This window comes from Halobacillus hunanensis (genome assembly GCF_900166655.1).
GTDB lineage: Bacteria > Bacillota > Bacilli > Bacillales > Halobacillaceae > Halobacillus_A > Halobacillus_A hunanensis.
On sequence record NZ_FVZB01000007.1, the window covers coordinates 401,679 to 459,349 of the forward strand.

The following is a 57,671-nucleotide window of genomic DNA, read 5'->3' on the forward strand; positions in this document are numbered from 1 at the left end:
TGATGAAGCAATTTTTTGAAGATAAAGAGCGATTATTGCATCATTTATTTCAATAATTCATCGGTTTTCTATGTATTATAAATAAGATCAGTATTTAATGGAGATTTTTTGTACGTGCGTTTAAGGGAGATGGTATAATATGTAACGAGGGTATGATACTCTCAACCCCCAAAAAGAAAGGGGGTGTAAGTAATGGAGCAGATTTTCCTTCTGATTACGGCTTGTATAAATCTAACTGTAGCAGTCATCAATTTGACTGTGCTTTTAGTATCAAAACGTAAAAAGAAAAAGAACCTCAACCGCCATCAACGGTAAAGGTTCAGAGTCTGTTAAAGGAAAGGGGAATATTCCCCTTTCCACCTCATTATCTTACGTTTATCATACCCTCTTTATTCAATAATTGCAAGAAAAGGAGTGATTGGTCATATGCTGACACTTGCTTTCATTATCTCGATTATTGCTTTAATTATTTCAATAATAACCCTAAATATCTCTTTGAAAAAACGTAAGAATGACTCATGATCCCTTTTTCCAAATGAACCAGTACTATTAATGACTGACCATAAATGGTAAACACGAGCACTACTTTTGCTCGTGTTTTTGTTAATTATGGCGTGGGAGCATTTGATTCAAGATCAACTATCCAAAGGAATATCTAGGAAGTGTTCATATTTTTGCTTTGTGACGTTTAGTTCATAGATTCTAACAAAATTGACTGTGAAACTGGGGTAAGGAGTTAATTCCTTGTTTGCTAATGTTTCCATATCTTTTAACTGTTGCTTTGAGAGACCATACTGTTCTTTTGCCAAGGTTAAATGGGGAACAAAATCATCAAGTTCAAAATAGTGTTTAATTAAATCAGCGGGTGGTGAAATCTCCTGAACTATTTTTTGATGCAGGGCATGCAAATGGTTTGATGGAGCGCTTAAATATAAAATGTTATCACCGAAATACATAGGTTGATCCAATGAATTGTGAAAAGGTTTAAAATGCTCGCAGACTTTTTGAACTTTGGCGATCCAGTTTTTATCCGGGGTCAGTCCGCCCTGTGCTTTCAAAGTAATATGTGGTTCTACATGTAAATCTTCCAGCCATTTCCTCTGAAAGGACTCAATACGTTTCAAGTATTTTTCTGGCGGCACGATGCCGATAAAGTACTCCTTCTCCAAGCTTCTCAACCCTCTTTCTCTAATAAGTATGTTATTATCTTACCAGAAAATGCAATTTGAATTTCATAGTTGAGAGTACGAATGAAATAGATAAGCAAAATAGGAGAGGAGGGGACAGGATGTATTCCTATCTATTTATGGTGCTAGTGGTCATTATATATGCTGGCAATATTCTTATTGGAAAATCTATTAATGATTTACCTCCGTTTACGATTGCTTTCATCCGACTGCTGATTGCCTTTCTCGTTTTATTCCCACTTGGATATAAAAAGGCATGGAAATATCGGTTAACTTTTTGGGAAAATAAACGGCCGTTCTTAATCATGGCCTTGGCTGGGATCACTTTTTTCAACACGTTTATTTACGGTGCCTTGCAGTTCACAACAGCCACAAACGTGTCTGTATTGGAAAGTGTGATACCAGTTGTAACAGTGATTATTAGCGCTTTTATGTTAAAAGAAAAACTGAGCTTTATACAATGGTCTGGGATCATGCTTTCCTTACTTGGGGCTGTGTGGGTGGTGATGGATGGCAGGTTATTTCAACTCACATCTATGGCTTGGAATATCGGTGATGGTCTAATGATTGGATCGATCGTGTCCTGGGCGGTTTATTCAGTCTATGTGAAGCAGTACATGCATCTATTTCCATCGTTCGCTGCGATCCTTCTCATGACAGGTATTTCGGTGGTCCTATTATTCCCGGTTGTGTTAATCGAATGGTGGGTGACAGGAGTCCCGTCATTTAATGGGTCAAGTCATGTGTTAGGGCTGTTGTATCTAGGAATTTTTCCTTCGTTTATAGCGTTAATTTTGTATAATCGAGCAGTTGATGCACTTGGACCTTCCAAGGCTTCTGTGTTTCTGAACTTCCTGCCTGTTGTAACGATGGTCGGTGCTTATTTCTGGCTTGGAGAAACGATTACAGTTATGCAAATGATTGGCGCAGTTATTGTAATTAGTGGTGTGATTTTAACGACACAGTTTAATAAGCCTAGGAGGAGAAAAGTAGATTACAAGAAACAGGAGGTCTTATAGTTATGAACACAAATCTTACAAAACAGGGTTCTAGGAGGACAGATGTTGCTAAAAATCAGCAGGGTGATCTTATCAGTACTTTTACTTTCTTTATCGGCGTATAGCCTAATCACCAAAGATTTTAGGTTTCTGTCATTGATGAATTTATTACTAGGCGGGTTGATGATCGTAATGGGAATCGACGAGTTTCAGAAAAGTCGAAGAAGCTTCATGGGGTTTTTGTTTATTGGTGCATCTGTGTTTGGATTCTATGTTGCGCTACAGGGATTTCTATTGAATTAGAGGCGTTTCCACGAGGAATAAATGTAGGAAGTAGTACATAAATGGGGATGAATAGACGATGCTTATCACTAATGAGAGTGATCTTTTACAAATCGTAAAGGAAGACGATCGTATGATGCGTGTCCTGAGAACAGTTAAATCTCTAAACTTATCAGATTGGTGGGTTTGTGCTGGGTTTGTACGTTCAAAGATTTGGGATATTCAGCATGGTTACAGTAGGAATACAACATTGCCTGATGTTGATGTAATCTATTTTGATAAAAACAAAGACAAGACCAAAGTTATTCTTATAGAAAAAGAACTTCATACCCTTGAGCCGAACATTCCCTGGTCCGTGAAAAATCAGGCAAGAATGCATCTTAAAAGTGGATTACCGCCTTACTTATCCTCCGTTGATGCTATATCGAAATTTCCTGAAACAGTAACTTCTTTAGGGCTAAAACTAGACGATGATGGTCAGGTCATCCTAACTGCACCTCATGGGTTGAAAGATGCTGTTAATATGGAAGTTCAACCTACACCTCTCTACAGGGAAGGAAAAGGATTAGAAGTTTATAAAGAGAGAGTGGAAAAGAAAAAGTGGAAGTCCAAATGGCCAATGGTTGAAGTTGTTTACCCAGATAGTCTTTAATTTTTCATAATGTCTTGCCAGAAGAAAGTATATTTGTTGGCGATCACCCTGAAAAAGATGTACAAGCTGCACAAAGACTTGGAATGAAAGGTGTTTGGAAAAGGGACCATCATTGGGCTGGAGATTTCCAGGCGGATTATATAATTGATGACTTGGCAGAACTACTTACCATTATAAAATAGGAAATATAAGGGAATTTTATTTCATTTTAAAAGGCGACCCTGCACTTCTCTGGCAAGGTCGCCTGCTTTTGTCCTCAATTTTCGAAAAGTCATCTCAAGAAAGGGTGGGATATTGGGTTAGGGAGCTATGCCACTGCATTAGGTCGTTATCGGTTAGCGTTAGGGAGCTATAACCTTCAGTTAGGACGTTATCCCTTCACGTTACGGAGGTATCTTGCTGAGTTAGGTCGCTATCTTTCACCTGGACAGTCATGATACGCAGGTTCCGCCACTAATTAAGCACTGCATTCAAATTACTTCACATACTTCTCGTAGTAATTTCCCCAGTGAGGCTGTGTCCCGTCACTGTCCTTAAAATCATAGACCTCCGACAGACCCCATGTACTTAACGTCTCGCCGTTAAACCTTCGGACGTCAGGGTCTAAGGCAAGTTGCTTTAAGGCTTCTCCAATGTAAAAAGGAGTTTCAGACGCAATAAAGTGTTTTTCCACTTTTGCGCCTTCCTTCCAGTTGTCTTCTGTGACTCCGAAAAGATCTAACATGTATTCTGAACGCAGGAAGCCGGGTGTTAAGGCAAGCGATGTAATGTTGTATTCTTTGAGGTCTTCTGCGATAGCATAAGCCATATGGATGTTTGAGATTTTGGCAAGGCTGTAATAGAAATTTCCTCGATATTGGTTATCTGTTCCGTCCGTGATCTCGATAATAAGGCCGGTATTGTTTTTCTTCATAAGTGGGACTGCATGATGGGAGGTGATAATATGGGATAGCACGGCTTGTTTGTGCAGCTGCAGTCCCATGTCTAAGCTGTGCTCGCCGATATCTTTGCCCCACTCTGTTAGTGGATCCCCACCCCAGATGTCATTGACCAGAATGTCTAACTGGCCGTTTTGGTCCTGGTTAACTTTTTCTATAAATTGTTTAACTTGAGATTCGTCAGTGTGATCCACTTGTATTGGAATGCCGTGTCCTCCAGCTTTACTCACGAGCTCAGCTGTCTCCTCGATCGTTTCACTTCGCAGCATGGGAGATGATTGTTGTCTCGTCGTACGTCCTGTAACATAGACGGTTGCTTCAGCTTCCCCGAGTTTGATGGCGATCGCGCGTCCCGCTCCTCTCGTTGCCCCCGCTACAATCGCTACTTTATTTTTCAAAGTCGTCATGTTCATCCATCCTTTCTATTTGGTTAAGGTTAGTATAAAGTGAATATATGACACCTAATGTCAAGATTGGATAAAGTTTTCTTAAGGAGTTTACACATGAAAGCTGAGAGAATGATAAAGATTTTAATCCTTCTGCAATACGGGACCACCATTTCGACGCCGACGCTTGCACGCGAGCTGGAAGTTTCAGAGCGAACGATTCACAGGGATATGGAATCTTTGCATGCAGCGGGCATTCCCGTTTATTCAGAAAGGGGTAAGAGTGGAGGCTGGAGACTTGTTGATGGCTGGAAGCAAAAATTAAGCTGGCTAAAGGAAAAAGAAGTTCTGACCTTATTTTTGCCTCATGCGGAAAAGCTTCTCTCTGATTTGAATATCGATGCGTCGATCGCGGATTTAAGGGACAAGCTGGCACTGTCACTTCCGCAGCCATCGAGAGAGCAAGCTCTTAACCTGTGGGAACGAATCTATGTCGACATGGGAACTTGGAGAGACAAGAGGATTGATCTGTCCCCTGTGATGAATGTCTTGCAAGAAGCGGTCATGAACGAACAGCAAGTAAGGCTGCATTATAAAAAAGCTAATGGGGTGACCAAAGAGGTGAGCATCAAACCTTTAGGATTAGTAGCCAAAGGCAGTACATGGTATGTCGCGGCTCTGAACGAAAGGGATGACTATCGTAATTATAAGGTGGTGCGAATCTTACAGGCTGTTCTGTTGGAGGAGTATTTTGACAGACCCAGCCACTTTAAGCTTGCCGACTATTGGGAGGAATCCAAGAAGGATTTTGTGCAAAACCTTCCTGAATTCCATGTAAAAGTGGCGGCTTCTCCTTCAGCAAGAGAGAGAATTATGTTTACGGGGCGTTTTGTTCAGACGACTCATTCTGATAAGCTGAAAGAGAATGGCTGGACGGAAATGGAATTGATTTTTCCAACTGAAGAGGAAGCTGTAAACTTCTTGTTAGGCTTTGGAGACCAATTGAAAGTTCTGTCGCCGGAATATTTAGTAAATAAAATTACAGAGCGCGCACAGAAGGTCATTCGCTTCTATCAAAAGTGAGTGTCACGAGAGAAAGATGGCTGCTAAAAAAATTAAAAATCAAAGAGTGCTTCCCGATTTTTGTAGAAGAATAAAGATGGATAATAAAATGACAAACCAAGCAAAGGAGATACGATGACACACACTCAAGAAATAGGCTGGAATTTTAACAACAGTTACGCCCGTCTCCCGGAAATATTTTATAAAAAAACTGAGCCGACTCCTGTAGCATCACCCGAGTTGGTTATCTTCAATAATTCTTTGGCAAAAGCTTTAGGATTGGATGCTGAGAAGCTGCAGAGTGAAGAAGGTGTAGAGGTCTTGGCCGGTAACCAGATTCCTGAAGGTACTGTAACGATTTCGCAGGCTTATGGCGGTCATCAGTTTGGGAACTTTACCATGCTGGGTGACGGCCGGGCCGTACTATTAGGGGAGCAGGTTACTCCTTCAGGTGAAAAGTTTGACATTCAACTTAAAGGTTCGGGCCGGACGCCATTCTCCCGTGGCGGCGATGGCCGGGCGACTCTAGGACCGATGTTGCGCGAATATATCATCAGTGAAGCGATGCATGGGCTGGGGATTCCGACCAACCGCAGTCTTTCCGTGGTAACAACGGGGGAGCCTGTCATGCGTGAAACCGAGCTGCCTGGTGCGATTTTGACTCGTGTGTCTGCCAGTCATTTGCGAATTGGTACATTTGAATTCACGGCGAATTGGGGTACAGAGAAGGATTTGCGTAAGCTTGCTGACTATGCGATAGAGCGCCATTTTCCTAATATTGAGGACAATAATGATCGTTATCTTGCTCTCTATCAGGAAGTGGTGAAACGGCAGGCTGCTCTGGTCGCCAAATGGCAGCTGGTTGGCTTTATTCATGGTGTGATGAACACAGACAATATGACGATCAGTGGTGAGACGATCGATTACGGGCCGTGCGCTTTCATGGATGAATATGACCCGGCCACGGTATTCAGTTCGATTGATGTTCAAGGACGCTATGCTTATCGAAATCAACCGCCGATTGGTCAGTGGAACCTTGCTCGCTTTGCGGAAACGCTTCTGCCACTGATTCATGATCAACAGGATCATGCAGTCGAGCTCGCACAGGAGGCGCTTACTGAATACGAAGATTTGTATCGTCGCCATTGGCTTGAAGGAATGCGGTATAAGTTGGGTCTCCAAACCGAAGAAGAACAAGATGAACCTCTAATTGAGGATCTTCTGGGGATTATGGAAAAACATCGAGCTGATTATACCAATACGTTTCGCGCCTTAACACTAGATAAGCCGGAGGAAACAGCTATGAATGGGACGACTGAATTTACGCATTGGTATGAGCAGTGGCAGGCGAGACTGGATAGACAACAGCAAACGAAAACATCATCTTATCAATTGATGAAGCAATCGAACCCTGCTGTGATCCCGCGTAACCACCGGGTGGAAGAGGCGCTTGAGGCTGCTGTGGAAAAGGGTGACTACAGTGTGATGAAGCGGCTAATGGGCGTTCTTTCTGACCCTTATGCGTATTCGTCTGAGCAGGAGGAATATACAGCATTGCCTGAACCGTCCAATCGTCCTTACCGAACTTTCTGTGGAACGTAATTTTGTAACGTAAAGTAATGCAGAGAACAATTTAATAATGTTTATAAGAAGGGACTTTCTATTTTTGAGAAAGTCCCTTTTTTATGAATGTATTTCTAGTGGAATCTATATAAAATGGTATTTTAATCAAATCTGATTAGTCGTTCATCAAATATTCATAAACGGAAACTAGGCGTATATTGCATTCATCTTTCAGTTCTCTCATAATAAAGTTATAGATTGTTGTAAAGTGTTAATTTTTATCAGATTAAAACATCCTATCAATTTGATAGTAATGAAAAGAATTCAACAGAAGATTCTGCGATAACTCTGATTACTGGATATAAGATATTTGAGGAGGTGGAAAATGGATGTTACCAGTTGAACGGCAACAGCGAATTAAAGAACTGATTCAGGACAAACACAATATGAAAATAGCGGAGTTAAGCAAAGTACTGGGTGTATCCGAAATGACCATTCATCGTGATGTAAAACCATTGATTGATGAAGGGATTATCATGAAGACTTTCGGAGGAATTACGATCGTTCGCGATGATTCATCAGTTCATGAGGCACCTGGCCCGGAAATGTGTGTCTACTGCAGACGGAGTATCCATGAGAAGTTAGCGTATCGACTGATTTTATCCAACAACAAAATTGAAATGACTTGTTGTGCCCATTGCGGGCTGCTGCGTCATAGGCAGTTGGGAGATAAAGTAATCCAAGCGATTTGCCCTGATTTCTTAAGGTCTACAACGATAAGTGCTCCTCTAGCTTGGTATGTTATGGATACCTCCATTCGTATTGGGTGCTGTCAACCTCAGGTTTTAACATTTGAATGGCGAGAGCATGCGAATAATTTCGTTCAAGGATTTGGCGGAGAGGTTTATTCATTCAGGGAAGCCATGGATGCTGTTTTTCAAAAAATGAACGGTCACGATCAAAATTGCTGTAAAGATCGCTGATTGAAATTCGAAATAATAGATGATCATTTTTGGGAGGGAACATAAATTGAAAAAAGTAGTAGTATTAACCATTGTTTGCTTGTTCATGTTTGGAAATTACGTGTATGCCCATACCGGTTTGCAAAGCTCTAATCCGGAAAATGCAAGTACGGTTACAGAAGAGTTAAGTGAGATTACCTTGACATTTGAAACGCAAATTGAACAGACCAGTTCTTTTGAATTGCAGAATGCTAATGGAGAAACCGTTGCAGTAAATAATTCTTCAATAGAAGGAAATACCATGACAGGGAGTATTGCTGAGCCGCTTAAAAACGGTGAGTACCAGGTAGTCTGGAACATTATTGGAGTGGATGGACATCCGATAGAAGGAGAGTTTTCTTTCACAGTCGATATTCCTGCTAAAGAGTCTTCTAACGATTCTAGTCAAGATTCTGAGCAAGGTGTTACGGGATCAAAAGAATCTGAAAAAAGCAATCAAGCAACAGAAACTGAGACAAGTGACAATTCAGAGACGGATGGATCTAATGAACAAACAGAAACAAAATCAGCTGAAGAAGGGCAAGAAGAGAGCTCTAATAGTATAATGATTGGGATTGTAGTTGTTTTAGTCCTCGTACTTGCTGGCAGTGTGTGGTGGATGATGAGGAGGAAAAAGTAGTCTATGTTTTTCCTCACAGTGATCAGTCAAGGGCTTTTATATAGTTGTTTCGCACTGTTGATGGCCTATTATATTTCTTCTCTTGTTTCATCTGATCGCAAACCAAATCTATCTGTGCCGAAAGCGATTCGGCTGATGGCAGCAGTAGGTATTGCCTTGTTTTCATTCATGCCGATTCTGCAGTTAGTTCTTTACCTGATTCAGGACTATGGTCTAGGTCAAGCATTGCAATCGGTTTTACTTACATTCGAAGTCGGTAAATCTTGGGTTTATACTTTTGTCGTGTCAATTATCCTGAGTTTGTTTATCCTATTCATCAATGATAAGAAGCATAAGGGATATTCATTAGTTGGAATAGGACTGGTTCTGTTGCTTATTTTCGGGCTCGGGTGGTCAAGCCATGCGAGCTCAATTGATCCGATTAAAGGCTTTGTGATTCACACCCTTCACTTTACAGCAGTCTCCGTATGGGTCGGACTAGTCCTTGTTGCAGGATGGTTTTCACAAAATACTGCCAACTGGATCCGTTTCCTAAAATGGTTCCATGTCACCGCAATTTGTTGCTTTATTGTCACCCTTTTATCAGGATTACTGCTGATGCAGTTTGCCATGGATTGGCAGGACTATGCAGACACATGGATGGTGTCTTATGGGCAAAGTATATTACTAAAACATTTACTTATTATCCCATTAATCGGCTACGCATTTATTAATGGCATCCTCATGAAAAAGAAACTAAAAAAGAGTCCTGGTTTTGACCCAAGACCATGGACAAAAGTGGAGTTTATCATCATCTTACTTATTTTCACAGCCACAAGTGCATTGAGTCAGCAATCGCCTCCGAGCAATTTAGCATCGATCATTAGTTTAGAAGGACTATCACCGTTATTTACCTTGTTTTATGAAGGTCCCATTAACACGAATTTGTCAGTGGAACTAGTATTCGGGGCTAATAGTGTTTTATTAAGTATTCTTGCGGTATTATTTTTTGTGCTGAATATCGTTTCTTTTATGAAAAAAATGCCCCCATTATTCTCATTTTTAATGGTTTCATTTTTTATGATAGCTGGATACTTAGCTTTGTTACTCAGTGTCCGCGTTGTGTAAGTGAATAGGGGGCAACGCCTCGTGTCTAATTGTTACTCAAATGTCTGTCCCCCGTTTACATGCTGCGTTTGCCCGGTTACATAGCGCGAATCATCCGAAGCCAGATAGACAAACGTAGGGGCAACTTCAAAAGGCTGGGCGTGACGATCCATTAAATTTCCAGCTAGGGGTACTTGGTCAGCAGAAAAGCTTGCGGGAATGAGCGGAGTCCATATTTTACCAGGTGCAATGGCGTTTACGCGAATTCCTTTGCTGACCAGGCTTCTTGCTAATGCACGTGTGAAGCCAACGATGGCAGCCTTTGTCGCTGTGTAGTCAATCAATTGGTTATTTCCGTCAAATGCAACGACGGAAGCTGTATTAATGATCGAACTCTCGGCCTTTAAGTATTTAAGCGCTGCACGGGTCGTGTAAAAGTGGGAGTATATGTTCACTTTAAAGGTGTCATCGAACTGTTCATCAGAAATGTCCAATAAGCTTAATTGCTGGAACTGGATGCCGACATGGTTACAAAGAATGTGAAGTTCTCCAAAGGTTTGAATGGTTTGTTCGACAATGTCGATGCATTGTTCTTTCTTTCTAAGGTCACCGGGCATTAATAAGCAGCGTTGTCCAAGTTCCTCTATTCTTCTTTTCGTTCGATTGGCATCCTCATGTTCATCCAAGTAAGCAATCGCTACATCTGCCCCTTCTTTTGCAAAAGCAATCGCAGCTGCTGCCCCCATTCCGCTGTCACCACCTGTGATGAGAGCGATTTTTCCTTCCAGTTTTCCGCTGCCTTTATAATTAGGGTTCTCGATAATTGGTCTTGGCACCATCAAACTTTCTACCCCAGGCTGCCGGTACTGACGTTGTTCGGGAACCGTGATGGCAATATCCTCATAGCGTGTTATTTTCCCGTAATTCGGATACATGGGATACGTTTGCTTGCTGGGTTTATCTTCAGGCTTCATCTGGTTAACGCTCCTCACTAAAAGAGATTGTCAAATTACTCTATGTAAATGGGCGACGACTGTGATTGGCTGCTTGAAGTTAACTCGTACAGGCTCACGGGTGGGGGAGGAAGAATAGAATTGTATAAAAAGTGGATGGGAGGATGTTATAGTGCAATACTATTACAATCCTGAAGTCAGATTATTATTACTTCCCGAGTCAGACGAAAAAGAAAAACTATTATATGATGAAAATCCTAGTGAATTCGAGGTTCCTAAAATAGGGCCGAGGCCGCCTTACTATTATAATCCGAGGTATGAGCCTTACTATCCAGTTATTTAATGTCTATGGATAACGTGATTAAGCTTTCTGCAGAATCTCCCTCTCTTCGCTTATAGTTTTAAAAAAAGAGAGGGTTTCTTTTATCCGCGATAATTTCGGTATTACCGCGATAATTAAAATATATCCGTGATAATCCCAATATAATCGCGAAAATCGAACTATATCCGCGAATAGGTTTATTTGGATTCAACACCCAACTTATTAAAGGAATTTTAGCAACAGAAGACGAACTTCTATAACAGGCATAGAAATAGTGAGGTGAAACTAATGATAGAAGAGAATCTTGTCAGTACAGAGTGGTTGAGGGAACATATGGAAGACGAAAATGTTGTGGTGGCTGACTGCCGTTTTGATCTCAGCGATCCGGAAAAAGGGTGTAATGATTATAGCGAAGGACATATTCCCGGAGCGGTTTATTTTGACCTTGAAAAAGATTTATCAGGACAGGTAAAAGGGCATGGCGGCAGGCACCCGCTGCCGCCGATCGATGAATTTGCCGAAAAGCTAAGCAGTGCAGGGATTGATGAGACAAAATACGTCGTAGCTTACGATGATCAGGGTGGTGCTATGGCGGCGCGGCTCTGGTGGCTGCTAACATATTTAGGCCACGATCAAGCAGGGGTGCTCGAGAGCGGGTATTCAAACTGGGTTGGACAAGGGTATCCAACTACAACGGACGAAGCAACTCCGAAAGAAACTGTGTTCACTCCTACTCCACGGAATGAGATGGCGGTTGGAATCGAAGAAGTGAAGAATAGCAGCAACGCAGCCCTGATCGATGCCCGAGCACCAGAGCGCTACCGTGGTGAAGTAGAGCCGATGGATAAAAAAGCAGGACATATTCCTGGTGCAGCCAACTGGTTTTGGAAAGAGAACCTTGGCAGTGATGGAAAATGGAAAACTGGAGACGAGTTAAAGCAACGGTTTGAGCCTTTGAAAAGCAAAAAAGAAATTATTGTCTATTGCGGTTCGGGTGTGACAGCAAGCGCAAATGTTCTTGCATTGAAAGAGGCCGGCTTTGGGGATGCAGTCAAGCTATACGTGGGGAGTTGGAGTGACTGGTCTTCCTATGAAGAAAATCCGGTAGAAACAGAAGAACCAAAATAAAAAAAAGGGGGGGGGAACCGATTATGTATGAATTGAAAACAAAGGAAAACGATAACAGTGTCATCGAGTTTATTGAAAATGTGGAGAGTCCTAAGAAACGTGAAGACGCTTATAAACTATTAGATATTTTTACAGAAACGACGGGATATCCTGCGAAAATGTGGGGACCGAGTATCGTCGGGTTTGGCTCTTATCACTATAAATACGCGTCTGGTCACGAAGGCGACGCACCATTAGTAGGGTTTTCACCGCGAAAAGCAAAAATCAGTTTGTATTTTGCGACGGGGGATACAGAACGGGAACGATTATTACAAGACTTCGGAAAACATAAGACAGGGAAGGCGTGTGTGTACATTAATAAAGTCGCAGATATTGATGTGGATGTATTAAAGGCGTTAATCAACCAATCTGTGAAGTTTTTAAAGGAAACGTATCCGGAGCAATAAGAAGCTACTCGTTGGACAGGCCAACTTTGGTGATATGTACAATTCAATTACTTTGCATGTTAAGAGCAGGAGAGGATATGGAAATTTCATATCCTCTCTTTTTATGTGAGCCACTCGTTAGCCTGGCGACTTTGACATGAGATGGTTAAATAGGTATAATTCGATTTATTAATTAGTTAAGCTAACTAATTAAATCCTGGAGGTGGTAAAAAAATGATGAAGCCCTATAAGCAGTTTTTTTATGCATATAACGCAACCTATAGACCCTATGTAAACCAATTAAATCACGAATTAGCCGAATTTCAGTTGTATAGTTCGCAGTGGCGAATTATGCATTTTATTTTGCACAATGGCGGTCAAACCGTCAGTGATATCGCTATCTATCAAAAAGTGGAGAAACCGACTACCACTAAAATGGTGCACAAGTTAATTGAACTTGGGTATTTGCAGGCAAGTGCCGGAGCAGATAAACGAAGTAAGGTGATTGAACTAACGGATAAAGGGCAGGAAATTTGTGATCAGGTTCAAAAGAAAATTAGTCAATTTCAAAGCTACTTATTAGAGGATATTCCGGAAGACGAACAACTAATTGCTGCTCGTCTCTTAGAACATATTTCAGGAAAGATAACAGATTATAGGAAAGGATGAGGTCTTTTGGTTAAAGAGAGATTATGGACAAAGGATTTTGTCTTTGTGTCGATCGTCAACTTTGTGTTGATGCTATCGATGTATTTATTATTAGTCACCATGACAACTTATTCCATCAAAACATATGGAGCTTCCGCTAGCCTTGGCGGATTAGTTGCCAGTATATTTGTCATTGGATCGTTGATAGGACGCTTATTTTCAGGGAAAACAATTCAAGATATCGGAAGTAAAAAAATATTAATCATGGGTATTTCTGCCTTCTTTATTTTGTCATTATTCTATTTTCTTTCCATTAGTATTTATGCCTTAATTGTACTGCGTTTGGTACAGGGTATTGCCCTGGGGATGGCGACAACAGCTACAGGTACGATCGTTGCTGAGGTGATTCCTTCAAGTCGAAACGGCGAGGGAATTGGTTATTTTAGTATGAGTGTTGTATTAGCTACAGCGATTGGACCGTTGATCGGGGTAGCCCTTGTTTCGTCGATCGGCTATACGAGTATTTTTGTATTTTCTACCGTGATGGCATTGGTCAGTGTCCTGCTCGGCGTTGTTGTAAAAGCACCAAACATAGAGAAAATAGCTGGTGCAGAAAGCAAAGCAGGGAAGGGATTCAAGTTATCCAATTTCTTTGAACTAAATGCGTTGCCAGTTGCCACTTCCATGTTTGTAGCTGCTTTTGCGTATTCAGGAATCTTATCCTTTATCACGGGGTATACGGCTGAAATTAATTTGGTGCAGGCAGGTAGTTTTTATTTTCTTGTGTACGCCGTGGTTATCTTATTAACTCGTCCTATCTCTGGTCCGCTAATGGATAAAAAGGGCGGCAACAGTGTTGCCTATCCCGGGCTGTTGATCTTTGCAGTCGGGATGCTTCTCCTTAGCCAAGTAACGACAGGCTGGGGCCTTTTACTTGCTGCAGCCATTATTGGCCTTGGCTATGGTAATTTCCAATCCACCTCCCAAGCGCTGGCTATAAAAGTGACCCCCAAACATCGTATGGGGTTAGCCAATTCAACGTATTTTATTGGTTTGGATCTAGGATTAGGGGCAGGACCGTTCGTATTGGGGTATATTGTTCCGATATCTGGATATAGAGGGATGTACGAGACACTTGTAGGCTTAATTATTGTCGCTTTAGTTGTTTACTACTTTGCACATGGCAGAAAAGAAAAAGCACTTACAGAGCCACAAACGGCAGCTGTCAACGAATGATCTTCTTGAAAAAGGAGTTGCACGAAAGACGTATCGTGCAACTCCTTTTCTATTAGTATCTCAATTTATTTTCTAAATCCGCCATTAGTAGTTCTCAATCCATATCCTTCTAATATATATGAAATGGAAGATATATTAGATGGAGGGCTGATAAATGCAATATTATTATGGAAATCAGATGCCATTGCGTGTCCTTGATGAGGCGGAGTTTTGGAAACACCAGGAAGAAGAACATACGGTTGTGATTAGAGAACTTGTTCCCAATTTGGAACAACAATATGTTCAGGACCTAAAGGAATGGGAAAAAGAGTTTGCCAAGACACATCAACGAGTCGTCAGGTATATCGAGACCGTAAACCGTTCAAATGGACAAGTTTCTCAAAAGCTTTACCAGGATATTTTGCAGCTCGTTTCCTATTGCTTGGAGCAGAGTGATCAATTTATTAACTTTTGCCGTAAACTTATGGAAGAAAGTGAACCGATCAGCAGCAACCCTACAGCCAAAGTTGTGTTGAACCACATAATTGTGGAATCAGAGTATTTTATTGGAGTGGCCCAAACGATTTTATATCAGTCGAAGATTTGAACCTGACTTCTAAAGGAGAAAGAGAATTGGTCTATCAGCAAATAAAATATTTGATGAATAGAAAACCATCCTTAAATGTTGGATGGTTTTTCTATTGCTTTTGTATAAGGAAGGGCGTATTTTTCATAGTGTACTTTTATGATTCCTTCACCAGAAATTTCCTTTATACAGTGGAACAAGTCCCGACCTTCATGTAATATTGTAAGTATATGGGAGAAAAAAACAAAAAATCAATAGTGTAATAGGTGTGACTTAAACCTTAGTTTCATAGACTTGATTTTTCTCCCTGGATCATACACTCATAATGCAGTCATAGCTCTAGTAACAAATGGTTATAAAACTCATTATTTTATACAAGGGGATCTCATTATGAATGAAGGGAAAATTATTAAGTTTTATCGTGAGCAATCGGGAATGACACAAGAACAGCTTGGGAGGGGGATTTGTTCCGTTACCCATATCAGCAAAATTGAGCTCGGACAAACTCATTATTCTTCTGAAATTGTATCACTAGTAGCTGAACGTCTAAACATCAATATGCATGCGGAGATCGATAATTTTATAACGGTAAAACAAAAGCTTGATCGCTGGCTTAACGCAATCAGTTTGGAGAGGAAACAGGAGTTTGAAGCGATCAGAAATGAACTCGCGGACAATCCACTCATTGAGATCTCTGAGTATCATTCCTTTTACTCCTTACTGTTGGCACGCTACTATCTGTTAATGGGAAAAAACGACGATGCCTGTAAGGTCGTAAGGAATATTAATCAAAAAACGCTCCCACCTTATGAATTCAATCTATTTAAACATGTACGGGGGATCCTTCTTTTAAAAAATCAGGAGTATCAGCAGGCTGTTGAAATCTTAAAGTCGATTAACAATGAAATTTACAAAAATCCGGAATACTACTACCATTTGGCGATCGCTTATGAAGCTAATGATGCTAAACATATGGCCTATACGTGTGCTGTCGAGGCTCTTCAATATTTCAAAGAAACGAGCAACTTCTTAAGAATAATTGATGTAGAAATGTTGCTATTGATTTTGAAGAGCCAGGATAAACATCATGATTTCAATGAACGACTTAGAAAATACGAGGCGCTCATTCAGAGTTGTGATTTGTGTCATACAACAGGACGAAAGGCCAAAGTTCTTCACAATTTAGCTTTCGAATATTATGTTAGGGAGGATTTTGAAACAGCAGCCAGGCTTTACAATCAGTCCATGAACCTTAAGAAAGTTAATACTGGTAACTATTTGCTGTCGTTAGAGGGGTATATTCAAAGCTGTGTCAGAGGGAATCTCTCTTATAAGGGTGAACTGTTGAGCTTTGCAGAGAATGCCGTTCAAGCAGCTGAAGAAATGGATGCACCGTTGTTTACATATCTTTTTAACTTGATTATTTATTTAATTCATCACGATCATATTAAGTACTATAGCTACTTAAGTGACCATGCTTTGCCTTTCTTTAAACAATACGGCCATGTTTATTTAGTGAAACGTTCTGAAAGAGAGCTCTTCACCTATTACTCAAAAATTGGACAATTTAAAAAGGCTGTAGCTCTTGCCCAGCCTGTCATGAAATAAGGGTACGAGACCGCCCGTTACCCGGACGGTCTCGTTTATAAAAAGTTATTCTACACCAACTGCTTCATAGGCTTTTTGCACAGCTTCTACCTCTGCTGAAGATTCACCATAGAGAGCTGTCGCGGCTTCAATGGCTGCTTGACGCATCATGCTGAAGTCAGATGTGGCCGTTAAATATTGGGTGTTGGCTAGATAATAGATTTGTTCGGTTGCTTCGCGTCCAACTCCTTCGACAGTAACTCCGTAATGTGTGCCGCCTTCAGCAACCAGGTAGGCTGCTTTGTTATTGATGCTGGAGTTAATATGCACACCGCCGTTATCCGCCTCGCCTGTGTATCGTTTACTGTAATGGTCTGGATAAGGACCTGTGAGAGCGTTCGTATAGGAAGCTGGGTCCTTCAAAGTACGCAAGGCATCTCCTTCGATATCCGGTGTATAAACATCTTCACCCATCTTCCAATCTTCACGGTCAACCATGGTCCCAAGGATATCAGAGATGGATTCATTTAACGCCCCTGATTCCCCTTGGTAAATTAGACTGGAAGTTGTATCTGTCACAGCATGTGTCAGCTCATGGGCGATGACGTCTTTTGCTCCAGATAATGGGATGAACGTCTCGCCGTCACCATCACCGTACATCATTTGTTTCCCGTTCCATGCCGCATTGTTCCATCCTTGTCCCACGTGGACGGAAGAAATCAGCTTCGCACCTTGGTCATCGTAAGAGTCCCGCCCGAAAGTATCTTGGTAATAATCGTATACGTCAGCTGCATTGACTTGTGCTGACACAGCTGCAGGATCAGAGAAAAACTTATGGTCACTCGTAATTTCTTCGCCTGTATAGTCAGCCAGCTGTGACAACAGATTGAAAATTAGCGGGCTGATATGCTGCGCATGGAATGTGTGAACGCCGTCTCCTCGTGTTTCATCAAATAGGAAGTAGTTTCCTTCTGTACCTTTGCTCATCTCGAACATCTGCTTTTGACCGAGCACGCCTTTTCCAAAACCGGTCACAAGATCGATTTCATTGATCATGTTAATCACGTCGCCATTTGTAGCGTCAATAAAATAGTGCCAGTAACCTGGTTCAGGTTTTGAAGTAGAGGCCTTTACAAGGTAAGACAAATGAAATTCGCCATCATGTTCGTAAATGTATAAGTTGCTGCTAATATCGCCGTCATATTCCTCAACGTGACCGATTTCCTTGTCGATGGCTGCTTTGGTGATATCTACTGCCTTTTGTTCTGAAATGGAAGGCTTCGTAGGAATATCTTTTTCTTCTAAATTAGGGACAACTTGGCCAAAAAATGATGTAACATGATTCTTCTCATTTAAGGTAATCGTTTGGTCCGAGCCGAAAATAGGGATGTCTTTGTACTGCTCCACGAGTCTGAGGTGGTGGGTTCCGCTTTCCTTATTCGCTTTTTGCTTCACAACTTTGAAGTTTTGTGCCGCATCTCCTTGTAACTTAAACAATTTACTGTTGGCATTGAGGAAAGCAAACGCGACTTCTTTTTCACTGAGCGTGTCAGCTTTCGTTAAGCCTTTTAACTGTGGTGCCTGCCAATTTCCAACGATGTAGGAGGGGGTATTGTATTTTTCATTGAATTCAACCTTTTTCTCGCTGGCGTGAACATTTGGGGCAACAGTGGCAAACCCGCCTAGTGCAAGGGATAGCGCCAATGTAGATGAAACAATTTTTTTATTCAAGTTCCTTCACTCCCTTAGTAAAATTTGATAGACCCTTCATGATAAATCTCCTATTTTTCTTCGCCATCGCCTTGAGTGGCATTAAACTTCCAGTCTACTTGAAGCTTGTCTCCTTGGAAGATGTTCTGATCTTCACCGTTGTCCACAAACTCAAACTCTACCCATAATTCGTTCGAAGCACCGGAAGTAAGTCCGCCTTTTTGTTCCCATAACGGATCCCACACTTCTCGCTGCACAACGTCAGGATCCATGTTCTTGAGTTCGTGTAGTGTCGTTTGAAAAACGGGTTCACTTTCCTTGTCCCAGTTAAAAAGGAAGTTGACTCTGATGTGCTTGCCAAAGTCAGCTGATCCATTGTCACCTTGAGCATCGATGATTTGGTAATCTGTTAGTAGATTGACGGTGTCGATTTTCACACTGCCATCGTTGGCGAGTTTGAATTCACGGACCATCGTGTCGCCAGGTTTTAGATTGCTGACGTCAATAATTTTCTGAGGATCCACGGATAAATCTAACGTCCCTGCTGCAAACGTATTGTTTGTCGTCTCCGTGTCGCTGAAATACGCAAATGTACCTCCCCCGATTAATGATAAGCCGAGTGATGCCGTAACAACACTCATTCCCAGTTTCTTTTTCATACCCATTTGTAATCTCCTCCCTAGTAATTGTTCTATTAAACTCTTATGTATCCCAGAAAAATACAAAAGAAGAATAATCAAATTAAGCAGATTGTTTTTCGGATTTTCCATCAATTTCTCTAACAATTTGAAAGATGGAACCGATCGAATACAAGAATAAAATGACTCCAGGCACAATGAGCAATAAAGCAGCACCTGCTTTGGAACTAGCGTAGCTTAATAAATACCCAATATATGGAACAGTAAAATCAACATAATGGCCAATTACGTTCTGTGAAAGAACAGGGTCTGCGTCAACGGATTCGTTATGGTCACCTTTAGTGGTATAGATCCACTCACCATCTACCTGTTTCGCGTCGACAATACGGTGGGTGATCAGTTTGTCGTCTTCAGATCGAAATGTAATGACTTCCCCTTTTTGATAGGTCATTTCTTCTTGTTTTGGCTTGATTGCTATGATCGATCCTGTCTGAAAGGTGGGCTCCATCGATCCAGAGAGCACAGTCTTTAGCTGATAGCCAAATATGGTGGGTTCTCCACCGCTTGCCTTTGAAGAAATGACGATAATCGCTAAACAAATCATGACGCCAATCAAGAGATACGTGACGAGACTGCTAATGATTTTTAAGGTTTTCTTCATCATCTTGAGTGGTTTCCTCCTTTTCTTGGTTTGTACCTTTATCTTCCATTGGTTCTGATGGCTCTTTAGTTATTGGGTCTTGCTTTTGAGTAGTAGGTTGGCTGTTTTCTTTTGGCGGGGGTTCCTTGGTGGACTCAGTTTCTGCTTCTTTTGTTCCCTTGGCAGGAGGTTTCTGATCAGATGTTTCTTTGGTGGATGACCCTTTCTGTGGAGGTTCCTCTTTGCTTTGGTTTTCCTTTTCAGGTTGCTCCTTTTGATTAGCATTCTTTTTATGCGTTGTTTCTGTCTGTTGATCGGCTGCCGGTTCAGGCGTTTGTTCTCGCTCACTGCGTTTTTGTTTCAAGTCTTCGATGGCTTCTCGTAGATTAGTTGATACGCGTTTGCTTTGCTGCGAATCTATTTTCTTGTTACATGTCTCATAGAGCTTTTGGATTTTATCGAGGCCAGCTTGTACATACTGAGGTGAACCCTTGTCAGTGGTTGATACAGCCCGTTGCTCATACTTTCCAACTTGATCACGAATGGCTTTTAACTGTTGGGTAAGGTGCTTGATCTCTTCACGCGCCTTTTGTAATGTCACAAGTTTAGCTTCAGCCTGGTGAATGGATAAATCATGAACTGTTATGGCAAGAATGTCGTCATAAGCAGCATTTATGCGAGTTGAAAGTAGCTTTGCTTGCTCTACTAATTCGTCACTGGCTTCAGGAAAAACAACAGCAGCTGTAATGGTCGAAGTTGAGGATTCCTGATCAGAAAATACAGCCTCGGTTTCATCAACGACGGTTGAGGTTAAATAAAAGGTAATGCTGCATAAGCATGCCAGTACAGTTATTTTTCTAATGTTCATGATTTCACCTGCCATTCTCATACTGCTTATTTATGGGCCGCAGCCCTTACGAAAAACGATAAGCTGATTTCCTTAAAGTGTAAATGGGGGGAATACGCCGTGAATAAAGAAGAGAATCATAGTGAGTTTTGTCACTTAAAGGATTATTACTCTTATTTCATGAGGAAAGCACCACATTAATCCCCCTAATAAGGTATAATTCCTTGTATGGAAAATAGTTCCTACAGTCTAGTGGAGAATCGCTGAACATAAAAAAGTCCCGCTTAAACAGCTGGGAAGTATTGCTCATTATCTTCAAAAGGTTAAGAATAGAGGTGGAAGGGTTTTATGAATATCTATCAGGTGTAAGAGAGATAATCAAAATCGGTTTTTGTTTAAGGCGGCTTGAAATTAAGTGAAAGCGTGGTAACTCAGAATTAAGAATAATATGGGGAAGAAAATGATCATAGAGCGTCGTTCTGAATAACGCAAGGTTCGATCAACTTTATGGGAGTAGGGAACGTTTTGAAGAGTGTTTTCCTACTCCTTTTAGTACTGCTTAGGATGAGCTAGTTCTCTGGTGATCAGTCTAACTGTAAGTGAAACTTTTCCAAATATCGACTCATCGTCAGCAATGGCCATATATAATTATAACTGTGATAATATATATAAAAGCTGCCCGGAAGTCCAGCCCCTGTAGGATACGTGAAACCCTGGCCGCGTTCGTGTAACTGGTTAATCAAGCTATCGATTCCGCGGTTAATTTCCTCCGTTGGACCACTGTAAACAGAAATTAGTGCCTCTAAAGCCCACGCCGTTTGTGATGGTGTGCTAAAACGTAAGGGGACATAGCTTTTTTCACTGTCACTCTGGCAGGATTCACCCCAGCCCCCATCCTTATTTTGGATGCTCTTCAACCACTGAACACCTTTTTCAATCGAGGTATGATCACGTTTAACTCCCACGGCTCTCATTCCCGTGATCGCCGCCCAAGTCCCATAAATATAAGAAACTCCCCAACGGCCATACCACGAACCATTCGTTTCTTGATTTTTCACGAGCCAATTGACGCCTCTTTTAATTTGTGGATGGTAAAGATTTAAGCGTGCATCCCGGCCAAGAAACTCCAAGGTACGCCCTGTTAAATCGGGCATTGAGGGATCAATGCTGGCGGATTCAGCTCCATCGATCGGCACGAGTTTCAAGATTTTTTTATCAGTATTTTTTTCAAAAGCAGGCCACCCACCGTCATGATTCTGCATGCTTAAGGCCCATTTCATTCCTCTAAACCAGGATTGTCTAATGGGTGGAGACTGACTTGCTGTATTCTTTATGGCTCTTAATGCTGCGGTTGTATCATCGACATCTGGGTTCATCGTATTACTATCCGAGAAACCCCATCCTCCTGGTAAAACATAGGGATTATGGATTGACCAATCGCCATATCTATAATGTTGTTTTTGTAATAGATAATAATTGGCGTTTTGAATCGTTGGGGAAGAACTTTCTACTCCAGCTGTTTGCAGGGCATGGGAGATTAGCGAGGTGTCCCAGACGGTCGAGGGTGAATTTTGCATATGGGCATTCGAACATTGCAAGGATTTTAAACCTTTGACAGCATTTTTAATGACTGGATCGTCCTTAGAATAACCCAAAGCCAGCAGTGAAAAAATCATTAAAAAGGTGGCACTAAAATAACTATACAGTGTCCCATTTGGTTCAATTCTTCCTATCATAAACCGGTTGGCTTTTTCGAGAGCCATTCGATGTAACTCACTGGGTAATCCGATTAACCTTTTGATGCTTTGTGTAATGAAAGACATACTGCCTGATCTGAATTCTTCAAAATAATCATCATCTGAAACACGATGATTGAGTAAATGAGATAAATTGGGGGCGTCTTTTCCCTTCATCACGAACTTTTGATCAGCAACGATTAACATCGGAGCCATATGAACCCGTGCATAGCCGACGAAGTCAAAAAAGTTAATCGGGAAGGACTGTGGAAGTAATATCATTTCTATCGGGACGGGAAAGAATTTGGGCCAAGGTAATTGACCGGTTACAGCCAGCATAATTTTCGTCAGGGAACTGGCTTGATCAAGCCCTCCTTTTTTCTTAATAAATTGTTTGGCCATTCGCATTTCCATATCTTCTAGTTGTTTGTACCCGGAATAAAGAAGGGCATAGTAGGCCTCAATTGTTGCCGAAAGGTTCCCTTCTTGTTCATCCTCATAAAGTTTCCATGTGCCATTCTCGCATTGTTTGGACTGAATACGGTGAGCCAGCTCCCCTATCAATTCTTCGTCATTTATTCCAAGTGACCTCAATAGAATAATCATATAAGCATCAGTCATCGGAGGGCCTTCAAAACAAAATCGCCAACTACCATCCTCTGTCTGCCTATCTTGCAACATCTCAATTAGATGATTGATTTCAGCCTTCATTCGCTCCCTCATAGATGATCACTCCTTCATGAGTAATGTATTCATTTGAAAAATTGAATATCACAGTAGATGATGAATCGTTTTAACTCTACATATAGAAGGTGAATCAATGGGAACTAGGTTTATGAAAGGGAAATTGTTCTCTCATAATAAACTGTCAGCAAGTTTAAAAAAGGTGAAGAAAAACTTAAAAAACCTTCAGCCCTCACCGGTTTCAGAGGAAGATTTAAGTACGGAAGAACGAGAAATCATTCATTATGTAAAAAAAGAAACAGCTAAACTTAACAGCAATAACATCACCAGAACGCAAGGCTATTTAGATTTTTATCGGCAATTCCCCGAAATTCATTGGGCGTTTTTGGGTCATATGGTATCTAGAAACGGCGGATGGAATATGACAGATCTTAAAGGAGAACTCTTGTCAAAAATACTGTCGGATGATGAACAGCAAAACTTTTTTACTTTTTTAGAACGAGGAAATTGGCTGATCTTTCATGACATTTATCCGCAATTGCTGTTATATCAAGAAAGTATCGGACGGAACACCAATTTATTTTATCTTTTACCTGCCATTGGAGTTTCTCGGTTCATGGAAGTGATATGGAACCACTTTTGGGAAGAAAGTGATGAATATCTTTTGGCCATCGCCCTCGTGATTAATGAACAAAGCTATTTAGAAAAAAGGGTCGTTCAACAGCCGCACTATCAAAAAACGGTGTTAAACACACTAGAATTTAAACTGCAAGATTTACTAAGTTTGAATCAAATCCTTTTTCCCTGCTTAGAAGGAGATAAAATTAAGGTACACGGTCAAACCATTCATCATTTTGCTTCCTTACACGAGCGGATTTTATTAGGCATCCGATTATACAAACTCCTCTTTGAAGGGGGAAAATTCGCTGGGTTTTACAAATGGGCATTACAGCAGCCTCACACCGGGTCGAGAAGGGATTATTGGCCAATGTTATTCAATGATATTAATGAATCTACACCCGGGAAACCTTTTAAACGACGAACAAGAAATTGCCGGTTAAAGCCTGGATCTCACCGAATATTTAGTCCTCAATTAAAGTATAGTTGGAAGAATGTCGAACATAAACAAGCAGAAGAAGGAGATTGGTATTCTACATGGCAAGTTATCGGTTATTTGAAAAAGGAAGCTCAATTCGTGAATGGGAATATTCAAGATGAATACTGTGAAACGTTGGAGAAAATCGAATTTTCAATCCTCGCAAAACAATCCATTACATCATAAAGCCCTATGGTGTACGATGATATTTTCTTCACTGATCGGGACGTACTTGGACCTTTGGATGGTGGGACAGGGATATAATGCATTTCCTAACCGGCCATTTCCAAATATTTTTCCTATTCATATCTTATTTACCCTGTTAGTGTTACCAGTAGCAACGGTGGTGGTTATATCTTTATTCAGAGCATTCACTTCTTTTATCCAACGGGGGCTGATCTCTCTATCTATCTTTCTTTTCATCCCGATATTTGAACATGTTTCCGGATTGATTGGTGTATTTACACATTCAAATGATTGGAATCATTTTTATTCTAGTTTTGGATATGTCATCTTTACATTTATCATTTGGAAGTTTTATCTATGGATGTCTGCCTGAAAAAGTCTGTTTCCACTATCACACAATAGTTCGTTTAAAATGTAATAACTGATCATGGCAGTCCAATTTGCAAGCTACTTGGGCTGCTTTTTTGGTGTAATGAATCATATTTTTGGAAACGCTGTTGAACACACAGGCAGAATAATAACTTAAACTATAAAACATTTCATTGTAACGATAAAGCTTATAAACTTTATGGAGCATAAAAATATAGGAAATAATTGTGATACGATAAGTATTGTGTTGAACTTATAAGTTCCTAGAGGTAAGAGAGGAATCAAGCATAAGAAAGTCCGTAAAGTTAGAAATGGAGTGAATCTAGTTTTGGAAATGAAAAAAGCATTACCTATTTTGTTTGCTGTGATGTTCTTCGTCATGGTGGGCTTTGGAATTATTATCCCTGTACTGCCATTTTATGCGGAAGAATTGGGAGCGTCTCCTACACAATTGGGACTGCTTATGGCGGTTTATTCACTCATGCAGCTTCTATTTGCCCCAATGTGGGGAAGGATTTCTGATAGGATTGGCCGGAAGCCTGTGATCATGATGGGTATTTTGGGGCTTTCGTTATCTTTTTTTCTCATGGCCGTTTCTTCACAGCTTTGGATGCTCTTCGCTGCAAGAATAATCGGCGGCTTTTTGTCTGCTGCTAACATGCCGACCATCATGGCGTATGTGGCTGATATTACAACAGAGGAAGACCGGGGCAAAGGGATGGGAGTGATTGGCGCTTCGATTGGTCTTGGCTTTATACTGGGACCGGCAATTGGCGGTGTTTTCTCAAAGACTAGTTTAAGCATGCCCTTTTATATAGCTGGAGCTTCTTCTTTATTAACGCTCATCCTTGTGTGGCTTATCTTAAAGGAATCGTTGCCACGCGAAAGCAGGGGCGGACAAACTGCTCAAAAGACTTCTTTAAAATATAGTCTGAGTGGATCGATATCGATTTTATATGTTCTGCAATTATTTGTATCTGTATCATTAGCAGGTCTAGAAGCAACCTTCGCTTACTTTGCTGCTGAGGAAGCAGGAATAGGAACCGTAGAACTGGGCTATCTTTTTATGATTATGGGGCTGGCTGGAGCCTTTGTACAAGGAGGACTAGTAGGTAAACTAACGAAAAATTTTGGAGAGGGGATTGTTATTCAATTGGGAATAGCGATTTCTGCTTTAGGTTTTGGGCTAATTCTGCTCATTGACAATTTTGTAACCGCAGCTGTCTTTTTAACGATATTTGGGGTTGGAAATGGGATCATCCGTCCAAGTGTTTCTGCTTTATTAACGAAAAGGTCGACAGCAGGGTATGGCAGTACAACAGGTCTTTTATCATCCTTTGATTCGCTGGGGAGAATCATTGGTCCTCCATTGGGCGGATGGCTTTTTTCTATCTTCACCGGTTTGCCATACCTATCAGGGATACTACTATCTTTGATCGCATTTTGTTTATATCGAATCTACCTAGGACAGTCAAAAAAATATAGCTCTGCCTTATCTTAATATATTTATTTACAGGCTTAGGGTAAAAGAAGGGACGCAATTCTGAAAAAGTGAATTGCGTTCTTTTATTATATATACCGTCATATTCTTGAGTACAGTATTGTAGAGTTCGAACTTTCGAACATGTCATCCACGTACGATGGTCATTCAGACATTTTAAAGGAATCGTACAGGGTTTGGCGAAACTAATTTAGAAAGATTAAATCGGTTTGTGAGTAACTTTAAGGGAGTGAATAGCTTTGGACCATATTGATAAACGTAATCGCTTGGATGAGGAGCCCTACAGTTATCGAGTTACGAAAAACAATACTGTTTTTATTGATTGGCACAACAAACAAGCAAAGATTCTTAAAGGCAAGGAGGCGGAGAAATTTCTAAACAAAGTTAAGCGGGTTAACGATCAGAGAGAGCTGCAGCTTATGATGGCTAAAATAACTGGAAATTTCAAAAGAGGAAATGAACGGAAATAGTGACGAGGGAAGGACATTAGATGAAGTTTAATTAAGCTTTAGAACGGCATATGCAGCCATCATTTAAAAGGATTAACCAAGTATTGACCAATACACGCTAATCTTATCTAACGGTAAACTCATACAGAAAAGGGCGAATTTATTCAGTTTAACAAGAACTGGTTTGCGGGTCAGAGTTGGAAAATTTCTTATGATATAACTGGAAAATTGATCATATAAAGGGGCCTGAGTTTTATCAATTGCCATAATGTGTGAAGTTTACCACCTCTTTATGTGGAATAAGAACCATTTCCCTTGCAAATGCTAACCCCATGAAGTTCTTGGGGGGGAATGATTATGAGAGAAGACCAGCTTTATGAAGAAATTTATAAACAATAAGAACAGCTCAGTCATTTGATATCTAATTACTGGAACTCGTACTCAAGTATAGATACATGGTTTTTTTGGTTTAATGTTGCAAGTGTTGTAGTTCCACTCCTCGTCTTATACTATAAAATAGACAAATCTAGATTATTTGAAATCTGCTTCTTTGGCTACTCAGTTCATGTGTTATGGTCGAATGTAGATAGCATTCTGTCCAAAAATAATTACCTCGTTCATCCACACACGTTATCATACTTGTTTCCGGTCGGAATTACCGTGACGGCCGTCATATTCCCGGTTACATTCATGCTGATCTATCAGTATTGCAAGAATAAGGTAAAAAACTTTTACCTATATTCGATTATTGGATCTATTGTTTTCGCATACGGATTTGGGGGTCTCTCTGATGTTGTGGATTTGTTGAAGATGCACAAGGGAATGAACTTAACGTATCTATTTCTTATTGATATAGCTGTTGTTTTCACTGCTTTGTGGATGACAAAACTTTTTCAAAAATTCAAAGATATGCGTGTAAGTAAATAACGGAATGGGTACATAGAGAAACATTGCTTATTATACTAAATACAGGATAGGATCACTTTGTAACTGTTTATTAAACTACCGTGTAATGCGGTGGTTATTTTTTTATGAAAAAGAAAGATCTCGATTAGGAGGTGACCAAATGAAGAAGTCTCCGAACGAAAGTGGAATAATGTTTATTCTTGTACAATTGTTCTATTAGCGACAGAAGATATGCAAATATTTGAAAGTTTTTTTACGCTTGGGTGGTAAGACTTATGCGAATTGGCGGTGAAAGGAAGTAATAGTTGAATCAACGATCCTATCGAGTAAGTCTAAGAAGAAAATCCCGACCGCCCATGGTTTAAATCCAGGGAGGCGGGATTTTATAACTCTTTCGTTGGGAACTCATTTTTCAGGTAATTCAATGATGATTTCGTCTCGCTCTGAACCATCTTTACTTACTCTCCAGTATTGATAATCAGGCTGTCCGCCAGCAAAATTCTGGTCGACCGTGACGAGTAAGTCTTTGCCCTCCGGAAAGAAAACAGGTGATGTCACGTGTTCATGGAAGTTTGTGACTTGTTTAACATTGTCTCCATTGATGTTCATGATGAAAACTTCATAGAGATACGTTCCATTCTCTGAACTGGTTGCTACATCAGAGAAGGCTATAGTGTTTCCATCAGGCGACAGGGCAGGGGATCCGATGATAGGGCCATTGGCAGCACCTGATTCATACTCGGGTTCAGGCATGACCGTTTTCACCTTTTTCGTTTCTAAGTTTAAACGTTGAACTAAGTCCTTTCCATTATAAAGTGAATACATTACATATTTTCCATCATTCGAGACTTGCAATGATGAAAGACTATAGAGATTGAATGTAGTGATTCGTTCGGTTTTGTACGTATCAAGATTCATTTTATAAATATCATAATCCTCAGGAACGAGTCGATCACTGTTATGACTTTCCTGGTAGCCTTCAGCTTTAACAAAATAGATGTTTTTCCCATCAGGAGTGAACACAGCTTCTTTGATGTAATGATCAGAATCTTTTAGGGGCAGACTCTGTTCCTTTTCAAAATCGTACATCATAAGTTGACTATAAGGTTTTCCTTCTACTTCATATTCTTTGATGTACAAAAGCTTCGTTCCGTCAGGCGAATAGGCCGGCCGAACGAATGAGTCCAAAGTCTGCGGTTGCAGAAGAAGCTGTGCCTTTCCGCCGGAAGCGGGGGCTGTATAAAGCGCGGCCTCCCCATCTTTATAATAAGAGAAAATGATTTCTTCTCCATTGGCAGAAAGAACAGGGGAACGTCCAAGCCCCGTACGTTTTTTCGGCCCTTCAGCAAAAGTCCCCATCCAATAAAGCAGAGCGAAGGCGGCAAGGACGATCAATAGAAAGATCGCATTCTTTTTTTTCAAGGACATGTAATCACCTTTTTTCTATAAGATCTTTGGTTGATATGTAGATAACCAGACCAACAAGGATAACGATTACCCCATAAATACCCAGGTGCTGAAAGTGAATCAGCCCTAAAATCAAGGAGACGGTTCCAAATACTATCATGACCATTGATGAAAAGAGCAACTTTTCCATTTGTTTCAGAAATAAAAGAGCTCCGTGTATCAGTAAAAATAGGATAAAAATAGACCAGCTTATTATTTGAATATCCATGACAATTCATCTCCTTACATCGCTGCGACGATGGCAAAAGGGGATACGGTTATAAAGATTAAAAAACCAAACCCCACAGCGATAGCAGTTAGGGGGCGGTGTTGGATGAGTTTCATCTGGAACTTAAAGAAAATCAACCAGGCGATGATACAGGATAAGGGGAAAAATGATCCCCAGTTGAAACCTCCGAATATGAGAAAGCCGTAGGTCATAAACAATGCAGTTGCACAGATCATGACACCGAATATGATATTCACGACGTAGCTGATCTTCAGGATACTCCGACTTTTTTTCGTGGTGGTTGTGTGGTCTGAGGAGTAATAAGAATTCCGAATGACGAACAAGATGCATAACAGAACGAGGACAGCCAAATAGAACCAGAAAAGAATGGCCTGCCTTCCTGGAGTTTGTTCCACGATAATGCCATTAAACCCGTTCCACATAGCCGTGATGAGAACAATGACATTCAAAGACCAGTAGTGACGCCCCATAAACGCAATATTAATAGCAGATAAAGTGACAGCGCTTCCAATAATCATTTGAATTAACAGCCAGATCGGTTCGACTTCCCCGACTACGAATGTCATGCTTATATAGAAAAAGACAGCGAACAATAGAGTGGCAATTCCAATGACATAAAGCAAACTGCGCTGGTGGGGATAGAGGCTTTCCTGAAGTCCATGACCGATCAGGCTCGAGTCCCCGAAATCCTCCAAGGCTTGCTTTTCCGCCTTCTTTTCAGAATTTCCTTGATTCATATAATCGTACTTAGCAGACTCTAAATGGGTCAAAAGCTCTTCTTTAATTTCTTCTCGTTCATCAGGCGGACTTTGCATTTGATCCAGGATACGGTTCACATGCTTCTCCATACGATTCATGACAAATCCTCCGATGTTTTCATAATCAGCTCATTTACGCTTTTCCATTGTCCTAGCTTCTGATCGAGAACGGTACGACCTTCTTCAGTGATTTTGTAATATTTTCTTCGTCCACTAGACGTTTCTGTCCAATATGAAGTTAACCATTCCTTTTTCTCAAGCCTTTTCAATGCAGGGTAAAGAGTGCCCTCACTCATGTTGTAAAGGTTATCGCTCTGTTCTTTTAAGTGTTTGACGATTTCATAGCCGTACATATCGTGTTTGGATACTACTCCGAGCATAAGGATGTCAATGCTGCCTTTCATGATTTCTCGATCCATCGTTTCGCCCCTTTACCAATATTTGTCGTTAACATTGTATAACGATGTGCATCGTATTGCAAGTGTATGGACCATTTTTGTTATAAACATAAGAGCAAAAATAACACGGAGGAACATGTAAAGTTCCTTTGACGTAAAGTTACCTTTACAATATAATGGGATTTGGATAGGGGTTGAGCAAATGAAGAATAAACTTGCTGAATTAAGAAAGCAACATTCATTATCTCAAGATAAACTGGCGGAAAAGCTGCATGTATCTAGACAGACGATAATTTCTATTGAGAAAGATAAATACTCCCCATCTTTACCTCTCGCTTTTGAAATTTCCAGGGTCTTTCAAGTATCTATAGAAGATATTTTTATATACGAAGTAAAAGAAGAAGGAGGTAAATAATATGGATTACCATCCAAGAGCATTTTTTGTATTAGGTACACTTTTGGGACTAATGGGAGCATTTTTTTTAACAGTAGGGATACTTGCCAGCGGTTCCCCGCCAGTACAAACATACACAGTATTATCACTGGCCGTCCTAGCCTATAGTATGAGTTATCTTTACCCTCAATTTAAGCAAAAAGATGAACGTATGAAATTGATTAGACAGAAAGGTATGTTTTATTCCTTTTTTGCCATGATGTTTTATTTTATTGTAATCCTATCAATACTTCAATTTAACATCATATCCTTAACTGCCATCGAATTACTAAATATATTAATCGCTTTAAATATTTCAACAGTTTTCCTTTCCTGGGTGATATTAGCTAGAAAATACTGAATAGGTGGATTTACATGGAGTGGTTTTTTCCAGTCATGTTTGTGATTAGCTATCTGGCAATCTATTTAGTCATTAGCTACGTTAATGAAAACCATTATTATAATCAAAACCTTAATAATTGATCGATGGTAAAGAATGATTAAGCCATTGTTACACTTATGAAAAATTCCTCTTTTTTTGAAGGTATAGATGAAGTTTTGCCGAATCTATTCAAAGTATTATAACCACTAATAATAGAAGGAGTGCTTAAAAAAATGAGGAAAATGATGTTCCTGATGATTACTTTTCTGTTTATGGTCACCAGTCCTGTTCAAGGGGCCGCGGTTCTATCTGTGCAGGAAGCGCTGAATCAGCCGAACGGTGCAGATGTAACCGTGGAGGGGTACATAGTTGGTGTACCAACAGCGATTGATTATGTTCAGCAAAGTAATTTTACGAGTAACTATGCGCTTGCCCTTGCCAATGACCCTAATGAAACTCAAGTTGATGATATGATTTTTGTGAAGCTAGATTCTGAGTATAGAAGTGAGTATGGACTTGAAAATAATCCAGGAAACATGGGAGATTTCATTCAAGTTGAGGGGACCAGGGATCCTTATTTCAGTCATGAAGGAGTAGAGTATGTCAGCTCGATCACAACTGTTTCCGAGGAAAATGATGGTGCTGGTGGGACAAATCCGACTGGGTATTATGAGAATGCTGCCGGCCTTTCTGGTTCCGAATTAAAAATGGCTCTTCATAATATTATCGATGACCATACTGAATTATCCTACGATGAAGTTTGGGGGGCACTGAGACATACAGATGAGGATCCAAAAAATCCGAACAATGTGATTCTGTTATATTCAGGAGAATCTATTTCCGAATATGATAACGGCGGGGATGTAGATGAATGGAATCGTGAGCATGTGTGGGCGAAATCTCATGGAGACTTTGGGACCTCAATGGGGCCAGGAACGGATATTCACCACCTTCGTCCGACCGATGTGACGGTTAACTCTGCACGCGGAAACCTTGATTTTGATAACGGCGGGTCAGCCTTTTCGGAAGCTCCAGATACGTACTATGATGCTGATTCCTGGGAACCACGTGACGAAGTGAAAGGGGACGTGGCACGAATGATTTTTTACATGGCAGTGCGCTATGAAGGCGATTCTGGAGAGCTGGATTTAGAAGTTGCTGATTACGTGGGGACAAGCGGGCCGAGTATCGGAAAGCTGTCGACCTTGAAACAGTGGCATGAAAGTGATCCCGTCAGCGCTTTTGAACAAAATCGCAATGACATTATTTTTACCGATTATCAAGGCAATCGTAATCCATTTATCGATCATCCGGAATACGTCGAGCGGATATGGTAGTTGGCGAGTTCATGGAAATGGGATTGTTGATGTTTCTTTGCAATTAGTTGCACCATGGCATTAGGCGAATTATTATAAGCGAATCTTATTTTATGTTTTTTCCAATTATGCATAGCAATTTTTCCCCTAAGACATCTACTGTTATAAATGCACATTTAAGGGGATGGACATTGTGAACAAAAAGCTAAAAAAATTTGTAGATGCCTTGCCAATACCGGAAATACTAAAACCGTTGCGCAAAGATAAGGATGAGTCATATTATAAAGTCCAAATGACAGAATTCCGGCAAAAACTCCATCGTGATTTGAGGCCAACACGTCTTTGGGGTTACAACGGACAATTTCCTGGACCTGTTATTGATGTTCAACGCGGAGAACCCACTCATGTAAAATGGGAAAACAAACTGCCAGATAAACATTTTCTACCTATTGATAAGTCTTTTCATAATCTTGGGGAACTACCGGAAGTTCGCACCGTTACACATTTGCATGGAAGCGAGTCAAAGCCAGAAAGTGACGGATATCCGGAAGCGTGGTACACAAGAAACTTCAGAGACACGGGTCCGCAATTTAAAAACAAAGTCTATCATTATCCGAATCATCAACGAGGTGCTACACTTTGGTACCATGACCATGCGATGGGAATAACTAGACTGAACGTCTATGCCGGTCTTGCAGGTATGTACATTATCCGAGATGAACAAGAAAAGTGGCTTAATCTTCCTTCAGAAGAATATGAGATCCCACTTATTATGATGGATCGATCATTCCACGATAACGGTGAATTGTTCTATCCGTCACAGCCGGATGATCCACAAGAAAACTGGCCAGATCCATCCATCAGACCTTTTTTCATCGGAGAAACAAACCTAGTTAACGGAAAAATATGGCCTTATGTAGAAGTTGAACCGAGGAAATACCGATTCCGTATCTTAAATGCCGCCAACACCCGTACTTATCAGCTCTTTTTGGATTCTGGTCAGTCATTTTATCAAATCGGTTCTGACGGCGGTCTAATGCGGAAAACAGTCAAACTGGACAATTTAGCGGTTGAACCGGCCGAACGCTTCGATGTAATCATTGATTTTTCCAAGCATGAAGGAGAAACAGTTACACTGAAAAACGATCTTGGACCAGATGCTGACCCGAATGATGAAACGGATGATGTCATGCAATTCAAAGTGACTCTCCCTTTAAAATCAGTGGATAGGAGTAGGGTTCCTCGGTATTTAACACGGATTCCTTCACTCAGCGAAAACAAGGTTCAACGTATCCGGAACCTGAAACTGGTCGGCTCAACCGACAAACTCGGTCGTCCACTATTATTGCTTGATAACAAAAAATGGATGGATCCCGTGACAGAAACACCTGAACTAGGTTCAACAGAAATCTGGTCATTGATTAATGTCACCAACTTTACTCATCCAATCCATATTCACCTGATTCAATTTCAAATAGTCGACCGACAATCATTTGACCTTGATCGATATAATCAGGACGGAACCATCATCTTTACAGGATCCGCAAAACCACCTCATCCGAATGAAAAGAGCTGGAAAGACACAGTCGCAGCACCAGCAGGACAAATAACGAGGGTCATCGCCAGATTCGGCCCATTTCCAGGTGACTATGTATGGCATTGTCATATACTAGAGCATGAAGACTATGACATGATGCGGCCTATGAAGGTGATCGAAACAGATAAATGGGAATAGGGGAAGTGTGGACCAAATTCTGTCAGGTGAGATTTTATAATAACAGGAGTCTTGTTTGATTATAGAAATTAACGAAAAGCAATATCATGAACATGTTGAAAAACTAATAAGTGGGGGCAACTTTGGAATAAACGGATCGATACGTGAAAAAGTGTTCAATTAAATCCTAGCTTCACATGATAATTTGTGCTCACATGAAGTGAGCAGCCTTTGAGCGTTGGTGTCAAAGGTTGCCCCTATTGGTACAGCGTCAAGTTTTCTAAAGAGGTGAGTAGAATATGAGCGAATACAAACTAATAGATTCAGTGACGAATGAGGAATATACTCCAAGTATTAAACGCTGGAAACCTGACCACGGCATTTTTAACGTCAAGCCTTATCCGGTTGATTTTCCCATTGAAGATCTAATTAATCTACAAATGACGATGTGGAGATATAAAGAAGCATTACCTTTTCAAACGGACGAAGTTTATCGCTCAATTTCCCTCGGTGAAGGGATGACGCCATTGGTTAATCTAGATTCTGATCATCCTAATTTTTTTGTTAAGTTAGATTACTTGATGCCTACAGGGTCTTTCAAAGATCGAGGAGCGGCTGTACTGGTTGCGAAGGCAAAGGAATGGGGAGCGAAAACCGTTATCGCGGATAGTAGCGGCAATGCGGGGACAGCCATTGCTGCTTATTGCGCGAGAGCCAATATAGATTGTCATATTTATGTGCCTTCTTCGACTTCTCAGAAGAAATTAGCTCAAACTCAAGCACATGGTGCACAGTTGCATTTAATCCCTGGTTCTCGTGATGATACAGCTGTAGCAGCTAAAGAAGCCGTCGAACGAGAAGGAGTATTTTACGCAAGCCATGTATATAATCCCTTTTTCCTTGAAGGAACAAAGACATTTGCCTTTGAAGTATGGGAACAACTTCATTTCACAGCACCAGATACCTTGGTCTTGCCGGTTGGGAATGGAACTCTTCTTCTAGGAGCTTATAGTGGGTTTAGTGATTTGAAAAGAAAAGGCTTGATTAAAGAGCTTCCTAAGATCATCGCAGTTCAAGCCGAGCCGTGTGCTCCAATAGAAAAAGCATTTCGAAACAACACTCGAGTAGCAAGTGTGGAGAACCAGGGTACCCAGGCGGAGGGGATTGCAATTGGTTCGCCTGTTAGAGGAGATCAGATAATAGAGGCTGTAAGGAGTACAAAGGGAACGATTATTTCAGCACCCGAGGACGACATTCATACAGCTGGCGAAGAGTTAGCGGGGAAAGGATTTTATGTTGAGCCCACAACTGCTGCCACGTTTGCAGCTTATAAACGGTATAAAAAGAATCTCGCGCAGACGGAAACGGTTGTCATGTCGCTGTGTGGATCAGGGTTAAAGAAGTAGTTTAATAAGGTTTGGCAGGTCAAGCCTAGAATGCAAAGCAAATGAATTGATTTTTACAAAGGAGGCGATGAAATGAAGTTTTTAATGGACCTGATGAGCGTTATTACTTTTTCACCGCCTATTACTGATGTTACGGAAGAAGATATTTGTGAAAATATTAGGCATCTCAAGAAAAATGAGTGGTTTCAAAGGGATCTTAGTCATGCGGATTTTAGAAAATTAATTGTTTCTAATAAAGACGTTCGTTTTGCGATCGGAAAGCTTAATACAAAAAGATTAAAAAGAAATCCTTACAAATATAAATACCAGCGAAAGATACAAAAAGTCATGTGCAAAGCATAGTATGGAGGGTCAAATGATTGCAAAAAGAAATCCTTTCAGAATGATGAGTATTTCAATAAGTGTGCTATCGCTACTCTTGCAAAATTTCAGTCTGTTTGATCTAGTCCACATAAAGGATGGGCCGTTATTTGTGATTATTTGGGTGCTTCCTTTAGTAGCTCTTACTTTTGCTATTGTTTCATTTTGATCTTGCTTGCGTTTATATCATTAGTTTACAGGATGGTTTTTGTAATAATTGCCTGGATTTTTATGGGGTGATCCTAGAGGTTCAATGACTTTCTTAATTGAAGAGTTGATTAACTACCCGCTTTGTTTGATAGACTGAGAAAAACTATGAATAATATATAATTATGAATGGAAGAAGGAAGGTGGACCATGGTAAAAAACGGACTTGTTTACATATTGTTACTAAGTATTGTTATTTTACAAGGGTGCAATAGTTCAAATGAGGAGAATTCAGAAGGTAAGACGTTTTCGACTTTTGAAGAAGCAGTAGATTATTATGAGGAAAAAGCAGGGGAAAACCTCGTATTAGTGGAAACTATTAAAGGAGACTTTTTGTTGTTAACTGAAGCACATGGAGATTATTTTTCTGTAGGTGAAATCCAAGAAACAGACGAACACTACGTAGCAAGAAAACTAACAGCTTCTTTTGACATCAGTACAGTTCGCGGTAATACAGAGGCTAAAGCTATTATTGAGCTGAATATGCCTAACTCGAACACTAACTATTTTGTTGCGCTAGGAACAGATCATATTGAAACGTTTTTGCCATTTTCAGAAGAGCGTACATTTGAAGTGTTTGCAGAGAAGGATATTGAACACGCCTCTAGTGTGGTTAAGTCTTATAAGAAGCTTAAGTAACATGCAGTTAGAAGCGAATTTAGATTACGGGGTGTTGATTTGAAAGCATTTGATTTAATCGCAGAAACAGAAAGATTGATTGTAAGACCATTGAGGGGAGACGACTATTTGAATTGGCTCAGCGAGTTTAAAAATAGATTCCCATCCAAGCATAGATATGATAAAGGTCAGATTGATATGAGTGAATGTACAGCGGAATGGTTTAATCAACTGGTGGAAAAACATCAAAATTTAGCTTTAGAGATACCGCGCACGTATTTGGGATTTTTCGTAAAGTAGATAGCGTTCACTTAGGGATGGTAGATTTCTCCACATTAGAAAGGATGGACTTCCAATGGGCAAGAATAGGGTACACGATTCATAATCAACATTGGGGAAATGGCTATGGGAGAGAGGCTGTAAAACGGGCCCTTGACATAGCCTTTAAGGAACTGGATTTTCACCGTATCGAAGCACACATAAACTCGGACAATGCTGCTTCTGTAAAATTAGCTGAAAGTGTCGGGATGGAATTTGAGTGCGTCAGAAAAGGATTCATTTATGAATTTGGTCAATGGAATGACAATGCAGTGTATTACATAAATTCAAATGAATAGTGTTCTTTAGTTGGACATTTTGCTATCTTAGCTGTTTAGCAAAAGAATATTACAACAAAAATCGTGAGCTATTTTTACAATCAAATAGCTCACGATTTTGTTCGTATTATAATCATTGCAATGTATAGAAGTGAAACGGCTGAGTTATGATACTCAAAAATCTGTAAGGATGGAATGAAAGCTATGAAGCCCTGAATCTAATAGAAAAGTAGTTATAGATTAGCTCATCGTGCCACGGTTGACTTGCTGATGTAGTAGATTCATATTGCCGAGTGCACTCTCAGATACTTTTCGTAGGGCAACAATCGAATCCGCTTTGTGATCAGATAATTGATAGACAATGTCTTGAAAAAGCATTTCCATTTCGCTAAGGATTGATGTGGCTGCCGTATTATAAAGTTGAACATTGTCGTATCCACCCTCATTAAATAAAGCATCATTTACATATGGTTTAAAATTGGTCAATAAATCGGGGTAGTTCATAATAAGACTGTCCACACCTTTACGGATGCCTTCAATGTTGGAGACCAATTCATCCAATGGCTGCAATGTGTTTGCTACGCTGCTTTTTACTTTGTCATCAAAGTCAGTAAAGATACTAATCAGAGCACCTGAAACGTTTCCATAGAGAGCAATATTGGTTGCTCCTTTTACGAGCCCAGAAAGGGTCTCTAATGTGCCCACAATCGTGGCTAAAAGCCGCTTAATCCCAATTAGTGGCATTATAAAAACTGCATGTGTTATAGTTGCAAATTCTTCAAACGATGTATCCAGATGGATATCTTTCAAACGCATTTTCTCAAGCAGATAAGGTGACTTTTCAATGCTGTAAATATTAGTTGGTTGAATGGTAACCTTCCCATTTACGTCTCCTGTGTTACCTCCAATAGACTGCCCGAGTGCCTGATCTTGATGTTCAAAGTTTGTAGCGACATCATGAACTTGAGTTTGGTATTCCTTTAATTGATTCAGAACTTTATCTTTGTTCCCGTTAATGATTTGAAAATGAGCTTGCAACTCATCAACAACGGCGTCGACAAATAGCTCTTTTCCGCCTTCAAACAATTGGGGGATTTTCTCTTGGAGGATATGGACGGTAGCACCGGTTAGTTCATTGACTTTATCTTTTAAGCTGTATAAGTAATTTCTGACTTCTCCAAACAAACTCTCAACACTGACATTTGTAGAGGTGATATGTTCTATGAGTTCGGCTGGGGGAGAGTTTAAGATGCTATTTAGGAACCTGCATTGATCTTCTGCGGCATTCAGCTTACTGATGAGGGTGTCAATGTGGGAATTAAGGATATTTCCTGTTGTCGCAATTCCTTTAAATAATGGACCACCAGCCCACTCGAAAAATTCAACAAATATTTCCTGAAGATGATTGACACGTAACGTGAATTGATCCCCTTCATGTTTTACAATCTCGGCGGCGTTACCTAAGTAATCTTGCACTAAACTTACTTTATGAATAACGCGATCCTGTAAAGCTGTCGCCAACATATTCAAGTTTTCTGGATTGATATCGATTCGTTCAGTTTGTCCTCCACCATAAAGAGGGACCGCCGACCAAATACTCGTCACAATATGTTCATCGGCAGCCATATAAATTTTCCCGAACCCTGGCTGGCCTTTGACTCCGATGGTGTAGAATTGCCCTTCATTTCCGCTGCTGATTCCGTTGCCTTTCTTATAGCCTGTATGGTTCGTAGTGATGTGACCAACCTCGGGAACACCGTTATTAATTTTATATTGTTTGCCTGGAATACGATCGCCGAACTCAAGCGGAACTTCTATCTTGGTTAAAACATCGTATTTGCTAAAATAGTTAGTTATGTTGTCGTATGTCTTGTTGGGGTCAGCCATTCCGGCGGGTAAGAGAGCAGGGTTAAGGTTAACGGCTTTGACGTCCGGGTTTTTGATGGCTACGGCATTCGTGTAAGCTCCTGCCAAGGAGTTTCCGCAAATGGAACTAATTCCGTATTTTTCATCCATTTTGTTAAAGTATTCTACTGCGTGTTCAAGTTGGACAGGAGGAACGTCACTGAGTAGTTTGACGTCGGTGATCACATCTTGTTTGTCTCCTGTTCCTGTGTAGACGATGGTGTACGATTTTGTATCTATGTTTTGAACGGTTATAGCGTCCATACCAGTGGGGTCCGTATAGTTTGTATGGACAACTCTGTATTCACTTCCGTTTACTACCATTATTTGTTCGTTTGCATAGTTACGATATGCGTTATATCCAGCCAACTCGACCAGATCTTTATCGTTGGCCACGGCTTGATTATTTTTAGGAGATTTTGTTAATGGGTCACTCATTTAAATCCCCTTTCTCTAAATCCTTTATTATATAGTTTGGATTAGAACGTACCAAACTGTTGTCTTGTGTTCCCGTACCTGAACTTTTATGGATTCGATTATCATTTAAATACACACTGTATGAAGCAGGAGGTAGACCATTCATATTTTCTAAATCGGAAACAATTTGATTAAATATTTCCTTATCGGGGTCAACATTCGGTTCTTCCATAAACAATTGAATAGTTATATTATATTCATCTGGGTTCACACTTTTTTCATTTAGGGCATTCACCCATTCTTCTTTGCTTCTATCGGGGTTTTCCAAGTACATTTTATATAAAGGGTCAAACGATTCTCCAAATATAGTAATATAGTAGTAAGGCGTCATATAGCCCGCCCCACCGACGTTTTCATTTTTCTCTTCCTGAACTCCTACTACAGGATGTTTGGAGGTGAATTCTTTTAAATAATTGTCAAGTTTCTGCAAACCTTCTTCAAAAATCAAGCCGTAAAGTCCTCCCCTGATCGCCGCTTCAACTTGACCTTCCTGGGCCCAGACTTGATCAGTTAAGACTTTTCCTTTTTCTGTATCAATAGGTACTACTGCAAATGTATAAAAATGAGGTTCCCCGACAGATTCAACAAAGACAGATGCGCCATCAACTGCTCCAACAGTGTTATGAACCTTGACTTCTGTTTTATATTCCTCCATAAAAAATTCCTTTACGGCTTTATCAATCTCTTCTCGGTGATCTTCCGCAATCTCATCTGTCTTCTCACCACTCTTAAGAGTATAACCCTGCCCTGTGTAGTCCTGAACGCTTGCGTATATATTCTTATTTTGTTCCCCTTCAGTTGAATTATTGTCGCCATTTTGGTTATTACCTGATTCGCTCACACCACAACCTCCAATCAATAACGATATTCCGATAGTTAATGCCAGTATTTTCTTCTTGTGTTTCATTCAGATAAGCCTCCCTGAGTATGTAGGTAGCTACAGAGTTAATATGTAAACATTCTAGTTGATTCTCAACATAACATGGGGAAATTCCATGAATATCCACTTCATTATAATAAAACGATGTGTACTTGTGAACATAAGATGGGAATTTAGTAATAACTAACCCCATTAAAGTTTCAGTATAGGACCTTTGACCTCTAAGTGAACCATTTTCACATTTACCTGCTATGCATCATCAGTTGCCGTGTAATGGAACATTTACTTAAATCAATTTTCTAATCCTTTTATAATCAAATCAGCAGCTAGATCTAAAGTGTTGCCTTGTGTCCCGCTTCCAGATTCTTTGTGAACTCGGTTATCGTTTAAGTACACTCCGTAAGCGGCGGGAGGTAAGTCATTCATATTTCTCAAATCGGTCACCAATTGGTTGAAAATATCTATATTTGGATCTACATTTGGCTCACTCATATACAATTGTATTGCTACAGTATAATCATTGGGATTTATATTTTCGAGATTTAAAGCATCTTTCCATTCTTGCTTACTCCTATGAGGGTTTTCAAGATACATCTTGTAGAGGGAATCAAATGCTTCTCCAAAGATTGTAATGTAATAATAAGGAGTCATGTAGCCTCCTCCACCAACATTTTCATTATTTTCTTCGCGAACGCCTATAACAGGATGTGTAGAAGTGAATTCTTGTAAATAATTATCGAGATTTTGCATTTTATCTTCAAAAATCATAGCGTAAAGTCCGCTCTGAATGGCACCTTCAACTTGGCCTTCCCGAGTCCATATTTGATCCGTTAATACTTCCCTGGTGTTAAGGTCAATAGGTACAATGGCAAACGTATAAAAGTGGGGCTTGCCGACGGATTCCACAAAGACAGTTGCACCATCAACAGCTCCAACAGTGTTATGAACTTTAACTTCCGTTTTATATTTTTCTAAGAAAAATTGCTTTACAGCTTTATCAATCTGCTCCCGATGGTTTTCGGCAATTTTATCAGTCTTCTCACCATTATCAAGTGTATAGCCTTGCCCTACGTAGTCTTGAACACTTGCGAACCTATCTTCACTTTGTTTCCCTTCAGCTGAGTTGCTGTCGCCATTTTGATTATTACCTGATTCGCTTACACCACAACCTCCGATCAATAACGATATTCCAATCGTTAATGCAATAACTTTTTTCTTTTGTTCCATTCAATTAGTCCTCCTTGACAGTTTACTGTATAATTTTGGTATTAGTTTGCTTTTAGCTTTTGCATGGAAATGAAATTCTGGTTGGTCCCATGCTTTGTAAAATCGCTGGTTGGGAATAGATTTTATAGAAATCTCGCGAACTGAATTTCTACTTATTTTCTTTGTTTTCCTGTCGAGGAGTTGATCCACTATTTTTTGATGATTTGATCGGGTAATGTTCTTTCCAGAGTATTGTCTTTATCGCCTTTTCCAGAAGACTTTAAGATCCTATTATCGTTAAGTAAAACAAAATAAGACCCTCTAGGGATCGTGGAAGCTTCCTCTAAATAGTTGCATATTTCCTCAAATATTTTTTCGTCTGGATGAGCCTGTTTTTCTTCCATAAATAATTGTATGGTAATAAATATCTTTTCTGCCTCTACGAAGTCCGGTTGGTAGACACTCTGAAGTTCTTCCTTCGTAATTTGAGGATTATTCATATAAGCATTATATAAATGTTTCAATGAGTCGCCGGCAACGTCTGCATAGTAATAAGGAGTCATCAGGCCGACAGCTCCAGTGTTTTCAATAGCTTCCTCGGTTTTACCGACAACAGGTTTATTCTGCACTAAGTCTTCAAGATATTTGTCTAACTGGTTAAAAGCTTTTTCATTAACCATTCGATAAAGGCCTGTTTGGATCGCTTGCTCCACTTGGCCTTCCTGAGACCATACCCCTTCTAATACCGGCTTATCATCTTGTATGGGAATAATGGCGTAGGTGTGAAAATGAGGTTCACCTTTAGATTCCACAAATACAGTGGCTCCGCCTTGCGCACCTACTAGGTTATGAACCGTTACTTCAGTTTTGTATTCTTCCATGAAAAAAGTCTTCACGGCTTGATCAATTTCTTCACGATGGGCTTCAGCTATTTTGCCTGTTTGCTCACCACCATTAAGGTCATATCCTTGACCTGTGTAGTCCTGGACGCTTACGTACCTGTTCTCTTCCTGTTTTCCCTCCGCTGAGTTGCTGTCACCATTTTGGTTATTACCTGATTCGCTCACACCACAACCTCCGATCAATAACGATATTCCGATAGTTAATGCCAATACTTTTTTCTTGTGTTTCATTCAGATAAGCCTCCCTGAGTATGTAGGTAGCTACAGAGTTAATATGTAAAAATTCTAGCTGATCTTCAATATAACATGGGAATTTCCATGAATATCCACTTCATTATAATAAAACGGGAGGCTCTTGTGAACACCAGAATTAGGCAAAAATCGCTCCTTAAGGTTTCCTTAGAGGGCTTCTTACCTGTGTGTCTGAAGATCATCCCGGAGATTTGAGTATCTTAGCTGGTTATTTAAGAATCACCATCTGTTCTTTAAGAATGACCACGCGTTATTTAAGAATCAACCCTGGTTATTTCAGAATCATCTTACTTTATTTAAAAATCCTCCGAGGAAACAGTGTTGACTTCATTGCCCAAAGCGTACTATGATACATCTATAACAACTCAGCAAAGAGGGTGAATTGTAGGCTCATGAAGAACTAATCCTATTTTTCTCAGAACAAATGAATGATTCATGACAAAAAACCTTCCATTAGAAGGCTTCTTTTGCATGACATTCATCATCGTTCAGAAATAGGATTGGTATTGATATGTATCCTACACCCCTATGTGTATAGGTGTGCCTCCTATTCTGAACGTGTCTGTCCGTGAATAGGGGGCTATTTTTTGTTCGAAAAAAGTATAGTCTCCATCTTAATTAGAAATGGAGATGAGTGATATGGTATTGATCAACTTACAGGGTATTCGTGTTGAGGTGAAGGATCGAACGTTATTTCACATCAAAGATTTAAGTATTCATCAGGGAGATCGGATTGGAATGGTGGGCCGCAATGGTTCGGGAAAGACCTCACTGCTTCAAGTGATCGCTAAGGAAAGGGAACCTACGGCTGGCGTGGTTATCCAGCGTGCCTCGGTGGCACTGCTTCCCCAGTTGAAACCTCAAGTTGACCAAAAAAGTGGTGGTGAAATCTCTCAGGCGGTTATTCATGAGACTTTTTCACAAGATGCCGATGTATTATTGGCTGATGAGCCGACAACCCATCTCGATATGGAAAATGTAGAAAAATTGGAGCAGCAGTTAAAGCGGCGTCAGGAAGCGATGGTAGTCGTATCCCATGATCGGGCTTTTCTGGATGCTCTTTGCAATCAAATTTGGGAGTTAGACGACGAGCAAATCCGCGTATATTCAGGCAATTACACGGAGTATGAACAACAGAAAGAAGCGGCCCGTAAACATCATGAAAAAGAATACGAGAAATACATCCATAAGAAAAAGCAGCTGGAAGAGGCCATGGAGCAAAAAGATCAAAAAGCACAGCGGGCGGTAAAAAAACCGAAGAATCTTTCTGGTTCTGAGGCTAAAGCAGCGAAATTTGCCAAACCGTATTTTGCCAAAAAACAGAAGAAGCTAAATCAGGGAGTGAAATCTATCCAAACTCGGATTGACCAGCTGGATAAGGTTGAAAAAATAAAAGAGCTTCCTCCGATAAAAATGCAAGTAGCCCATGAAGCGTCACTGAATAAACGCACCATTATCCGTGGTGAGAAGGTAAGCGGCACCGTAGGAGATCGGTTGTTATGGCAAGCGTTTGATTTCTCTGTGGCTGGAGGGGATAAGGTTGCCCTCATTGGACCAAATGGAAGCGGGAAAACGACCTTCCTTCATATGATTCTCGGGGGCGCACAAGGAATTCACATTTCTCCGACCGTTTCGTTTGGCTACTTCAGCCAAATGCTTGAAGTGCTGGATGTTAACGATTCGATTTTAGACAACGTAAGTAGTACATCTTCTCAAGATCCAACGTTAATCAGAACCGTTCTGGCCAGGCTTGGGTTTTTTCGGGACGATGTGTTTAAAGAGGTTCATGTGCTCAGTGGCGGAGAGCGGGTGAAGGTAGCTTTTGCCAAGTTATTTGTCAGCGATGCCAACGTACTGATTTTGGATGAACCGACGAACTACTTGGACATCGAAGCTGTGGAAGAACTGGGATCACTGCTTCATGATTATTCAGGTACCGTCATGCTGGTATCCCATGACAGACGTTTGCTGGAACATGTAGCGACAAAGGTTTTCGCTATTCGTGACCAACAGGTTCACTTCTTTGAAGGACCTTATCGGGAATATACACAAGCAGAACCGCAGAAAGATCATGATCCATTGGAGGATCAACTGCTTATGGTCGACACGAAGGTTTCTGACGTGTTAAGTCGATTAAGTTTAGAGCCATCGGAAAAATTAGAGGAAGAATTTCAACGGTTGTTACAGGAGAAAAATATGCTCAAGCAACGATTAGAAAAAAGGCAGTAGTTAACCTGCCAATCTTTATCATTTAAGGATCACAAAGATGTGTACAAGCCCAATTTTCGTGGTATAATGGACATAGAAGGCATAAGATTGAATAAACTAATAAGGCCGTCGGTGTTGTCGCACCAGACGGCCCACAAAAGACCGAACCCCATCAAAGAGGGGTAAGGCTCTAATGAGTAATAACCCCCATGGCCAGGCTAAAGCACAAGGGGGTTATTTTTTATTGCGAAAACTGAGAATCAAGATCATCAGTGTTGCAAAGTTCACTGAAAACATCAGGCTCTCGAATACGCTCATGGCTTCACCTCCCTTCATGGGAAGTGAACCTGACCCCCTTGGAATCCGATCTATTGTGTATTCTTATTATAACACGAAATTCTGAAAATTCCTTTCCATTTCTATACGGCAGCTTCTCGAGACGATTAAAGTTAGGATACAGTTATCTGAATCACCTATGTGGATATGCTATAATGAACAAAAACGAAAAAAGGAAGATATCTAATGGATGATCATCTAACTATTCGGGGGCAAGCTCTTAATGAGTTAAAGGAGTTAGTCGTTGATCAATTATTTTCAGAACAGGTTCGCGTCTATTTATTCGGTTCATGGGCTCGACAGGAGGAAAAGCAAAGCTCAGATATTGATATTGCTATCGATTCTGTAACTCCTTTAGATGGATCCAAATGGAATCAGTTGATAGATGTAATAGAAAATTCTACGATTCCTTATAGGGTAGATGTTGTAGACTTATGGTTTGCAAATTCAAAACTTGTTCAAACAGTAAGAGAGGAGGGGATCTTATGGAAAGATTACGCCGCCGGTTAGAATCTGCAGAGAAAGCCCTGTCTTCTCTTGAAAAATTAGTTGTACTTGAAAAGCTGACTGAAGTAGAGAGGGATGCGGCTATTCAACGTTTTGAGTCTTCTTTCGAAGCTTGTTGGAAAGCAGGCAGACAGTATTTATATGATATCGAAGGGCTGGATATCGGATCCCCTAAGAGTGTCATCCGTAGCAGTCGGGAAGTGAATCTCTTCAGTGATGAGGAAACGGTAACGGCATTGAACATGGTGAATGATCGTAATCTAACTGTTCACACGTACAACGAAGAAGTCGCTGTAAAAATCCAGGGCAACTTGAATAAGTATTATCACTTGTTGCAGGTTTGGATCGAACGAATGGTGAAAAGGATTGAGCATTTAAACTAATTCTTACAAAAGTTCTCAGCCTTGTTACGTACTGATTAAATAATTGAATTAACAACACAACATTAGAGTTTACTATATATCTTGAAAAACAGAAGGGCGGCAACCTTCTGTTTTTTAGATTGATAAGAGTGCGCTTGTTAAGTCCTATAAAAGATACAAAAAAAGCAGCCGTAAAAAGCTGCTTTTCATCATTTTATCTTAAGTTTGGATTTTCACTTTTCGCTTCTTTGAGCTTGGATTTACGATATCCACCAGCGATATCTGCTTGCTTAAATTCTTTCGCATAGTTTACTTCTTGAGCGTCTGATGGCTCGTTCCCTGCTACGGGCTGATACTGTATTTTTCTTGCCATAAGTACTCATCCTTTCTAGTATATCTGGTTACATAGATAGTTTCCCCGTTGTGTTAAAGACTAAACATATGCGATGAAATCCTTTATTTCAGGCAAGGCGTTGCTCGCGTCAGGGAGAACCTGTTGTTTTGGCTTGAAGTCAGATTTCTTTTCTTCCTGGATAGAGTTTGACATAATGATGTTCATTAAGGAAAGAGGAGGATATCAATTGAGTTCAAACACGAGTACGACTGAACCACTATTTCAATCATTTACGAATGAAAAAATAAACCTGCCGAACCGCACGGTAATGGCGCCGATGACTAGAGGTTTTTCACCAGAAGGAGTGCCAGGGGAGGACGTGGCAGCCTATTACCGCCGCAGAGCCGAGAATGGGGTAGGTTTAATTGTCACGGAAGGAACGGGGGTTCATCACCCAGCGTCTGTTTCAGGTGCCAGCATCCCGCTATTTCATGGAGAAGAGTCACTGAATGGATGGGCGAATGTAGTAAAAGAAGTTCACCAAGCAGGTGGGAAAATTGTACCGCAGCTCTGGCATGTGGGAATGACGCGTAAAAAAGGTGATCTTCCCAATGAGGAGGCGAATCCTGTTGGACCATCAGGCCTGAGCCTTGATGGGGAAAAGGTTACTGAGCCGATGACTGAAGCTGAAGTAGAAGATATGGTGGAAGCTTATGCACACGCGGCTGCTGATGCTAAACGCCTGGGATTTGACGGGATTGAACTCCACGGTGCGCATGGCTATTTAATCGATCAATTTTTCTGGAAACAAACCAATAAACGAACCGACCGATATGGTGGAGACCTTGTCGGTAGGACGCAATTCGCTGTTGAGGTGATCGAAGCTTGCCGGCGTGAAGTTGGACCTGATTTCCCGATCATCTTTCGGTTTTCTCAATGGAAAATGAATGATTATAAGGCCAAACTTGCTGAAACTCCGGATGAATTGGAGCAATTCCTAACACCGCTAGTAGAAGCGGGCGTGGATATTTTTCACTGTTCTACCCGCCGATTCTGGGAGCCGGAGTTTAAGGGTTCTGACTTGAACTTGGCAGGATGGACGAAGAAATTATCAGGTAAGCCGGTGATTTCTGTAGGATCAGTCGGACTCGATGGAGAATTCACAAGCTTTTCTGGCGCTGAGACCACTAGTTTGGATGGTCTGATGGAAAAGCTTGATCAAGGAGAGTTTGATTTAGTAGCCATTGGACGTTCTCTGTTAATGGATCCGGAGTGGGTGAGGAAAGTTCGTGATGGTAAAGAAGATGAACTAGCACCTTTTGATAAAGCTGCCCTTAAACAGTTATATTGATTGTGCTGTGTCTACTCATATTATAGTAAAAAAGGTGTTCCACCAGTAAATTGTACTGGTGGAACACCTTTTTCTATATGTTCCATTTTACTTTTGCCTTACGAACTTTGATAAATCCAGCAATCAGATCCCAGAGTAAACCAAAAACGAGGAAAATCACTGTCCAGAATGTAAGCTGTTCCCAGATTTGGCGGACCACATCATAGCCTTCACTTCCCTTTGTAATCAAATCATATTGCATCAGTTCATTCATGAAAGTCGGATTCCAGATCTGCATTCTTGTGATCATGAAAAGGACCAGGGCCATGACGACGAAATTAACAATGGCAGTAAACGTTACAAGTTTGTACGTCCATTTTTCATAAAATAACTTCATGCATTCTTTCACAATCCCGGCTCCGAAAATAATGAAAGCTAAGAAGATAAGTGAACCGTAACGGGCTTCGTTTAAAAATGGAACGACCCCGGCTAATTCGTCATCTTGAAATATCCAGATGCCAAAGTATTCACTAGAAAAGCTCAGCATGATAATAAGCAGTACATAAATTACAATTCCAGTGATCGGCTCGCTTCGTTTAATCTGTCGCTTCTTTTCAGGTACGGGTGGAAGGGATGATGGTTTCCATCCTTTCTCTAGCTCCAGCTTCTCCATCCTGCCTTCACTAAAATACTCCACAAACGCAAAGCCAAAGGTGGTCCAGCCGAAAACCATTGGAATAACCACAGTGAAGAAAGAAACAATGTAGTTGACAAAATAGTCAAGAATACTCAGCGGATTGAAAATGACTTGGATGACGAAAACGGCGGTATTGACGGCAATGGTTGAAATCAAGGCTATTTTCAACACCAAGATATACAAGTCATAAAGTTCCGGACCGATTACATACTTTTTTCTGTCCCTGTATTTTCGAGCTAAACTTCTCGGGTGCCCTAGTTCTACTAACACACTTTCCACGTCTTGCTCGGTAACTTCCGTGTCTTGAACACGCTCCTCTAGCATATCCTCAATCAAGCCGTGAAGTTCATCTGCCACGTCATTTCGTTGTGCTTCCGGAAGCCGCTTACTAACCGCATAAACATATCGGTTAATGATCTCCATTTTCTTCCCTTCTTTCCTTTATTAAATATTCCATACTTGTGACCATGTTTTGCCACTCCACGAGCAATAGATCCAAGACTTCCTTCCCCAGTTCACTCAGCAAGTAATACTTTCTGGGCCGAGTCTCATTCGTATCCCATTTACTTTCCAAAAGTCCTTGTTTTTCAAGCCGTCTCAGCAGAGGATATAAGGTTCCAGGTTCAACATAAATTCCCTTTTCTTTTAACGTCGTGACAAGAGAATACCCATATTGAGGCTGGTGGAGCTGGCTTAAAGCTCCAATTGTAATGGTTCCTCGTCTTAATTCCTGCATTAATTTATCTAAATGTTTGTGTGCTTCGCTCATTTGATCAGCTCCTGTCATCAGTATACTGTATGTCATACACTATTGTAAATAGAATATTATTGTTACTCATTTTTTATTATATTTCGCATTTTATAGGTGCATTTCAAAGACTTTATAAATGATAGTTTGCTTGAAACAGGGTTCTACAAAAGAATCTAGTATATATTTCTTTTTAAGTGGCAAGAGTGTTACAAACAGCAATTAAAACCATTTGCGGGAGGTAGAAGGATGGCAGAACGTTCAACTATGTCTCGTCGCCGGTTCATTAAAAACACCAGCTATGCAGCTGGGGGTGCTATCGGCGGCGGGTTTATCGGTACGCTTATAGGAAGAAATCTTTTAGATGACAATCAAGAGGTTAAGAAAGATTCAAAGACTGAGTCACTTCCTGATTTCAATCACGCACTCATGCATTTTACAAACCAAAAAGAATTTCAAGTACTCAGTGCAGCAACGGAGAGAATTTTCCCTGAGGATGATAATGGTCCAGGTGCCATTAAACTGGGTGTTCCGTTTTTTATCGACCATCAGTTGGCCGGGTCCTACGGTCACAATGATCGAGAGTATATGCGCGGTCCATTTTTCCCTGGTTCTGACTTTCAGGGTTACCAGACTCGGCTTAAGCGCCATGAGGTATTCGATGTTGGGATTAAGGCGATTGAAAAGGAAAGCAATAATGAGTTCGATGCAGCCTTTGTAGATCTTGAAGGAAAACAGCAGGATCAAATTTTGCAAAAGTTCCAGGATGGCGATGTCAAATTAAAAGGGGTTACAGCAACTACCTTTTTTGAATTGCTGCGTTCTGCAACGCTTGAAGGGGCGTATTCAGATCCGCTTTACGGAGGAAACGGCAACATGAAGGGCTGGATGATGAAGGAATTTCCAGGCAACTACATGAGTTACCTTAATGAAATTAGTAAAGAGAAATTTATTAAAAAAGAGCCTCGAGCGTTGAGAGCACATATCCAATCATAAAAGAACGGAGGGTTCAATGTGGCGACAACATTAGATAAAGTGGAAGTAGTAACAGTCGGTGTCGGATGGACAGGCGGTATTATTGCGGCAGAACTTGCCAAGCAAGGCGTCAAAGTCGTTGGTCTTGAACGAGGAAAAGAAAGGACAACAGAAGATTTTCAGCATATCCACGATGAATACCGATATGCGATCCGTTATGAATTGATGCAGGATTTATCGAGAGAAACGATTACATTTAGGAATCATAGAGATGATCGGGCCCTGCCGATGCGTCAGCTCGGTTCCTTCCTGCTTGGTGAAGGACTTGGCGGGGCAGGGATCCACTGGAACGGGCAAACATGGCGTTTCTTACCTTATGACCTTGAGATCAAGTCCATGACCGAGAAGAAATATGGAGCTAATAAACTGGGCAGTGACTATAACATTCAAGATTGGGGCATCACCTACGAAGAGCTCGAACCCTATTTTTATAAATTCGAGCAGACAGCGGGGATAAGCGGAGAGGAGAACGAGTTTAGTGCACCAAGAAATAATCCGTATCCGAATCCTCCGATGAAGGAAACTCCGATTACGAAGCGGTTTAAAGATGCTGCTAAAAAGTTAAAACTCAGTCCGTTTCATATGCCTTCGGGAAACATGTCTCAAACGTATGAGAATCCAGATGGGCAAACTATTGCTCAATGTCAGTACTGCGGATTTTGTGAACGGTTTGGCTGTGAATACGGAGCGAAGTCTTCTCCGATCGTGACGGTAATCCCGACGGCCAAACAAACCGGCAATTTCGAATTACGGACACATGCGAATGTAACTGAAGTCATCTATGACGGCGATAAAGCGACGGGGGTAAAATATATTGATTTGCAAACAGGGGAGGAGTTTATTCAGCCTGCTGACATCGTTGTTCTGACAAGTTATGTAATGAACAATTCTCGACTGCTGTTAAACTCCGGCATTGGCCGCCCCTACGATCCGGAATCCCGGACTGGCGTGATTGGGCGGAATTACTGCTATCAAATCCTGCCTGGGGCGACGGCCTTTTTTGAAAATGAGAAGTTTAACACCTATATGGGAGCGGGATCGCTCGGGGCTACGGTCGATAATTATAACGGTGATAACTTTGATCACTCTAATGTAAACTTCATCCATGGCGGGTCGATTTCAACGACTCAGACAGGACAGCGTCCGATCAATAACAATACGGTTCCAAGCGATACACCAAACTGGGGTCAACAGTTCAAATCCGAGTCGATTAAATACTATCATCGTAACTTATCAATTGGTGCACAGGGTGCTTCCATGCCCCACCGCAACAATTACTTGAGCCTGGATCCGGATTACAAAGATATTTTTGGAGATCCGCTTCTTCGCTTAACTTATGATTTTACGGAACAAGATCGAAATTTGCACAATCACCTCACTGAAAAGTGTGTAGAGATTGGAAAAGAGATGGGTGCAGACAGAGTTGAACCAAGAGAAATCAGCGACCATTACAGCATTGTTCCCTATCAAACTACCCATAATACGGGGGGTGTCATCATGGGAGGCGATCCTGAAACGTCTGCAGTCAATAATTATTTGCAAATGTGGGATGTCGATAACGTGTTTGTGGTTGGCGCGTCAGCATTTGCTCATAACGGCGGCTACAACCCTACGGGGACTGTTGGTGCTCTGGCATACCGGGCAGCTGATGGCATTAGTAAATATATTAAAAACAAAGGCCAATTGGTCAAAGCTGCACAAAACAGTGAACATGTCTAAACGAATGTATGCATGATGAGAGTAAGACTTTTCAGAGCCAGAATGTACTTGTAGCACACGTTCAACCTGCTTAAGTCTTCTGGCTCTATATTAGAGTAAAAAGGAGCGATCATGATGGGTTTTGCAAATATAGGTATACCAGGTTTGATTATTATTTTAGTGGTTACTTTGATTATTTTCGGACCTAAAAAACTACCTGAAATCGGTTCGGCATTTGGCCAGACATTATCAGAGTTCAAAAAATCAGCAAACAGCCTGATGAATGATGAGGAACATGATCAGAAGAAAAATGATGATACCTCTGAAGATGGGAAAAAAGATCATTCATCTTAATGTCTAGGAGGAATCGATTATGCAAGAAGCACACGTAGAGAAACAAGCAGTGGAGGACGATGAACAGCCACTGGTCGAACATATTGCCGATCTGAGAAAAGCGATAATTGGTTCGTTGATCTTTTTTGTCGTCTGTTTTATTGGTATTCTAGTTTCTATCAATTACGTCATCCCAGTCGTCACAGACGGAAACGAACTAGTGATGCTGGGACCACTTGATGTGGTCAGGTTTTATACAGGGATCGCGGGAAGCCTTAGTCTTGGCTTCTCAGCTCCATTTATAGGTTACCAGGCTTGGAAATTCGTGAAACCGGCGATGACGACGAAAGAAAGCAAAACAGCATTATCATTTATACCGGGCATTTTAATTAGCTTTTTAACAGGAATCGCTTTTGGCTTTTTTATCGTGTTTCCGACTGTCTATGGATTTCTAATGGGCATTGGAGATCAAAATTTTGAGATGATGATCACAGCTAAAGAATATTTTTCTTTTATGCTGATGACAACACTTCCGCTTGGTTTTCTATTTGAGGTCCCGCTTTTACTTATGTTTTTGACAGCTATAGGAATCGTAACTCCTAGTAATTTGAGGGGGATGAGGAAGTATGGGTATCTCGTAATGGCGATTGTTTCCGCCTTGATTACACCACCTGATCTTCTTTCTCAACTTATAGTTCTTATTCCTTTAATTGTGTTATATGAGCTGGGAATAATGCTTTCGAAAGTAGTGTACGAGCGGAAGTGGGAAAAGAATGAGGAATAGGCCCTGCACGACGCAGGGTCGTTCGACGTTGGCACAGGACGTGCCGTTCTTAGTCGAACTTCCTTTTTCGCCTCCTCGTGCATTAAACAGCACTTCGTTAGTCTATTTACTTAAGATATTTAATTATGTGAATACAGTAAACCCCAAAATTGGGCATATTAGACTTCCTGGATAGCTGGAACATGTTTTGGTGGGGGCATTCCTTTTCAATAAAATAAATCCATGAACTTTTCACCATATCGCTTTCCAAGGATTCCTTATAATGTGGGCTGATAGACTCCTGTTCAAAATCGAATCGCTAGGCGATATGCTCTTGTCAAAATCGTGCATAACCTTCATATTTAAAAGAGAAGGAGGTTCGACATGCGACACGATATCAAACCTAATGAACGAGCTTTCACTACTAAAGAGGTAGCTGAAGAATTGAACATCGCAACCCCGACTGTTCGAAAGTATGGACAGATTTTAGAGCGAAATGGCTATGAGTTTTTTAAAGATGGGCATCGGCGTATATTCGTGCGTTCTGATATCGAATCGCTTATAGCGTTACGCGATACGGAAAGGCCGGCTGACGATACAGCCAAAGCCCTTGCTGATCTGCAAAAAGAAAGATTGGAAGGGGTTAGTGATACGCAAGTAGCGGTATCCGATACATATGACAATGCTCTCCAGGATCCTCATCAATTAAAAGAGTTCTTACTGTTTATATCTAATGAACTTGCAGCCTCACGCGAAATGAATGTGCAGCTTTCGAAGGATATATCCGAACTGCAAACGACAGTTTCCCGACTGCGCCAGGATCATCATGCCATCAGTTCGGGAGTTGGAAATTCTACACAAAAGATGAATATGAAAATAGAAAAATTGATGGAACAACAGCAAACCCAATATGAAACGCTGCTGCAAGAAGAACAGGAAAAGAACGAATCCTTGAAAAATGAATTGCAAACGATTCGCAATGAACAGAAAGAAGTTTGGCGTTCACAACAGAATTTTAATAAGCGTATAGAAGAGTCGGTAAATAAACCTAAAGGAAAATGGGACTGGCTGTTCTCCTTATTCGGCAAATAAATCGACTAAATGAGGTTGCCGCTGACATAATCTTTACACTTGAATCTTTTTTGAGTTCAAGTGTTTTTTGTTTAACGTTGAAAGCCCCTGGCAAAAATACAGCCAAGTTGGAGTCATCTTGAATAGTATAGTAAAAAAGTATAAGTGGTGAGAAATATGAGTGATCAACCATCCTCACGTCATCAGCCTGTATATGGATCTCTCTATGGATTATCTAGTAATTTTCTTACACCAGTGAATCATAAACCGATCGAATTTGTTACGGCTGGCCCTACTTCTGGAATGGATGCAGATCCCGTGACCAATTCGATAACCGTCAATAGTCCTGGTATTTACGAAGTGGAGTTTTCCTTAACGAATAGTGTATCTCATTCAGCGGGAACGTTCCTTCGTTACAGCATCGTCATTAATGAAAATATTCAATTCATCGGGAGTCTATACTTTTCCAATAGTACAACAGTTACCAACTTTTATAACGGTTCGAAGAAAATGCTATTGAATTTAAACAGTAATGATATCATTACTGTTGTACCAAATGGCATTATTGGAAACAATCAATATTTAAACCCAGAGTTAATTGTAAAGAAAATCATTTAATAGCTCCTAACCCGCACGAGTCCGGGACAGAACTGAATTATGCATAAAACAATCCGGACAATTTCATTTGAATTTGTCCGGATTATTTGCATACCAAGAAAGGAATTCTACCATCGCTCCGTCAAAATGCTTCGCTTTCCTCGGCCCCACAGGACGTGGGGTCGTTCGGTGTTGGCACACGACGTGCCGAACTTAACCGAACATCCTCTAAAAAGTCGAGCTTCCTCGGAAAGCAAAAAGCGCTTTCCTGTGGGATCTTCGACTCGCGCTGTTCCCGCAGGAGTCTACACATTTTGACTGGGCTAATTGTCTGCGTTTATACGATTTATTTTTTAATGTTTGTTTTTTGGAATCATTGCTTTACTTATGTCCCAGCCTCGTGGTTTTTAGTTCCCTGACAGTGATCTATCAATATTTGACAAATTCAGTGCTGTAGTAAATAGGAATTTTCAAGTATAATTGAATCAAAAGTCACGCAAAAGGGGATGGACAAGTGGAAGCTTTAGAAACCACCTATCCAGATAAGAAAAAGATGAAACGGTGGAAAAGGGTCAGCCTGATTATTGGAATGATCGTCTTGATCCTAATAGTCGGCATATTATTTTTTGTAAACGGTTACATCAACCGAAGTCTTCCCGAGATTTCCGGGGAAATAAATATCGAAGGGCTGCATAAAAGTGTCAGTGTGACAAGAGATGAACATGGAGTTCCGCATATTAACGCCAGCAATGCCCATGATTTGTTTATGGCGCAAGGGTTTGTGCAGGCGCAGGATCGATTGTTTCAAATGGAGCTCTCGAGAAGGCAAGCTTCAGGGACGTTAAGTGAAGTGATTGGAGAGGCTACTATTAAGCAGGATAAGTATTTCAGAACATTAGGACTTCGAAGAGCGGCTGAAGCCTCTCTGCCTAAGTACTCAGCGGAAGCGATCCAAAGTTTACAGGCTTTTGCTGATGGCGTGAATGCTTATATGGAAAAGGCTATCGAGGAAAACAGTCTGCCTCCTGGATTTGCCTTGATGGGGATTGAGCCTAAACCGTGGAATCCTATTGATTCATTAACCATTGGTAAGTACATGGCTTTTGATTTGGGTGGACATTGGGAACGACAAGCGTTTAATTATTACTTACTGAATGAATTCCCTGAAGCTAAAGCTCTCGAATTATTTCCGACGTATCCCGAAGATGCTCCAACAATTTTAAACGAAGCGGAGCCTGTTAACGTAGCAGCTAGTTTTAAGGACGCTGTCATCCCGCCGGAGTTTAATGGCAGCAACAACTGGGTGCTCAGCGGGGAACGAACGGCATCAGGGTATCCGCTGCTAGCTGATGATCCCCACTTAGGGTTAGCTGCACCGTCGATATGGTACCAAATGCACTTGAATTCACCAGAATATCAAGTGTCAGGGGTGATTTTTGCCGGAATTCCAGGAATTATCCTTGGTCACAACGAGGATATCGCCTGGGGCGTAACGAATGTCGGTCCTGATGTGCAACAGCTTTATATCGAAAAAAGAAATCCAAAACAGCCGGATGAATTTCTTTTTGAGGGAGAATGGGAGCAAGCTGAAGTCATTTCGGAGCCTATTAAGGTAAAGGGTGAGGAAACAATCGATTATAAGGTCTTGGAAACACGGCACGGCCCCGTGATTAGTGAATTTGCTGAGAAAAGCGGGGAAGACGTTGTGATGTCGTTGCGCTGGACGGCACTAGACCCGACCACTGAACTGGAAGCTGTATTAGAAATCAATCAGGCCAGCAATTGGAAGGAGTTTGAAGCGGGGTTGGAGAAATTTCTCGCTCCTGCACAGAACTTTGTTTTTGCCTCTAAAGAAGGCACTATTGCTTATAAAGCGAATGGACGAATTCCCATTTATGAAGATGGAGATGACGCTTTGCTGCCGCTAAGGGGATGGGAGCAGGAAGACGAGTGGCAGGGGTATATCCCATTTGATGAGCTGCCAACGACGGTTAATCCTGAAAAAGGGTATATTGCCACGGCCAATAATAAAGTGGTTAGTGAGTCGTATCCCTACCATATTAGTCATAACTGGGCCCAGCCTTATCGTTATCAGCGGATCGTTGAGATGATAGAGACAAAAGAAGAACATACATTGGACAGTATGAAGGCGATGCAGCTCGACGTAAAAAACTTACAAGCTGTTGAGTTTTTGCCGTATATGGTAAAAGTGGCAGGTAACGGGGAGGATGAGGCTGAGCAGACAGCCTTAGATTTGTTGAAAAAATGGGAATATCAAGACCTTCATACCTTACCGCAGCCGCTCATTTTTCACACATGGATGGAAAACATAGAGGACACGCTTTACAATGAAACGATTCCGAAAGACATGCAGGATCTGTTTCACGGAATGGGTCAAACGACAGATGAATTACTGAGAGACGTAAGAAATGGTGGAAGCTCGATCTGGATCGAAGAGGCTGGCGGGATCGAACGAGTTGTGCAAGAGTCTTTAAGTGTGACCATCGAAGAATTATCAACGCAATTTGGTGAGAATCCACAGGAGTGGTCGTGGGGAGAACATCACGCTGTAGAGTTCACCCATCCGCTTTCAAGCATTGCCATGCTGGAGCGGTTTTATAATCCTGGTGATCCTGTGCCTGTCAGCGGCAGCCGTGTGACGGTAAGAGCGGCCGGTTATAATGCCAACGGGATCGTCAATTACGGCGCATCCTGGCGTTACGTG

59 protein-coding genes and 1 pseudogene (2 of these 60 cut by a window edge) are annotated in these 57,671 nt (G+C 40.9%); 41 read left to right on the forward strand and 19 right to left on the reverse strand.

Annotated features, from left to right (window positions below; translation table 11 throughout):
* A protein-coding gene (locus B5354_RS14645) for an AAA family ATPase (protein WP_079529552.1) crosses the window boundary here: on the forward strand, nucleotides 1-56 show its final stretch. The gene continues 700 nt to the left of window position 1, outside the view; only the last 56 of its 756 coding nucleotides appear in the window; the start codon falls outside the window, past its left edge; its stop codon occupies nucleotides 54-56.
* 136 nt (nucleotides 57-192) lie between these two features.
* Entirely contained in the window at nucleotides 193-315 is a 123-nt protein-coding gene (locus B5354_RS20935) for a hypothetical protein (RefSeq protein WP_281252747.1), read from the forward strand.
* 320 nt (nucleotides 316-635) lie between these two features.
* Here the strand turns inward: B5354_RS20935 and B5354_RS14650 are convergent, their stop codons facing one another.
* Nucleotides 636-1,169 carry a 2'-5' RNA ligase family protein gene (locus B5354_RS14650; protein WP_079529553.1) on the reverse strand — a complete coding sequence of 178 codons (534 nt, stop codon included), beginning with the start codon at nucleotides 1,167-1,169 and terminating at the stop codon, nucleotides 636-638.
* A 119-nt stretch (nucleotides 1,170-1,288) separates the two neighbouring features.
* Here B5354_RS14650 and B5354_RS14655 point away from each other — a divergent pair, with 119 nt between their 5' ends.
* The 4 genes from B5354_RS14655 (at nucleotide 1,289) to B5354_RS14670 (ending at nucleotide 3,301) form a co-directional block, all read left to right on the forward strand.
* On the forward strand, nucleotides 1,289-2,206 hold the full coding sequence (locus B5354_RS14655) for a DMT family transporter (RefSeq protein WP_079529554.1): 918 nt from the start codon (nucleotides 1,289-1,291) through the stop codon (nucleotides 2,204-2,206).
* A 138-nt stretch (nucleotides 2,207-2,344) separates the two neighbouring features.
* A complete protein-coding gene (locus tag B5354_RS21090) occupies nucleotides 2,345-2,488 on the forward strand; it encodes a DUF3953 domain-containing protein (protein ID WP_425432155.1) in 144 nt (47 codons plus the stop codon).
* A gap of 58 nt (nucleotides 2,489-2,546) precedes the next feature.
* Nucleotides 2,547-3,119, forward strand: coding sequence for a nucleotidyltransferase family protein (locus tag B5354_RS14665; protein WP_079529556.1), 573 nt, complete (start codon nucleotides 2,547-2,549; stop codon nucleotides 3,117-3,119).
* Nucleotides 3,120-3,133: 14 nt separating this feature from the next.
* Nucleotides 3,134-3,301, forward strand: a complete 168-nt coding sequence (locus B5354_RS14670) for an HAD family hydrolase (protein ID WP_245804802.1) — start codon at nucleotides 3,134-3,136, stop codon at nucleotides 3,299-3,301.
* A gap of 293 nt (nucleotides 3,302-3,594) precedes the next feature.
* On the opposite strand, the gene B5354_RS14675 is transcribed toward B5354_RS14670, so the two are convergent.
* On the reverse strand, nucleotides 3,595-4,464 hold the full coding sequence (locus B5354_RS14675; RefSeq protein WP_079529558.1) for an SDR family oxidoreductase: 870 nt from the start codon (nucleotides 4,462-4,464) through the stop codon (nucleotides 3,595-3,597).
* 96 nt (nucleotides 4,465-4,560) lie between these two features.
* On the opposite strand from B5354_RS14675, the gene B5354_RS14680 reads away from it, so the two are divergent.
* The 5 genes from B5354_RS14680 (at nucleotide 4,561) to B5354_RS14700 (ending at nucleotide 9,816) form a co-directional block, all read left to right on the forward strand.
* On the forward strand, nucleotides 4,561-5,526 hold the full coding sequence (locus tag B5354_RS14680) for a helix-turn-helix transcriptional regulator (protein ID WP_176142502.1): 966 nt from the start codon (nucleotides 4,561-4,563) through the stop codon (nucleotides 5,524-5,526).
* 114 nt (nucleotides 5,527-5,640) lie between these two features.
* On the forward strand, nucleotides 5,641-7,107 hold the full coding sequence (locus tag B5354_RS14685) for a protein adenylyltransferase SelO (RefSeq protein WP_079529560.1): 1,467 nt from the start codon (nucleotides 5,641-5,643) through the stop codon (nucleotides 7,105-7,107).
* Between the two features lie 350 nt (nucleotides 7,108-7,457).
* The gene (locus tag B5354_RS14690) at nucleotides 7,458-8,051 is read left to right on the forward strand and encodes a DeoR family transcriptional regulator (RefSeq protein ID WP_079529561.1); all 594 of its coding nucleotides are present in this window, start codon (nucleotides 7,458-7,460) and stop codon (nucleotides 8,049-8,051) included.
* Between the two features lie 46 nt (nucleotides 8,052-8,097).
* Nucleotides 8,098-8,709, forward strand: a complete 612-nt coding sequence (locus B5354_RS14695) for a copper resistance CopC family protein (protein WP_176142503.1) — start codon at nucleotides 8,098-8,100, stop codon at nucleotides 8,707-8,709.
* A gap of 3 nt (nucleotides 8,710-8,712) precedes the next feature.
* Nucleotides 8,713-9,816: a copper resistance D family protein gene (locus B5354_RS14700; protein ID WP_245804803.1), complete on the forward strand. Its 1,104-nt coding sequence runs from the start codon at nucleotides 8,713-8,715 to the stop codon at nucleotides 9,814-9,816.
* A 32-nt stretch (nucleotides 9,817-9,848) separates the two neighbouring features.
* Here B5354_RS14700 and B5354_RS14705 read toward each other — a convergent pair whose 3' ends face one another.
* Nucleotides 9,849-10,769, reverse strand: a complete 921-nt coding sequence (locus B5354_RS14705; RefSeq protein WP_079529563.1) for an SDR family oxidoreductase — start codon at nucleotides 10,767-10,769, stop codon at nucleotides 9,849-9,851.
* Between the two features lie 151 nt (nucleotides 10,770-10,920).
* On the opposite strand from B5354_RS14705, the gene B5354_RS20545 reads away from it, so the two are divergent.
* From B5354_RS20545 to B5354_RS14735, 7 genes are all read left to right on the forward strand, one after another.
* Entirely contained in the window at nucleotides 10,921-11,091 is a 171-nt protein-coding gene (locus B5354_RS20545) for a hypothetical protein (RefSeq protein WP_176142504.1), read from the forward strand.
* A 267-nt stretch (nucleotides 11,092-11,358) separates the two neighbouring features.
* Nucleotides 11,359-12,198, forward strand: coding sequence for a sulfurtransferase (locus B5354_RS14710; RefSeq protein ID WP_079529564.1), 840 nt, complete (start codon nucleotides 11,359-11,361; stop codon nucleotides 12,196-12,198).
* Between the two features lie 23 nt (nucleotides 12,199-12,221).
* A complete protein-coding gene (locus tag B5354_RS14715) occupies nucleotides 12,222-12,644 on the forward strand; it encodes a DUF1801 domain-containing protein (RefSeq protein WP_079529565.1) in 423 nt (140 codons plus the stop codon).
* A 213-nt stretch (nucleotides 12,645-12,857) separates the two neighbouring features.
* Entirely contained in the window at nucleotides 12,858-13,292 is a 435-nt protein-coding gene (locus tag B5354_RS14720) for a MarR family winged helix-turn-helix transcriptional regulator (protein WP_079529566.1), read from the forward strand.
* A 6-nt stretch (nucleotides 13,293-13,298) separates the two neighbouring features.
* Entirely contained in the window at nucleotides 13,299-14,507 is a 1,209-nt protein-coding gene (locus B5354_RS14725; RefSeq protein ID WP_079529567.1) for an MFS transporter, read from the forward strand.
* Nucleotides 14,508-14,661: 154 nt separating this feature from the next.
* Entirely contained in the window at nucleotides 14,662-15,093 is a 432-nt protein-coding gene (locus B5354_RS14730) for a DUF2935 domain-containing protein (protein ID WP_079529568.1), read from the forward strand.
* 369 nt (nucleotides 15,094-15,462) lie between these two features.
* Nucleotides 15,463-16,680 carry a helix-turn-helix domain-containing protein gene (locus tag B5354_RS14735; RefSeq protein WP_079529569.1) on the forward strand — a complete coding sequence of 406 codons (1,218 nt, stop codon included), beginning with the start codon at nucleotides 15,463-15,465 and terminating at the stop codon, nucleotides 16,678-16,680.
* Nucleotides 16,681-16,725: 45 nt separating this feature from the next.
* Here B5354_RS14735 and B5354_RS14740 read toward each other — a convergent pair whose 3' ends face one another.
* The 5 genes from B5354_RS14740 to shc form a co-directional block, all read right to left on the reverse strand.
* Nucleotides 16,726-18,390 carry a M4 family metallopeptidase gene (locus B5354_RS14740; RefSeq protein ID WP_079529570.1) on the reverse strand — a complete coding sequence of 555 codons (1,665 nt, stop codon included), beginning with the start codon at nucleotides 18,388-18,390 and terminating at the stop codon, nucleotides 16,726-16,728.
* Between the two features lie 50 nt (nucleotides 18,391-18,440).
* Nucleotides 18,441-19,034: a CalY family protein gene (locus tag B5354_RS14745; RefSeq protein WP_079529571.1), complete on the reverse strand. Its 594-nt coding sequence runs from the start codon at nucleotides 19,032-19,034 to the stop codon at nucleotides 18,441-18,443.
* A 76-nt stretch (nucleotides 19,035-19,110) separates the two neighbouring features.
* Nucleotides 19,111-19,668, reverse strand: coding sequence for a signal peptidase I SipW (gene sipW, locus B5354_RS14750; RefSeq protein WP_079530596.1), 558 nt, complete (start codon nucleotides 19,666-19,668; stop codon nucleotides 19,111-19,113).
* Entirely contained in the window at nucleotides 19,643-20,515 is an 873-nt protein-coding gene (locus B5354_RS14755) for a DUF4047 domain-containing protein (protein WP_176142505.1), read from the reverse strand. The genes sipW and B5354_RS14755 overlap by 26 nt, the downstream gene beginning before the upstream one ends.
* A gap of 563 nt (nucleotides 20,516-21,078) precedes the next feature.
* Nucleotides 21,079-22,953: a squalene--hopene cyclase gene (shc, locus tag B5354_RS14760; RefSeq protein WP_079529573.1), complete on the reverse strand. Its 1,875-nt coding sequence runs from the start codon at nucleotides 22,951-22,953 to the stop codon at nucleotides 21,079-21,081.
* A gap of 97 nt (nucleotides 22,954-23,050) precedes the next feature.
* Here shc and B5354_RS14765 point away from each other — a divergent pair, with 97 nt between their 5' ends.
* The 4 genes from B5354_RS14765 to B5354_RS14780 all read left to right on the forward strand — a co-directional run bounded on the left by B5354_RS14765 (nucleotide 23,051) and on the right by B5354_RS14780 (nucleotide 26,536).
* Nucleotides 23,051-24,196, forward strand: a complete 1,146-nt coding sequence (locus B5354_RS14765; protein WP_079529574.1) for a DUF2515 family protein — start codon at nucleotides 23,051-23,053, stop codon at nucleotides 24,194-24,196.
* Nucleotides 24,129-24,569 (forward strand): CBO0543 family protein, encoded by a 441-nt coding sequence (locus B5354_RS21095; RefSeq protein ID WP_425432136.1) that lies wholly within the window; start codon nucleotides 24,129-24,131, stop codon nucleotides 24,567-24,569. Before B5354_RS14765 ends, B5354_RS21095 begins: the two co-directional genes overlap by 68 nt.
* 324 nt (nucleotides 24,570-24,893) lie before the next feature.
* Nucleotides 24,894-26,066, forward strand: coding sequence for an MFS transporter (locus tag B5354_RS14775; protein WP_079529576.1), 1,173 nt, complete (start codon nucleotides 24,894-24,896; stop codon nucleotides 26,064-26,066).
* 239 nt (nucleotides 26,067-26,305) lie between these two features.
* A complete protein-coding gene (locus tag B5354_RS14780; protein ID WP_079529577.1) occupies nucleotides 26,306-26,536 on the forward strand; it encodes a hypothetical protein in 231 nt (76 codons plus the stop codon).
* A 1,290-nt stretch (nucleotides 26,537-27,826) separates the two neighbouring features.
* Here B5354_RS14780 and B5354_RS14790 read toward each other — a convergent pair.
* From B5354_RS14790 to B5354_RS14805, 4 genes are read right to left on the reverse strand one after another with little or no spacing between them, the layout of a single operon-like run.
* Nucleotides 27,827-28,843: a TolB-like translocation protein gene (locus tag B5354_RS14790; protein ID WP_176142506.1), complete on the reverse strand. Its 1,017-nt coding sequence runs from the start codon at nucleotides 28,841-28,843 to the stop codon at nucleotides 27,827-27,829.
* Nucleotides 28,844-28,853: 10 nt separating this feature from the next.
* Entirely contained in the window at nucleotides 28,854-29,096 is a 243-nt protein-coding gene (locus B5354_RS14795) for a hypothetical protein (RefSeq protein WP_079529580.1), read from the reverse strand.
* Nucleotides 29,097-29,110: 14 nt separating this feature from the next.
* Nucleotides 29,111-29,974: a permease prefix domain 1-containing protein gene (locus B5354_RS14800; RefSeq protein ID WP_079529581.1), complete on the reverse strand. Its 864-nt coding sequence runs from the start codon at nucleotides 29,972-29,974 to the stop codon at nucleotides 29,111-29,113.
* Entirely contained in the window at nucleotides 29,971-30,294 is a 324-nt protein-coding gene (locus B5354_RS14805; protein WP_079529582.1) for a PadR family transcriptional regulator, read from the reverse strand. The genes B5354_RS14800 and B5354_RS14805 overlap by 4 nt, the downstream gene beginning before the upstream one ends.
* 181 nt (nucleotides 30,295-30,475) lie before the next feature.
* Here B5354_RS14805 and B5354_RS14810 point away from each other — a divergent pair, with 181 nt between their 5' ends.
* The 8 genes and pseudogenes from B5354_RS14810 to B5354_RS21100 all read left to right on the forward strand — a co-directional run bounded on the left by B5354_RS14810 (nucleotide 30,476) and on the right by B5354_RS21100 (nucleotide 37,326).
* Nucleotides 30,476-30,688: a helix-turn-helix transcriptional regulator gene (locus tag B5354_RS14810; protein WP_079529583.1), complete on the forward strand. Its 213-nt coding sequence runs from the start codon at nucleotides 30,476-30,478 to the stop codon at nucleotides 30,686-30,688.
* A 1-nt stretch (nucleotide 30,689) separates the two neighbouring features.
* Nucleotides 30,690-31,067 carry a permease gene (locus B5354_RS14815; RefSeq protein ID WP_079529584.1) on the forward strand — a complete coding sequence of 126 codons (378 nt, stop codon included), beginning with the start codon at nucleotides 30,690-30,692 and terminating at the stop codon, nucleotides 31,065-31,067.
* 254 nt (nucleotides 31,068-31,321) lie between these two features.
* Entirely contained in the window at nucleotides 31,322-32,425 is a 1,104-nt protein-coding gene (locus B5354_RS14820; RefSeq protein WP_079529585.1) for an endonuclease, read from the forward strand.
* Nucleotides 32,426-32,588: 163 nt separating this feature from the next.
* Nucleotides 32,589-34,139: a multicopper oxidase family protein gene (locus B5354_RS14825; RefSeq protein WP_139377148.1), complete on the forward strand. Its 1,551-nt coding sequence runs from the start codon at nucleotides 32,589-32,591 to the stop codon at nucleotides 34,137-34,139.
* Nucleotides 34,140-34,417: 278 nt separating this feature from the next.
* Nucleotides 34,418-35,524 carry a threonine synthase gene (gene thrC / locus B5354_RS14830; protein ID WP_079529587.1) on the forward strand — a complete coding sequence of 369 codons (1,107 nt, stop codon included), beginning with the start codon at nucleotides 34,418-34,420 and terminating at the stop codon, nucleotides 35,522-35,524.
* Between the two features lie 72 nt (nucleotides 35,525-35,596).
* A complete protein-coding gene (locus B5354_RS14835; protein WP_079529588.1) occupies nucleotides 35,597-35,866 on the forward strand; it encodes a protein kinase family protein in 270 nt (89 codons plus the stop codon).
* 375 nt (nucleotides 35,867-36,241) lie between these two features.
* Nucleotides 36,242-36,730, forward strand: coding sequence for a hypothetical protein (locus tag B5354_RS14840; protein ID WP_079529589.1), 489 nt, complete (start codon nucleotides 36,242-36,244; stop codon nucleotides 36,728-36,730).
* 39 nt (nucleotides 36,731-36,769) lie between these two features.
* Nucleotides 36,770-37,326: pseudogene (locus tag B5354_RS21100) on the forward strand (GNAT family N-acetyltransferase).
* Nucleotides 37,327-37,545: 219 nt separating this feature from the next.
* Here the strand turns inward: B5354_RS21100 and B5354_RS14850 are convergent.
* The 4 genes from B5354_RS14850 to B5354_RS14865 form a co-directional block, all read right to left on the reverse strand.
* Nucleotides 37,546-39,648 (reverse strand): SA1320 family protein, encoded by a 2,103-nt coding sequence (locus B5354_RS14850; RefSeq protein ID WP_079529590.1) that lies wholly within the window; start codon nucleotides 39,646-39,648, stop codon nucleotides 37,546-37,548.
* Entirely contained in the window at nucleotides 39,641-40,594 is a 954-nt protein-coding gene (locus B5354_RS14855; protein WP_079529591.1) for a DUF1672 family protein, read from the reverse strand. Before B5354_RS14855 ends, B5354_RS14850 begins: the two co-directional genes overlap by 8 nt.
* A gap of 264 nt (nucleotides 40,595-40,858) precedes the next feature.
* A complete protein-coding gene (locus B5354_RS14860; RefSeq protein ID WP_079529592.1) occupies nucleotides 40,859-41,794 on the reverse strand; it encodes a DUF1672 family protein in 936 nt (311 codons plus the stop codon).
* 188 nt (nucleotides 41,795-41,982) lie between these two features.
* The gene (locus B5354_RS14865) at nucleotides 41,983-42,906 is read right to left on the reverse strand and encodes a DUF1672 family protein (protein WP_079529593.1); all 924 of its coding nucleotides are present in this window, start codon (nucleotides 42,904-42,906) and stop codon (nucleotides 41,983-41,985) included.
* Between the two features lie 660 nt (nucleotides 42,907-43,566).
* Between B5354_RS14865 and abc-f the strand changes: the two genes are divergently transcribed.
* From abc-f to B5354_RS14885, 3 genes are all read left to right on the forward strand, one after another.
* Nucleotides 43,567-45,156: a ribosomal protection-like ABC-F family protein gene (gene abc-f / locus B5354_RS14870; RefSeq protein WP_079529594.1), complete on the forward strand. Its 1,590-nt coding sequence runs from the start codon at nucleotides 43,567-43,569 to the stop codon at nucleotides 45,154-45,156.
* A 501-nt stretch (nucleotides 45,157-45,657) separates the two neighbouring features.
* Nucleotides 45,658-45,981 (forward strand): nucleotidyltransferase family protein, encoded by a 324-nt coding sequence (locus tag B5354_RS14880; protein ID WP_079529596.1) that lies wholly within the window; start codon nucleotides 45,658-45,660, stop codon nucleotides 45,979-45,981.
* Nucleotides 45,957-46,361 (forward strand): HI0074 family nucleotidyltransferase substrate-binding subunit, encoded by a 405-nt coding sequence (locus tag B5354_RS14885; RefSeq protein ID WP_079529597.1) that lies wholly within the window; start codon nucleotides 45,957-45,959, stop codon nucleotides 46,359-46,361. The genes B5354_RS14880 and B5354_RS14885 overlap by 25 nt, the downstream gene beginning before the upstream one ends.
* A gap of 193 nt (nucleotides 46,362-46,554) precedes the next feature.
* Here B5354_RS14885 and B5354_RS14890 read toward each other — a convergent pair whose 3' ends face one another.
* Nucleotides 46,555-46,713 carry a YfhE family protein gene (locus B5354_RS14890; protein WP_079529598.1) on the reverse strand — a complete coding sequence of 53 codons (159 nt, stop codon included), beginning with the start codon at nucleotides 46,711-46,713 and terminating at the stop codon, nucleotides 46,555-46,557.
* A gap of 178 nt (nucleotides 46,714-46,891) precedes the next feature.
* Here B5354_RS14890 and B5354_RS14895 point away from each other — a divergent pair, with 178 nt between their 5' ends.
* Entirely contained in the window at nucleotides 46,892-48,025 is a 1,134-nt protein-coding gene (locus B5354_RS14895; RefSeq protein WP_079530597.1) for an NADH:flavin oxidoreductase, read from the forward strand.
* A gap of 73 nt (nucleotides 48,026-48,098) precedes the next feature.
* On the opposite strand, the gene B5354_RS14900 is transcribed toward B5354_RS14895, so the two are convergent.
* Both B5354_RS14900 and B5354_RS14905 read right to left on the reverse strand, forming a co-directional pair.
* Nucleotides 48,099-49,124 (reverse strand): HAAS signaling domain-containing protein, encoded by a 1,026-nt coding sequence (locus B5354_RS14900; protein ID WP_079529599.1) that lies wholly within the window; start codon nucleotides 49,122-49,124, stop codon nucleotides 48,099-48,101.
* A complete protein-coding gene (locus B5354_RS14905; RefSeq protein WP_079529600.1) occupies nucleotides 49,111-49,470 on the reverse strand; it encodes a PadR family transcriptional regulator in 360 nt (119 codons plus the stop codon). The genes B5354_RS14900 and B5354_RS14905 overlap by 14 nt, the downstream gene beginning before the upstream one ends.
* A 228-nt stretch (nucleotides 49,471-49,698) precedes the next feature.
* Here B5354_RS14905 and B5354_RS14910 point away from each other — a divergent pair, with 228 nt between their 5' ends.
* The 7 genes from B5354_RS14910 to B5354_RS14940 all read left to right on the forward strand — a co-directional run.
* Nucleotides 49,699-50,445: a gluconate 2-dehydrogenase subunit 3 family protein gene (locus tag B5354_RS14910; protein WP_079529601.1), complete on the forward strand. Its 747-nt coding sequence runs from the start codon at nucleotides 49,699-49,701 to the stop codon at nucleotides 50,443-50,445.
* An 18-nt stretch (nucleotides 50,446-50,463) separates the two neighbouring features.
* The gene (locus B5354_RS14915; RefSeq protein WP_079529602.1) at nucleotides 50,464-52,203 is read left to right on the forward strand and encodes a GMC family oxidoreductase; all 1,740 of its coding nucleotides are present in this window, start codon (nucleotides 50,464-50,466) and stop codon (nucleotides 52,201-52,203) included.
* A 114-nt stretch (nucleotides 52,204-52,317) separates the two neighbouring features.
* Entirely contained in the window at nucleotides 52,318-52,536 is a 219-nt protein-coding gene (gene tatA / locus B5354_RS14920; RefSeq protein WP_079529603.1) for a twin-arginine translocase TatA/TatE family subunit, read from the forward strand.
* 19 nt (nucleotides 52,537-52,555) lie between these two features.
* Entirely contained in the window at nucleotides 52,556-53,299 is a 744-nt protein-coding gene (gene tatC / locus B5354_RS14925) for a twin-arginine translocase subunit TatC (RefSeq protein WP_245804805.1), read from the forward strand.
* A gap of 363 nt (nucleotides 53,300-53,662) precedes the next feature.
* The gene (locus tag B5354_RS14930) at nucleotides 53,663-54,370 is read left to right on the forward strand and encodes a MerR family transcriptional regulator (RefSeq protein ID WP_079529604.1); all 708 of its coding nucleotides are present in this window, start codon (nucleotides 53,663-53,665) and stop codon (nucleotides 54,368-54,370) included.
* A gap of 156 nt (nucleotides 54,371-54,526) precedes the next feature.
* The gene (locus B5354_RS14935) at nucleotides 54,527-54,967 is read left to right on the forward strand and encodes a hypothetical protein (protein ID WP_079529605.1); all 441 of its coding nucleotides are present in this window, start codon (nucleotides 54,527-54,529) and stop codon (nucleotides 54,965-54,967) included.
* Between the two features lie 532 nt (nucleotides 54,968-55,499).
* Nucleotides 55,500-57,671 carry the 5' portion of a penicillin acylase family protein gene (locus tag B5354_RS14940; protein ID WP_079530599.1) on the forward strand. It continues 168 nt past the right edge of the window, so 2,172 of the gene's 2,340 nt are visible here — the first part of the coding sequence; the start codon lies at nucleotides 55,500-55,502; the stop codon falls past the right edge of the window.

Coding starts and splice junctions, on each gene's coding strand:
- B5354_RS20935 (WP_281252747.1), top strand. CDS start 193: ATGGAGCAGATTTTCCTTCTGATTACGGCTTGTATAAATCTAACTGTA.
- B5354_RS14655 (WP_079529554.1), top strand. CDS start 1,289: ATGTATTCCTATCTATTTATGGTGCTAGTGGTCATTATATATGCTGGC.
- B5354_RS21090 (WP_425432155.1), top strand. CDS start 2,345: ATGAATTTATTACTAGGCGGGTTGATGATCGTAATGGGAATCGACGAG.
- B5354_RS14665 (WP_079529556.1), top strand. CDS start 2,547: ATGCTTATCACTAATGAGAGTGATCTTTTACAAATCGTAAAGGAAGAC.
- B5354_RS14675 (WP_079529558.1), bottom strand. CDS start 4,464: ATGACGACTTTGAAAAATAAAGTAGCGATTGTAGCGGGGGCAACGAGA.
- B5354_RS14680 (WP_176142502.1), top strand. CDS start 4,561: ATGAAAGCTGAGAGAATGATAAAGATTTTAATCCTTCTGCAATACGGG.
- B5354_RS14685 (WP_079529560.1), top strand. CDS start 5,641: ATGACACACACTCAAGAAATAGGCTGGAATTTTAACAACAGTTACGCC.
- B5354_RS14690 (WP_079529561.1), top strand. CDS start 7,458: ATGTTACCAGTTGAACGGCAACAGCGAATTAAAGAACTGATTCAGGAC.
- B5354_RS14700 (WP_245804803.1), top strand. CDS start 8,713: ATGTTTTTCCTCACAGTGATCAGTCAAGGGCTTTTATATAGTTGTTTC.
- B5354_RS14705 (WP_079529563.1), bottom strand. CDS start 10,769: ATGAAGCCTGAAGATAAACCCAGCAAGCAAACGTATCCCATGTATCCG.
- B5354_RS14710 (WP_079529564.1), top strand. CDS start 11,359: ATGATAGAAGAGAATCTTGTCAGTACAGAGTGGTTGAGGGAACATATG.
- B5354_RS14715 (WP_079529565.1), top strand. CDS start 12,222: ATGTATGAATTGAAAACAAAGGAAAACGATAACAGTGTCATCGAGTTT.
- B5354_RS14720 (WP_079529566.1), top strand. CDS start 12,858: ATGATGAAGCCCTATAAGCAGTTTTTTTATGCATATAACGCAACCTAT.
- B5354_RS14730 (WP_079529568.1), top strand. CDS start 14,662: ATGCAATATTATTATGGAAATCAGATGCCATTGCGTGTCCTTGATGAG.
- B5354_RS14735 (WP_079529569.1), top strand. CDS start 15,463: ATGAATGAAGGGAAAATTATTAAGTTTTATCGTGAGCAATCGGGAATG.
- B5354_RS14745 (WP_079529571.1), bottom strand. CDS start 19,034: ATGGGTATGAAAAAGAAACTGGGAATGAGTGTTGTTACGGCATCACTC.
- sipW (WP_079530596.1), bottom strand. CDS start 19,668: ATGAAGAAAACCTTAAAAATCATTAGCAGTCTCGTCACGTATCTCTTG.
- B5354_RS14755 (WP_176142505.1), bottom strand. CDS start 20,515: ATGAACATTAGAAAAATAACTGTACTGGCATGCTTATGCAGCATTACC.
- shc (WP_079529573.1), bottom strand. CDS start 22,953: ATGAGGGAGCGAATGAAGGCTGAAATCAATCATCTAATTGAGATGTTG.
- B5354_RS14765 (WP_079529574.1), top strand. CDS start 23,051: ATGGGAACTAGGTTTATGAAAGGGAAATTGTTCTCTCATAATAAACTG.
- B5354_RS21095 (WP_425432136.1), top strand. CDS start 24,129: ATGAATACTGTGAAACGTTGGAGAAAATCGAATTTTCAATCCTCGCAA.
- B5354_RS14795 (WP_079529580.1), bottom strand. CDS start 29,096: ATGGATATTCAAATAATAAGCTGGTCTATTTTTATCCTATTTTTACTG.
- B5354_RS14800 (WP_079529581.1), bottom strand. CDS start 29,974: ATGAATCGTATGGAGAAGCATGTGAACCGTATCCTGGATCAAATGCAA.
- B5354_RS14805 (WP_079529582.1), bottom strand. CDS start 30,294: ATGGATCGAGAAATCATGAAAGGCAGCATTGACATCCTTATGCTCGGA.
- B5354_RS14810 (WP_079529583.1), top strand. CDS start 30,476: ATGAAGAATAAACTTGCTGAATTAAGAAAGCAACATTCATTATCTCAA.
- B5354_RS14815 (WP_079529584.1), top strand. CDS start 30,690: ATGGATTACCATCCAAGAGCATTTTTTGTATTAGGTACACTTTTGGGA.
- B5354_RS14820 (WP_079529585.1), top strand. CDS start 31,322: ATGAGGAAAATGATGTTCCTGATGATTACTTTTCTGTTTATGGTCACC.
- B5354_RS14825 (WP_139377148.1), top strand. CDS start 32,589: ATGGACATTGTGAACAAAAAGCTAAAAAAATTTGTAGATGCCTTGCCA.
- thrC (WP_079529587.1), top strand. CDS start 34,418: ATGAGCGAATACAAACTAATAGATTCAGTGACGAATGAGGAATATACT.
- B5354_RS14835 (WP_079529588.1), top strand. CDS start 35,597: ATGAAGTTTTTAATGGACCTGATGAGCGTTATTACTTTTTCACCGCCT.
- B5354_RS14840 (WP_079529589.1), top strand. CDS start 36,242: ATGGTAAAAAACGGACTTGTTTACATATTGTTACTAAGTATTGTTATT.
- B5354_RS14850 (WP_079529590.1), bottom strand. CDS start 39,648: ATGAGTGACCCATTAACAAAATCTCCTAAAAATAATCAAGCCGTGGCC.
- B5354_RS14855 (WP_079529591.1), bottom strand. CDS start 40,594: ATGAAACACAAGAAGAAAATACTGGCATTAACTATCGGAATATCGTTA.
- B5354_RS14860 (WP_079529592.1), bottom strand. CDS start 41,794: ATGGAACAAAAGAAAAAAGTTATTGCATTAACGATTGGAATATCGTTA.
- B5354_RS14865 (WP_079529593.1), bottom strand. CDS start 42,906: ATGAAACACAAGAAAAAAGTATTGGCATTAACTATCGGAATATCGTTA.
- abc-f (WP_079529594.1), top strand. CDS start 43,567: ATGGTATTGATCAACTTACAGGGTATTCGTGTTGAGGTGAAGGATCGA.
- B5354_RS14880 (WP_079529596.1), top strand. CDS start 45,658: ATGGATGATCATCTAACTATTCGGGGGCAAGCTCTTAATGAGTTAAAG.
- B5354_RS14885 (WP_079529597.1), top strand. CDS start 45,957: ATGGAAAGATTACGCCGCCGGTTAGAATCTGCAGAGAAAGCCCTGTCT.
- B5354_RS14890 (WP_079529598.1), bottom strand. CDS start 46,713: ATGGCAAGAAAAATACAGTATCAGCCCGTAGCAGGGAACGAGCCATCA.
- B5354_RS14895 (WP_079530597.1), top strand. CDS start 46,892: ATGTTCATTAAGGAAAGAGGAGGATATCAATTGAGTTCAAACACGAGT.
- B5354_RS14900 (WP_079529599.1), bottom strand. CDS start 49,124: ATGGAGATCATTAACCGATATGTTTATGCGGTTAGTAAGCGGCTTCCG.
- B5354_RS14905 (WP_079529600.1), bottom strand. CDS start 49,470: ATGAGCGAAGCACACAAACATTTAGATAAATTAATGCAGGAATTAAGA.
- B5354_RS14910 (WP_079529601.1), top strand. CDS start 49,699: ATGGCAGAACGTTCAACTATGTCTCGTCGCCGGTTCATTAAAAACACC.
- tatA (WP_079529603.1), top strand. CDS start 52,318: ATGGGTTTTGCAAATATAGGTATACCAGGTTTGATTATTATTTTAGTG.
- tatC (WP_245804805.1), top strand. CDS start 52,556: ATGCAAGAAGCACACGTAGAGAAACAAGCAGTGGAGGACGATGAACAG.
- B5354_RS14930 (WP_079529604.1), top strand. CDS start 53,663: ATGCGACACGATATCAAACCTAATGAACGAGCTTTCACTACTAAAGAG.
- B5354_RS14935 (WP_079529605.1), top strand. CDS start 54,527: ATGAGTGATCAACCATCCTCACGTCATCAGCCTGTATATGGATCTCTC.